The sequence below is a fragment of the Candidatus Eisenbacteria bacterium genome (genome assembly GCA_013140805.1).
Lineage (GTDB): Bacteria > Eisenbacteria > RBG-16-71-46 > RBG-16-71-46 > RBG-16-71-46 > JABFRW01.
In genome coordinates, this window is sequence record JABFRW010000196.1 from 1 (window position 1) to 40,911 (window position 40,911).

At 67.2% G+C, this 40,911-nt stretch carries 37 protein-coding genes; 13 read left to right on the forward strand and 24 right to left on the reverse strand.

The window, feature by feature from the left end:
• Positions 1–288: 288 nt before the first annotated feature.
• Positions 289–3,069, reverse strand: a complete 2,781-nt coding sequence (locus HOP12_14930) for a hypothetical protein (protein ID NOT35437.1) — start codon at positions 3,067–3,069, stop codon at positions 289–291.
• Between the two features lie 193 nt (positions 3,070–3,262).
• Here HOP12_14930 and HOP12_14935 point away from each other — a divergent pair, with 193 nt between their 5' ends.
• Positions 3,263–5,347, forward strand: coding sequence for a hypothetical protein (locus tag HOP12_14935; protein NOT35438.1), 2,085 nt, complete (start codon positions 3,263–3,265; stop codon positions 5,345–5,347).
• Positions 5,348–5,356: 9 nt separating this feature from the next.
• Here HOP12_14935 and HOP12_14940 read toward each other — a convergent pair whose 3' ends face one another.
• The 5 genes from HOP12_14940 to HOP12_14960 form a co-directional block, all read right to left on the reverse strand.
• Positions 5,357–5,920, reverse strand: a complete 564-nt coding sequence (locus HOP12_14940; GenBank protein NOT35439.1) for a LemA family protein — start codon at positions 5,918–5,920, stop codon at positions 5,357–5,359.
• Positions 5,921–6,006: 86 nt separating this feature from the next.
• The gene (locus HOP12_14945; GenBank protein NOT35440.1) at positions 6,007–6,807 is read right to left on the reverse strand and encodes a hypothetical protein; all 801 of its coding nucleotides are present in this window, start codon (positions 6,805–6,807) and stop codon (positions 6,007–6,009) included.
• A gap of 7 nt (positions 6,808–6,814) precedes the next feature.
• Entirely contained in the window at positions 6,815–7,636 is an 822-nt protein-coding gene (locus tag HOP12_14950; GenBank protein ID NOT35441.1) for a hypothetical protein, read from the reverse strand.
• Between the two features lie 30 nt (positions 7,637–7,666).
• Positions 7,667–8,002: a hypothetical protein gene (locus HOP12_14955; GenBank protein NOT35442.1), complete on the reverse strand. Its 336-nt coding sequence runs from the start codon at positions 8,000–8,002 to the stop codon at positions 7,667–7,669.
• Between the two features lie 2 nt (positions 8,003–8,004).
• Positions 8,005–8,781 carry a glucose 1-dehydrogenase gene (locus HOP12_14960; protein ID NOT35443.1) on the reverse strand — a complete coding sequence of 259 codons (777 nt, stop codon included), beginning with the start codon at positions 8,779–8,781 and terminating at the stop codon, positions 8,005–8,007.
• A 232-nt stretch (positions 8,782–9,013) separates the two neighbouring features.
• Between HOP12_14960 and HOP12_14965 the strand changes: the two genes are divergently transcribed.
• Positions 9,014–9,991 carry a MerR family transcriptional regulator gene (locus tag HOP12_14965; GenBank protein ID NOT35444.1) on the forward strand — a complete coding sequence of 326 codons (978 nt, stop codon included), beginning with the start codon at positions 9,014–9,016 and terminating at the stop codon, positions 9,989–9,991.
• Here the strand turns inward: HOP12_14965 and HOP12_14970 are convergent.
• The 3 genes from HOP12_14970 to HOP12_14980 are packed head-to-tail and all read right to left on the reverse strand — an operon-like array spanning position 9,964 to position 11,056.
• Entirely contained in the window at positions 9,964–10,137 is a 174-nt protein-coding gene (locus HOP12_14970; GenBank protein ID NOT35445.1) for a hypothetical protein, read from the reverse strand. The two genes, HOP12_14965 and HOP12_14970, sit on opposite strands and share 28 nt — an antisense overlap.
• Positions 10,134–10,550 carry an NUDIX domain-containing protein gene (locus HOP12_14975; protein ID NOT35446.1) on the reverse strand — a complete coding sequence of 139 codons (417 nt, stop codon included), beginning with the start codon at positions 10,548–10,550 and terminating at the stop codon, positions 10,134–10,136. The genes HOP12_14970 and HOP12_14975 overlap by 4 nt, the downstream gene beginning before the upstream one ends.
• Positions 10,547–11,056 (reverse strand): hypothetical protein, encoded by a 510-nt coding sequence (locus HOP12_14980; protein ID NOT35447.1) that lies wholly within the window; start codon positions 11,054–11,056, stop codon positions 10,547–10,549. The genes HOP12_14975 and HOP12_14980 overlap by 4 nt, the downstream gene beginning before the upstream one ends.
• A 326-nt stretch (positions 11,057–11,382) precedes the next feature.
• Between HOP12_14980 and HOP12_14985 the strand changes: the two genes are divergently transcribed.
• The 6 genes from HOP12_14985 (at position 11,383) to HOP12_15010 (ending at position 15,469) form a co-directional block, all read left to right on the forward strand.
• Positions 11,383–11,613 (forward strand): CDGSH iron-sulfur domain-containing protein, encoded by a 231-nt coding sequence (locus HOP12_14985; GenBank protein ID NOT35448.1) that lies wholly within the window; start codon positions 11,383–11,385, stop codon positions 11,611–11,613.
• A complete protein-coding gene (locus tag HOP12_14990) occupies positions 11,601–12,392 on the forward strand; it encodes a glycosyltransferase family 2 protein (protein NOT35449.1) in 792 nt (263 codons plus the stop codon). Before HOP12_14985 ends, HOP12_14990 begins: the two co-directional genes overlap by 13 nt.
• Entirely contained in the window at positions 12,389–12,667 is a 279-nt protein-coding gene (locus tag HOP12_14995) for a hypothetical protein (GenBank protein ID NOT35450.1), read from the forward strand. Before HOP12_14990 ends, HOP12_14995 begins: the two co-directional genes overlap by 4 nt.
• A complete protein-coding gene (locus tag HOP12_15000; protein NOT35451.1) occupies positions 12,664–14,265 on the forward strand; it encodes a hypothetical protein in 1,602 nt (533 codons plus the stop codon). Before HOP12_14995 ends, HOP12_15000 begins: the two co-directional genes overlap by 4 nt.
• A gap of 126 nt (positions 14,266–14,391) precedes the next feature.
• On the forward strand, positions 14,392–14,940 hold the full coding sequence (locus HOP12_15005) for a hypothetical protein (GenBank protein ID NOT35452.1): 549 nt from the start codon (positions 14,392–14,394) through the stop codon (positions 14,938–14,940).
• Between the two features lie 22 nt (positions 14,941–14,962).
• Positions 14,963–15,469, forward strand: a complete 507-nt coding sequence (locus tag HOP12_15010) for a hypothetical protein (GenBank protein NOT35453.1) — start codon at positions 14,963–14,965, stop codon at positions 15,467–15,469.
• A 15-nt stretch (positions 15,470–15,484) separates the two neighbouring features.
• On the opposite strand, the gene HOP12_15015 is transcribed toward HOP12_15010, so the two are convergent.
• The 14 genes from HOP12_15015 to HOP12_15080 form a co-directional block, all read right to left on the reverse strand.
• Positions 15,485–17,275, reverse strand: a complete 1,791-nt coding sequence (locus HOP12_15015; protein NOT35454.1) for a CRTAC1 family protein — start codon at positions 17,273–17,275, stop codon at positions 15,485–15,487.
• 216 nt (positions 17,276–17,491) lie between these two features.
• A complete protein-coding gene (locus tag HOP12_15020) occupies positions 17,492–17,878 on the reverse strand; it encodes a DUF59 domain-containing protein (GenBank protein ID NOT35455.1) in 387 nt (128 codons plus the stop codon).
• Complete coding sequence (locus HOP12_15025) at positions 17,875–18,201, reverse strand: non-heme iron oxygenase ferredoxin subunit (GenBank protein NOT35456.1); 327 nt, start codon at positions 18,199–18,201, stop codon at positions 17,875–17,877. The genes HOP12_15020 and HOP12_15025 overlap by 4 nt, the downstream gene beginning before the upstream one ends.
• A complete protein-coding gene (locus HOP12_15030; protein ID NOT35457.1) occupies positions 18,198–18,605 on the reverse strand; it encodes an SUF system NifU family Fe-S cluster assembly protein in 408 nt (135 codons plus the stop codon). Before HOP12_15030 ends, HOP12_15025 begins: the two co-directional genes overlap by 4 nt.
• Complete coding sequence (gene sufS / locus HOP12_15035; GenBank protein NOT35458.1) at positions 18,602–19,837, reverse strand: SufS family cysteine desulfurase; 1,236 nt, start codon at positions 19,835–19,837, stop codon at positions 18,602–18,604. Before sufS ends, HOP12_15030 begins: the two co-directional genes overlap by 4 nt.
• Before the next feature lie 31 nt (positions 19,838–19,868).
• Positions 19,869–21,221 (reverse strand): Fe-S cluster assembly protein SufD, encoded by a 1,353-nt coding sequence (gene sufD, locus HOP12_15040; protein NOT35459.1) that lies wholly within the window; start codon positions 21,219–21,221, stop codon positions 19,869–19,871.
• Positions 21,218–22,627, reverse strand: coding sequence for a Fe-S cluster assembly protein SufB (sufB, locus tag HOP12_15045; GenBank protein NOT35460.1), 1,410 nt, complete (start codon positions 22,625–22,627; stop codon positions 21,218–21,220). Before sufB ends, sufD begins: the two co-directional genes overlap by 4 nt.
• Complete coding sequence (gene sufC / locus HOP12_15050; GenBank protein ID NOT35461.1) at positions 22,624–23,427, reverse strand: Fe-S cluster assembly ATPase SufC; 804 nt, start codon at positions 23,425–23,427, stop codon at positions 22,624–22,626. Before sufC ends, sufB begins: the two co-directional genes overlap by 4 nt.
• Before the next feature lie 24 nt (positions 23,428–23,451).
• A complete protein-coding gene (locus tag HOP12_15055; protein NOT35462.1) occupies positions 23,452–23,775 on the reverse strand; it encodes an iron-sulfur cluster assembly accessory protein in 324 nt (107 codons plus the stop codon).
• Positions 23,776–23,809: 34 nt separating this feature from the next.
• Complete coding sequence (locus tag HOP12_15060) at positions 23,810–24,406, reverse strand: MerR family transcriptional regulator (protein NOT35463.1); 597 nt, start codon at positions 24,404–24,406, stop codon at positions 23,810–23,812.
• Positions 24,407–24,906: 500 nt separating this feature from the next.
• Positions 24,907–25,098 (reverse strand): hypothetical protein, encoded by a 192-nt coding sequence (locus HOP12_15065; protein ID NOT35464.1) that lies wholly within the window; start codon positions 25,096–25,098, stop codon positions 24,907–24,909.
• A gap of 107 nt (positions 25,099–25,205) precedes the next feature.
• Entirely contained in the window at positions 25,206–26,069 is an 864-nt protein-coding gene (locus HOP12_15070; protein NOT35465.1) for a hypothetical protein, read from the reverse strand.
• A 244-nt stretch (positions 26,070–26,313) separates the two neighbouring features.
• Positions 26,314–28,779, reverse strand: a complete 2,466-nt coding sequence (locus HOP12_15075; GenBank protein NOT35466.1) for a T9SS type A sorting domain-containing protein — start codon at positions 28,777–28,779, stop codon at positions 26,314–26,316.
• A 7-nt stretch (positions 28,780–28,786) separates the two neighbouring features.
• Complete coding sequence (locus tag HOP12_15080; GenBank protein ID NOT35467.1) at positions 28,787–33,088, reverse strand: PKD domain-containing protein; 4,302 nt, start codon at positions 33,086–33,088, stop codon at positions 28,787–28,789.
• Between the two features lie 107 nt (positions 33,089–33,195).
• Between HOP12_15080 and HOP12_15085 the strand changes: the two genes are divergently transcribed.
• Positions 33,196–33,975, forward strand: a complete 780-nt coding sequence (locus tag HOP12_15085) for a hypothetical protein (protein NOT35468.1) — start codon at positions 33,196–33,198, stop codon at positions 33,973–33,975.
• Positions 33,976–34,079: 104 nt separating this feature from the next.
• Here the strand turns inward: HOP12_15085 and HOP12_15090 are convergent, their stop codons facing one another.
• On the reverse strand, positions 34,080–34,406 hold the full coding sequence (locus HOP12_15090) for a methyltransferase domain-containing protein (GenBank protein NOT35469.1): 327 nt from the start codon (positions 34,404–34,406) through the stop codon (positions 34,080–34,082).
• A gap of 28 nt (positions 34,407–34,434) precedes the next feature.
• Here HOP12_15090 and HOP12_15095 point away from each other — a divergent pair, with 28 nt between their 5' ends.
• The 4 genes from HOP12_15095 to HOP12_15110 form a co-directional block, all read left to right on the forward strand.
• Positions 34,435–35,052: a hypothetical protein gene (locus tag HOP12_15095; protein NOT35470.1), complete on the forward strand. Its 618-nt coding sequence runs from the start codon at positions 34,435–34,437 to the stop codon at positions 35,050–35,052.
• Between the two features lie 389 nt (positions 35,053–35,441).
• Entirely contained in the window at positions 35,442–35,957 is a 516-nt protein-coding gene (locus tag HOP12_15100) for a hypothetical protein (GenBank protein NOT35471.1), read from the forward strand.
• Positions 35,958–36,066: 109 nt separating this feature from the next.
• Positions 36,067–38,673 (forward strand): DUF11 domain-containing protein, encoded by a 2,607-nt coding sequence (locus HOP12_15105; protein NOT35472.1) that lies wholly within the window; start codon positions 36,067–36,069, stop codon positions 38,671–38,673.
• Between the two features lie 132 nt (positions 38,674–38,805).
• Positions 38,806–40,911, forward strand: a 2,106-nt coding sequence (locus tag HOP12_15110) for a DUF11 domain-containing protein (GenBank protein ID NOT35473.1), incomplete at its 3' end; no start/stop codon positions are given.

Here is a 40,911-nt window from a genome sequence, read left to right on the forward strand (position 1 = left end):
ACATCGAGCCGGTCGCACGAGGAGGAACGGCGACCGCGGCGAACTTGCGACTGCGATGCCGGGCGCACAATCAGTACGAGGCCGAGCAGCTGTACGGAGTGGCACTCATGCGCAGCAAGCGGGAGAAATCGCAGCGTGGCGCCGCGAAAGCAACGACCACGGCGAGTGCGACTGCGGAGCCGAATGCAACCGCACCGAGCTGCCGGCACCAGGGCCCGCAGGTGGCGACAAGCCCTGCGTGACTCCGCGAATTGGTGAAGCCGGCGCGTTCGCACGCGTTCGTCTCGCCTACCTCAACTTGACCAGCGGCCGCGTCCAATGGCCGCCGTCGGTGACGAGTTTCACGTAGTAAACCCCACTCGCGACCGGACGACCGTCGGTGTCACGGCCGGACCACTGCAGCAGTCGGGCGCCGGCCTCGAGGGTCTCCCCCGACGCGAGTGTCGCGACGCGACGTCCGAACAGGTCGAAGACTCCGCACTCGACGCGCGAGGCGCGCCCGAGCGAGAACCGGATCTCGGTCGCAGCGCGGAACGGATTGGGACCGATCGAGTGCAACGCAAAGCCGCGGTCGCCGCGCGGCACCGAGACACTGCCGGGAATCGAGGTCGGATTGGCTGGATCGCTGTGCGCGAGTCGCTCGTCACCATCAAGAAAACCATCGCGATCGCGGTCGATCCCCATGCGAGTACCGCTGCCGCGCGGCACCGCTGTGATCGTCACTTCACTTCCGGTTCCGCCGAGTGCCCGCAGCGCAGCCGAGCCGATCTGCGCCTGCCCCGTGACGTCGGGCATCCACTGGTCGCCGCCGAGATACAGCCAGCCGCGCGGCGCACCGGCGACGCGGCCCTTCGCGATCAAGTCCACGTGCAGACTGTCGTCGCTCACGCGGCGCAGCGTGTCGAGGCGCGCGATCGCGACCGGATCGAGGTTGTTCGGACCGCGAAACGTCACCTGCACGCCGACCGCGGGGGCCATGCCGGTGTCGAACGCCATGAGGAACGCTTCGACGTCGCGGCGCTGCGGATCGCCGCCCGGAAACGTGAAGACCGGGAGTCGCAGGAAGTCGACCAGGTCGTCGAACGCGCCATCGTGGGTGAAGCCGAAGCCGCGCTTGTTCTGCGCACCCGGCGCGTCGTTGAAGCCGGACTTGGTGTAGAGGTTTCGCAGTTGTGGAACCTTCATGTCCTGGTCTTCGAGCAGCACGTCGTCCGGGAAGATCGCGCCGTTGGTGCCGGGCGCGAAGTTCGTGGCGGCGTGACACACGTTGCACGGCTGGCCGCCGTCGAGCGCCGCAAAGAAGTAGCTCTGCCGCCCGCGCTGAGCGCTCGGCTGCCCCGACGGCGCATCGGCGAAGCTCCGATCGATGAACTGATGTGGATTCGGCGGGTAGACCAGGTTGTTTACGAAGTCGCTGAACGCGGTCATCTGGCTGTCGGGCAGCGGAGCCGCACGCCCCATCAGATCGACGAACGCCACATTGAATGCGGCGAGGTTGGTGCGATCCGCGCGCCAGTGCAGGCGGCCGGTGTTGGGTACACCGCGCAGCGACTGCGTCATCATGGGCCCTTTCATCGGATGGAAGCCCTCGAGTCCGATGAAGCCGGGCGGCGGCGGCAGGTGCGCACCTTGCGGATTGCCGAGATCCCACGCGAGCTGGTCGAGATCGCCGAATAGATGACAGCTCGCGCACGACTGATCGCCGTGGCCCGAAGTGAAGCCGCCATAGAAGAAGCGGCGACCGTTCACGATCTCGTTCGGCGTCGGGTCGAAGCCGAGCGTGGTGATCGCGAGCGATGTCAGAGAACTCGCCGCCAGCGTCTGAAGCTGCGCGCGATTGCGCCCCAACACGTAAATGCGCCCGCGCACCGCGTCGACCGCAACGCCGGTCGGCCCTGCCACCACCGGGACGCGCGCGAGCACGACCGGCGTCGGCCCGCCGGCCAGCACGCCGAGACGATTGCTCGCAAGCGAGGTGACGTAGGCTCGCGCGCCGTCGGCCGACCAGGTCACACCGCTCGGAGTACCGATCGCGGAATCGGCCTCGCTCGCCGGCCCCGGAGTCACCGAGTAGTTGATGTGCGGATTCAAGTTCGCGACAACCGCCGCGCCGGCCGGCGCCACGTACGCGACCCGCGTGTCCACGGTGTGCCCGCGCAGGTTGTTCTCGAAGCGCGTCAGGTTGCGCGCATCCAGCGAGGTGGCGGCGACGGCATCGGTGAGCGGATTGACCGCGAGCCCGAGCACCGAGCTTCCGAGCTCTCCGAGCACCCGCGTCACCGAGTTCGAGGCGGTGCTGATCTCGGCGAGATCGGTGTCGAGTGCGGTGTACTTGATCTTCGAGTTCCACAGCTTGCCGGACTCGTCGCGCCAGTCGTTTCCCTGCTGCTGAACGATGAGCGCGACATGTGGTGCCGGCGGCAGCGTGATCGACATCGGCGGATTCGGCGACGGCAGCGAATCGAAAGCCTCCCCGAACGACAACACCGAGGTTCGATTGCCGCCGTTCAAGACCGCGACGTAGACCGTGGTGCGGCCCGAGTTGGTCGCCAGCGCCCGCGGTGCGCGGCCGGGAATCGCGATGGTGTTCGTGAGTGCGAGCGACACCGGGTCGTAGACCTTCACGACATCTTCCTGAGCAACACTCACGTACGCCCGAAGCGGCGTGCCGGCGAACACGACGTCCGCGGGTTCATCACCGACAGGGAGCGTCGCGCGCACGTGCGAGGTCTTGAGGTCGACCACGCTGACATTGTCCGACAGCTGGTTCACGACCCATACCGTGCTGTCATTGAGCGCAGCCACCGAGACCGGTTCGAGGCCGACCGGAATGTCGACCGACCGCGACGGCAGTCCACCGACGAACGTGAAAACACTCAGCCGGTTGTCGGAGGTGTTGACCGCCAGCAACTTCGAACCACCCGGCATCAGGACCAGCGGATGCACGTGCGCGGACTCGAAGTGCGTGAAGTCGGGGTTGAGCGCGATGTGCGAAGTGAGGTGGCCTGGCAGCAGCAGCACGCCGAGCAGCAGGGCCAGGCAGGCGAGCAGGGCGGGCAGGCGGCGCAAGCGAGACCTCCGGTCCGGCCGCCAGGGAGACGGCCGCACGTCACGGCGCGGGAGCGTGGGCCGCACGACGTGGCGCGCGGCGCAGCTGCATCGAACGACGGTTCATGGTGCCGTTCGTACCCCGACGCGTCAATCGGCATACACTACAGCTCCCCACGCTCTCCTTACCCCCCGACTCGGAGGAGGCGGTCCCATGAAGTCGATCGCACTGGTACTCGCGCTGACCCTCGCGCTCCCTTCCCTCGCCGCCGCCCAATGGGTGCGATCGCTCGGCCCCTATGGCGGGCACGTGCAGACGCTCTCGGTGCACGGCACCGCACTGTTCGCCGGCACGCACGGCGGCGGCGTCTATCGCTCGACCGATGACGGCGTCACGTGGCGCTCCTCGAGCCTCGGGATCCCGACTCCGTTCGCCTACGCGCTCGGCTCGATGGGCGGGTACGACTTTGCGGGCTGCCCGGGCGGCGGGCTCTATCGATCGTCGAATTCCGGCGCCGCCTGGCAGTGGTCGAGTTCGGGACTCCCCGGCACTTCGTTCAGCGCCATCGTCACGCGCGGCGCGAACGTGTACGCCTCGCTGCACGACCAGGGCGTGTTCGTCTCGGCGGACAGCGGCGCGAGCTGGAGCCCGATCAACTCCGGCATCACGAGCCCCGCCGTTGCATCACTCGCGCTCAAGGGGACGGATCTGTTCGCGGGGACGTTGGACGGCGGCGTCTATCGGCTCGCCGACGGCGCCACCACCTGGAGCGGCCCCGGCACGGGCTTGCCCGGCAGCAACGTGAACGCGCTGGTCGCGGCGGGGTCGACGCTGTTCGCTGGCACCTTCGGTGGCGGCGTCTACCGCTCCCTCGACAACGGCACGAGCTGGACGATTGCGTCGTCGGGCATCGCACAGACCGCGATCGCGGCGCTGGCATTCGATGGCGTGCGCGTACTCGCGGCCACCTTCGACCTCGGCATCTTCGCGTCCACCGACAATGGAGTGACCTGGAACCCGGCGAGCTCCGGCGTCTCGGATCGGCGCATTCGCTCGATCGTGCAGAAAGGATCCGCGCTGTTCGCAGCCTCGACCGGAGGTGGCGTGTACCGCTCGACGAACGGCGCGGCGAGCTGGACCGCGGTCAGCAACGGGCTCGCGGTCAGCAGTCTGTTCAGTCTCGCGGCGGACGGCTCCACGCTGTATGCCGGAACCAGCGGCGCCGGCGTCTTCAAGTCGACGACCGGCGGAGCGACCTGGCAGGTGACCGGCGCGATCGCCAACCCGAATGTGCTCGCGCTGAGCGCCCAATCCGGCGTGATCCTCGCCGGCACCTATGACGGCTTGTTTCGCTCGACCGACGGCGGCGCGCAGTGGGCCGATGCGAGCAGCGGACTCAATGTGCGCTACACGCTCGGCTTCGCCTCGCGCGGCGGTTATCGCTTCGCGGCGACCTCGGGCGGCGCGCATCGCTCGTCCGACGGCGGTGTGACCTGGACGCCGGTCAACAATGGGCTCACGAATTCCAACGTCTTCGGACTGCTCGCGAACGGCTCCCTGTTGTTCGCCGCGACCTCGGGCGGCGGGGTATTCCGTTCGTCGAACGACGGCGACACGTGGGCGCCCGTCAACAGCGGACTCACGAACTCGTTCTGCTTCACGCTCGCAGCGATGGGTCGCTGGCGCTTCGTCGGCACTTCCGGTGACGGCGTGTTCCGCTCGTCGAACGAAGGCGATGCGTGGGCGCCGGTCAACGGCGGTTTTGGCCTCAACTTCGTGCGCGAACTGACCGTGAACGGCGGTGATCTGTTCGCCGCTACCGCCGTCGGCGTGTTCTGGAGCGCGGACAGCGGAGCGAGCTGGACCAGTCTCACCGACGATCTCGCGAACACGAACGTGGACGCGGTGCTGGTGTCGCAATCACGACTGATCGCCGGCTGCAACTGGACCGGCGTGTCGTATCGCGCCTATCCGGGCGCCACGCTCGATGCGCCGCCGGCGGTCACGCCGAGCGCGGAGCGCTCGCTGCGCTTCGATGTGCCACGACCCAATCCCTCTGCGGGTCCGATGAGGTTCGAGTTCTCGCTGCCCCGACCCGGGCGCGCCACGCTCGAGGTGATCGACGTGCTCGGCCATCGCGTGCGTCGCTGGGAATGGAACGCGCTCGCGGCCGGATCGCACTCGATGGCGTGGGACGGGCGCGACGAAAGCGGCCGCCCGACTCCAACCGGCGTGCTGGTGTGCCGGCTCGAATCGGGCGGTGAGGTGCGGACTCGGAAACTGGTCGTGAGGCGTTAGCGGATCGCGCTACGACGCCATCTTGAAGCTGATGTCGACATCCTGGCGATCCGACTCCGCGACCTTGAACAGTTCGGCGGCCGCGAGCTTCATCCAGTCGCCGACGAACTTGTCGGGAATGCTTCCCAACCGCGTGTTGAAGATCGTCACGACGTCGTTGTAGACCTCGCGCCGGTCGGCGATCTGGTTCTCGAGTTCCGTGATGCGGTTCTGCAGCTGGATGAACGACTGATTTGCCTTGAGGTCCGGGTACGCCTCGGCCACCGCGAAGAATCCACCCAGTGCCCGGGTGAGCATGCCCTCGGCCTCGGCGCGCTGGCCGACGCTTCCAGCCTTCGCGAGCGCGGCGCGGGCCTCGCTCAGTTTGTCGAACACTGCGCGCTCGTGCTGCATGTAGCCTTCGCAGGTCTTCACGAGCTTCGGCAGCTCGTCGTGGCGCTGCTTGAGCGACACGTCGATGTTCGCCCACGTGCGGCCGATCTGATTCCGCAGCTCGACGAAACCGTTATAGAGGGTGAGCGCATAACCCACCACCGCGAGCACCCCCAAGCCGATCATCGCGGTCCAGACGATCTCACCCACCATGACTTCCTCCGGGTTGTGCCGCGGCCCGCGGCCTCAGGGCTTCGCGCCCGTTTGGTGCTTCGTCACGACGACGTCTACTGCGACAGCAACATCCACAGTCCGAACGCGGCCAGCAGCGGCCCACTCGCCAGCATCAGCTTCGACTGAATCGAGAGCCCGAACGCGAGCTGCGATTCCGAATCCATGCTCATCAGGAAGACCGGCGCGTGATCGCCCTTGCGGATCGTGGCCGCCACTTCGGCGTCCTGCGATCGCAGGCGAGTCGCGCGCATCGCCACCATCGACGGATCGTCGGTGCCGGTGGCGAGAAACGCCTCTTCATCATTGACCGCCGTCACGCGAGCGCGCGGGGTCGCGGTGCCGAGGAGGTAGACGAACGAGCTCTCCTCGAGCCGCCACTCCCGAAAACGCAACGTCCCGACGCGAGCCAGGAATCCGAGCCGGGGGCGGTACTCCCGCAGGTAATCGGCGTATCCGTCGGGCAGGTTGAGCCCGTGACAGACTTCCTGGTCGTGCACGCGCAACCGCGCATCGAGGCCCTTCGGGTAGACCATCGCGACGCCGGTGTCGTCGCGCAGGTAGAACGGGTTGCCGGAGCGGTTCCGGTGCACCGTCGACCAGCTGTCCCGCTTGCCCTTGACGCTGATATCGACCTGCCAGTAAACGCACGGTTTGGCCGAGAATGGAGCCTGAATCGCGCTGCGACACTCCACTTTGCCCTGCACCTCGACGAGCCCCATCGCCATCGATCGGATCTTCACCGTCGGCGTGTTCTCGATCAGCCGCTGCATGCGCATGGTGCGCAGACCCATCAGCAGCAGCACCGGTCCGGACACGATCGCGAACCCGCCGATCGCCAGCGCCTGAGGATCCACGTACGACCTAAAAGCGGCCGTGGGCGCGCAACTGCTCGGCCGCCCACGCCAGATAGAGCAATCCCATCCCGCTCAGCGCGGGTCCGAACACGAGACCGAGGAAGCGTGCCTTGAGGTGCGGCAGTCCCGGTCGCTCGTCGTCGCGATTGGAGACCAGCAGGTAGTCGGAGCCACCCGAGTCGTCGATCCACAGGTCGGGTTCGCGATCGGCCGCCACGAACGCGGTGGTGGTCTCGCCATCGGTGCCGGTGCGAAGGGCAAGTTCGGCCGCGACCGCGTGACCGCCTCGCATGCCGCGCACCTCGCCGACCACGTGACATTCGCTGCCGGGCTTGAGCGACAGTTCGACCAGCACCAGGGTGGCTCCCGCGCGTCGCACCCACGAGGCTTCGGGCGAGCGCGCCAGCAGCGATGCCAGATTCTGGCTCGGCTCCTCGGAGGCGTGCAGCTCGCGGCGTGCGGTCTCGCGCAGTCGCCACGGCATGCCGCTGGTTCCCACATGCGCGCTCACACCGTTCGAGACCAGGCGAAACGGCCGGCGCTCTTCGATGGTCGTGATCTGACCGCCGGTCGCCTGGAAGATGCGGAGTACGAATCCCGCGCACGGTTCGGCAGAGAGCGGAGCGAACAGCGGACTCTCGAGCGCGACCCGGCCCTTGACGCTCGCGAAGCCGCGCGGACGCGCGTCGACGGGCTGATCGTCGAGCGTCGCGAAGAGCCGCGAGAGTCGCAGCGCTCGAAGACCCTCTCCGAACAGCGGAGCGCCAGCCGCGATGGCTCCGATAGCGAGCAGCGCGCCGGGAAACGAAGGTTGGAAGGTGCCGTCCATGACGGCCGAGTTATCGGCCGGCCGAGGTGACTACTTGCGTCCCGGCAGGTGGTCGGCGACCAGCCAGATCGCACTGGCCGCGAGTGCCAATCGCCACATCTCGACGCTCATGGCGAACGGGCGCCACGGGTTCAATACCAGCGCCATCACGCCGTAGACGAAGAACGGCATGCGGCGGCCGGAGCCCATGGCTCGGCCGGCCAGCAGGATCGCGGCGAACGTCAGCGCCCAGCGTAGCCCGCCGCGCAGGGGGGCCCCGAGATTCGTGAACGCCGAGGCGAATGCGAACAGCGCCAGCGCCCACGCACCCCACCTCAGCACGCCGTCGAAGGATCCCGAAGCGACACTTGCAGCGGCACGCGCCATGGTCAGCGCGCGCTCACGAGTGCACGGCCCCCGTCGATCGAGTAGGTCGCACCGGTGATCCACCCTGCCTCTTCACTCAGCAGGTAGACGACCAGCGCTGCGATTTCCTCGGGCGCTCCGACGCGCCCGAGCGGGTGCGTGGACTTCGAATGCTCGAGAAATCCGGGGTAGTCCGGCACCGCATTCGCAACCGTGTGGAGTTCGGTCACTACCACTCCGGGATTCACGGCATTGACGCGCACTCCGGCCGGGGCGTACTCGAGCGCTGCGCACTTCGTGAACATATCGAGGGCCGCCTTGCTCACACAGTAGGGAGTGAGATTCGCATACGGGCGAATGCTCGCGACCGATGAGATCGAGACGATCGCGCCGCGCCGCTTCGCGAGCTCCGGAGCCGCTCGCCTGGTGAGCAGGAAGATCGATTTGAGATTGGAATCCATCACGCGATCCCACTCGTCGGACGTGGTGTCGGCGAGGCTGCCACTGCCGATCACTCCGGCGGCGTGCACCAGCGAGTCGAGACCGCCGAAGTGTTCGATCGCCGTGGTCACGGCGCGATCACACACCGCCGCCTCACGCACGTCCCCCGCCACCGCGACCGCGCGAGCCCCCGAGCTCTTCAGCTCCCGCACCACTTCTTCGAGGCGCTCGAGTCGTCGGCCGACGGCCACGACGTCGGCGCCTTCTTCGGCCAACCGTCGAGCCGTTGCGCGTCCGATCCCGCTGGAGGCGCCGGTGACGAGCGCGCACTTCGAGGCAAATCGTTTGTGATTCGACATATAAGAGGAGGCGTTGCTCCCGGTTGAGGGCCGCGGGCCGGCGCAGAATCTCTGCGGGTATCAGCTCGCTCGGAGTTCGATCACGCAAAACAAACGGAATCTATTGCCGATTCATAGCTGCTGCGCGAGACTCCGCGTTCCACAGTCACCCTTCTCGACCCCAATCACTCGCTGTCACGACGTGCTGCGGGCCGCGACGGTCGTTGCATGCAGTCCTCCCACCGAGGCCGCATTGCCGAGACCGGCACGTTACACGATACGCGCCGTCAGCGCGCTGACGGGCGTGAATGCGAATACCCTGCGCGCTTGGGAGCGGCGCTATCGCCTGCTCTATCCCGAGCGCACTCCGGGTGGCTATCGCCTGTACGACGAACGAGCACTCGTCACGTTGCGTCAGATTCAGACGCTGCTCGAAGCAGGCGTCTCCCTCGCGGACATCGTGGCCCGGTTTCGGGCGCGAGGCGGTCCGCTGCGTGAGAACGAAATGCGTCTCGAGCACTGGCCGTCGCTGCGGGCGCCGCGCCCCGGTGCTCGCTGGCTCGAAGGCGTGGTGCGCGCCACGCTGCTCGTCGACCGGCGCCGACTCGATCGCGACTATGGCCGAGCGGTCGGAGTGCTCGGACCGCGCGGCGCGTTCGGCAACGTCCTGGTGCCCGCGCGGCGCCTGTTGATCGCCGGGGGCTCGGAGCCCGGCGGACCGACGCTGACCGCGGCGGTCGAGCTCATCGACCGTTTCATGCGCGACCAGCTGGACGCGCTGCTCCGCGCCCTGCGGCCTTTGCATCAGCCGCCTCGCGTGCTGTTCCTGACCGGCTGTGACGAGGGGCTCGAAGAGGTGCTGATGCAGATCGCGGTCGCCGTCGGCGTCGACTATGTCAGCTCGCGATTCATGGGTGTGGGCGCGGGCCACGATCGGCAGTGCGAAGCGATCCGCCAGGCGAGCCTTCGAGTCGTGGTGCTGACGTGCGCTCGTCCCGACGAATGCAGCTGTCTCATGCACTATCGGCGTGAGCGCAGAGTCGGAACGAATGCGCCGCTCCTTCTGCTGCTCACCCGCGACGCCGCAACCCAGGCGGGCCGCACGCCGGAAGCGGTCGAACAGGTGCTCGCACCCGATCCCGAGCTGGCCAGCGTCGGAGTCCTCGCGGCGTTCCGGCAATCCTCTCGATCGCGCGGACGGGTTCAGCGCCCGCGTTCGATGTCCTTGTGACGCTGGTGGCGGCGCTCGTCGCTGCGCCCCTTGCGATACGCCCACGCGAACACGAATCCCACCGCGAGCGCGTGCAGCACCCACCAGCCGGCGCCGAGGAACGTAAGCCCTTCGGGAAGTACGACCCGAGCGGTATCCAGAATCATCGAAGTTCCTCCGCGAGCTGCCGCACGAAGCGATGGTCGCCCTCGAGCACCAGACTCAGATCCACCTGATCGGGTCGCCACCACGCGATCTCCGCGACTGCGGCACTGGGGCTCAGTTCACCCGCGACGATCTCGGCCTCGAGGAAGTGCAGTTCGACCGAGACGCCATGCGCATAGGTATGGCGGTCGCGTGACAACAGCCGCAAGGCGCGCGCTTCGACCCCCAGCTCCTCGCGAAGTTCGCGAGTCAGCGCTTCGGACGCGGATTCCCCGACCTCGAGTTTCCCGCCCGGAAACTCCCACAGCCCGCCGAGCGGCCCGCCCGGGGGGCGGCGCGTGAACAGCACCCGATCCGCCCGGCGCACCACCGCCGCAACCACTTCGATGGCCGCTCGAGGCGCGGTCGGCGTCACGACGGACGCCTCGCTCCGCTCACGCGCGTGACCAGCCGGCGCGCCTGAGCCATCGCCAGATCCAGCAGCGATGGTCCGGCCGCGAGCGCCGTGGCGAGCGCGCGGGAGCGCGGCGACCGGCGCACCCGCGGCGCCCCGTTGCCGAACTCGTTGGCCACCGCTTGCTCGAAGCGAAGCAGGTAGCGACGATCCCCCGCGGCGCGGGCCGCCACCGCTTCGCGGGCCAGCGTCGTCAGCCGGATGGCGCTTGCCGCCTCGAGCGGTCGCTGATGCCGCAGTGCGAACGGAAGTCGCAGATAGCCGGGCGCATGGTCGACCAGCAGCGGCGAGCGCGTGAGCGCGAACAGATCGCACGAGCGTTCGCCGCGTGGCACCAGTCCGCGCGCCTGCAGCAGATGAGTGAACTCGTGCGCAATCGTGAAGGTCTCGAGCCGCCGCGGGCGCACCCAGATGCCCGGCTGCTCGGGGTCGAGCGATCCCCAGCCCAGTACGCCGCGGGCTTTCACGAGTCCTACTCGGATCGTGAGGCCGTCAAGCTCGGGGAAGAACGCGCGCACGAATTCGAGCCGCTCGCGGATGCGAGGCGCGTGAGGCGAGCCCACGACCAATCGTGAAAAGCGCCAGCGCGCGCGCTCGGGCCCGAGATCCAGCGCGAGCTGCTCGAGCGGATCGAGGGTCCGGCGGCGGCGCGGACGGCGGAGCGGGCGGAGCAGTGCGTTCAGTCGTACCTCACGGAGTGGATCGCGGCGCGTCCGCGCGCTTTTAGCACAGCGACGCACGTCGACCAAACCCCTGATTGCGCCACGGCCGGGGTCGGAGGCAGACTGCGACCATGACCGACTCGCCCCCCCGCGGGCCCATCGATGCGAACGAGACCCCGGGAGTGTTCGCGTGGTGCCGCTGCGGACGGACGCGCCAGCCTCCGTGGTGCGACGGTTCGCACGGAGGAACCGGCATCGAACCGCTGATCGTGGAACTGCAACACGCGGCGAGCGTTCAGTGGTGTGGATGTTCGCGAAGCACCACACCGCCTTACTGCGATCGATCCCAATGTCTCTCCTGACTCACTCCGCCGAGCCCGTGCTTCGGGTTGGAAGCGAGCGTCCGCCGCACGCGGAGTCACGGCCCGCACCGGATCTGTCGGTGGTGATTCCGCTCCGCGACGAGGCCGCGAACGTCACTCCCTTGCTCTCCGAACTTCGCGCCGCGCTCACGACGCTCGGGCGAACCTTCGAGATCGTGCTGGTCGACGATGCGAGCAGCGACGGGACCGCCGAGCACATCGCGGTCGAGGCTGGACGCGACCGCGCGATCGTGAGCGTACGGCTCGAGGTCAACCTCGGACAGAGCCTGGCGCTCGCGGCCGGATTTGCCCGCGCTCAGGGAGCGATCGTGGTCACGCTCGACGGCGACCTTCAGAATGATCCGGCCGATCTTTCGCAACTGCTCGCGGCGCTCGAGTCGGTGGACGTGGTTTCCGGAGTGCGGACCGAGCGCCACGACCGCTGGACGCGACGGGTCGCCTCTCGCATCGCGAACTCGGTGCGGCGCGCGGTGCTGGGAGATCCGTGTACGGACATCGGCTGCGCGTTCAAGGCTTACCGACGCGAGGCGCTCGAGGGCCTGCCCATGTTCGTGGGCGTGCATCGGTTCCTGCCCGCGCTGTGTGTGTTCAGGGGCGCGCGCTACGCGGAGATCCCGGTGAGGCATCGCTCACGGCGCAGCGGACTCTCCAAGTACGGCGTCGGAAACCGCCTCGGCCGGGGGCTGCGCGATCTCATCGGAGTGCGGTGGCTCAAGACGCGGCTCGGTCGCATGCCCGAACCCGAGGATCGATCATGAACGAGTGGTTCCACTCACCCGCCGGCTGGTACGTGCTGGGCTTCGCCGGGCAGGTGTTGTTCGGATCGCGCTTCCTCGTGCAGTGGCTGGCTTCGGAGCGTGCGCGACGCGTGGTGATCCCGCGGGCCTTCTGGCTTCTCAGCCTGTTCGGCGGCGTGGCGCTGTTGTTCTATGCCGTGCACAAGCGCGATCCGGTCTTCGCGGTCGGTCAGGTGATGGGGCTCGCGATCTACGCGCGCAACCTGGTGCTGCAGCGACGCGAGTCCGCGGCGTGAACGAAACGCACGGCGGCGGGCCGTTTCGGGAAGTCGGCTCGCGGGCTCACGGCACCACCTGGCTGCTCCCCACCATCGCGTTGGCCTGGATCGCGTGCGCCGGACTCGGTGGCCTGCTGGAGCCGACCGAGACGCGCTACGCCGAGATCGCGCGCGAAATGAACGTGACGCACGACTGGCTGTTGCCGCGCCTCAACGGCGTCCTGCATCTGCACAAGCCGCCGCTCGCTTACTGGGCCACGGCTCTCGGCATGAATCTGTTCGGCCCCGAGGCGTTCGGCGCGCGGCTGTTTGCGGTGCTGGCCTCGCTGCTCATGGTCACCGGCCTGGTCGCGGCGGCCCAGCGCGGTCTCGCCCACTTCGCGCCGAACGCGACCGGTGCGGCGGCGATCCTCGCAACCACGGCGCTGGTCGCCGGGTTCGGTCGCTCGCTCGCCTCGGATCCATTCCTGGCCGGCGCGGTGGCGTGGTACTGGGCGCTGGCCCCTTCGCCGCTTGCGATCGCCGCGATCGGGGTCGGCTTCCTCGCCAAGGGTCCGGTCGTGCTGGTTCACACCCTGCTGCCGGTGCTGGTCGTCGCCGGCCTGTCGCGCGATCGCTCGGCGATGCGCTGGCTCGGCCCCGGGTCGGGCTGGCTGCTGGCCGGAGCCATCGCGTTGCCCTGGTACCTGCTCGCGATGACGCGGGTCAAGGGCCTCCTCGGATACTGGCTCACCGATCATCTGTGGGGCCGCTACGCCGCCACCATTCACGAACGAGGGGGCCCGCCGTGGTACTTCCTCGGCGTCCTCGCCGTCGGCGTGCTGCCGTGGCTGGCCTTGCTGATCGCCGGCATCGCACGCGCATGGCGCGAGCGCGACCACGTCGCGCCGCGACTGGTGCTCGCGTGGCTGTTCGTGCCGCTCGCGTTCTTCTCGTTCTCGGGCTCCAAGCTGCCGGCCTATCTGCTGCCGGCGTTTCCGGCCGCCGCGCTGCTCGCCGCATTCGGCGCGCAGTCGCGCGTCGCGCGCATCGCGACCGCGCTCACGTGCGCCGGGCTCGGCGTTGCCGGGGCATGGCTCGGTCCGCGCGCGCTCGGCCACATCCAGCAGCTTCCGTCTCATGTGCCGGTCGGCGGGCCGCCGCTCGCGTATGTGGCGTGCGCGCTGCTGGTGATCGCAGCGCTGCCGGTGTGGCGCGGTCGACTGGCACTCGGTGGTGCCTGCGTGCTGGCCGCGTGGACCGCGCTGATCGCGGCACTCGCGCCATTCGAGGCGCCGTTGGGTTCACCGCGTCCGATCGCGCGCCTGCTCGCCGAGCAGCGGGTCCCCGGCGAACGCGTGGTCCTCGTGAACCAGTTCAATGCCGGGCTGCCGTTCTATCTCCGAGAGACGCTCCCGATGGTCGACGTGCCGCGCGAGACGCGTTTCGATTCCGAAGCGCTCAAGCACAGTCTCGAAGTGCCCGGCGATTCGGTGGCGGCATGGGCCGCGCGCTCCCGGCGCGTGTGGCTGTTCGGTCCCGAGCGGGGCTGCGAAGAACTGGCGGAACGCCACGCGCTCACCTTCACACCGCTCGCACGCTGGCGGCGCTCGGTGCTGGGTTTCGCAGCGCGCTGATCCGACTCGCCGCGGCTCGAGCCCGTCGGGCCTTCCGCGCGCCTCAGGCCTGACGTATAGTCGCGGCCACTCCCCGGACCACGAAGCTTCCGGCCATCACGGATGACATCCCGCAGGAGACATCGCATGCGTCGAGCAAGGATGCTCGCGTCGATCGTGTTGCTCGCGACCCTCGCGCAGCCCGTCGTCTCGCACTCCGCCCCCATCACCGGCGTCGAGGGCGTGTTCCACACCATCTTTCAGCAGGATCAGAGCTCGTTCTCGGGGCTCGGCCTCCGAGTTCATCTCAAGTCGGCGAGCCTGATCGAAAACGTCACGATCACGCCCAGCATTCAGTTCTGGCGCAATCGGAATCGTGTCGAGTCGTTCGACATCACCTCGACGCGCTCGGATGCGCGCCTCGGCGCCGACGCTCGCTACACCTTTCTTCAGTACAGCGTGCGCCCGTGGGTCGGCGCCGGCTGGGGACTCCACTTCCTCAGCAACGAGGTCAATGCGCCGACACTCGGACTCGTGAACGCCGAAGACTCGGTGATTCGCGGCGGCATGAGCATCGGCGCCGGACTCTCCACTCCGATCGCCGGCAAGCTCGCGAACGACTTCGGGCTCGAGTACGACTTCCTCGGACGCGGCAGCCAGACCAAGCTGAACATGGGCCTCCACTACTCGTTCTGAGCTGCGGCTGCTGGAGCGACGCATGACCGATCCCAGGCGGGCGAGAGCGGCGTTGAGCCGCATCGGGTGGCTGTGGATCGTCGCGGTGGTCGTGCCGTGGCACGCGACTCCGGTCGCCGCGTGCGATTGCGTTCGACTGCCCGCGCTCTCGCCTCGCGTCGTGATCGAGTCCGACGTGATCTTTTCGGGCAAGGCGCTCGAGGTGATCGAACGCAGCGAGCACGTTACGCGCACGCGCTGGGGCGGCTCCGAAGGCTCGACGCGCTTCCTCGAGAATTGGGTGGTGTTCGCCGCGGTGCGCTCGTGGCGCGGCGTCACCTCCGACACCGTGGAAGTCGAGATCGACAACAGCGACTGCGCGTTCCAGTTCGAGCCCGGCTCGGAGTACCTCGTGTTCGCCGCGCGAAGAGTCCGTGCGCGGCCCTACACGATTGCGTGCATGCGCACCGCTTCGCTCGATCGTGCGGATGCGGTGCTGCGCATGTTGGGGCGCGGCCGTACTCACGCGCCCGCCCGTGGTGCCCGGTGACGGAATCCGCTCCGCTTACCGCAGCAACGTGAGCCCGACGACTTCGCGAGCGCCCGCGACGTCGAGTCGCGCCCAGTAGAGTCCGGGGCGCAGATTTGCAGGCGCTTCAAAGCGTGAGCGATGCAGACCCGGCGATCGCCTGCCCGCATCGAGCGTCGCGATCTTGCGGCCGCCCAGGTCGATGACTTCGAGCGTCACGAGCGCCTCCTCGGTCAGTTCGTACGCCAGTTCGATCGCACCTCGAAACGGGTTCCGGGTCGTGATCCGCAGGCGCGCGCGCGCCGGATTCGGGGTCTCCACCCCGACCAGAGCCTGGTGCTCCGTGATCGTGATCAGGCGTCCCGCCGGCACGGCGGTGAAGGTGTCGCGTGCTCCGGAGGGCCAGTTCACCAGCACCGAGTCGAGTTGCGTTGCGCCGCCGATTCCGAAGTGCAGCTCGAGGTTCTGACTGTTGTAGCCGGAAAGCGGCATGACCTCCTGCATCTGCCATCGCGGGGATCCGCCGATCGTCGCGAGCACGCGCAAGCGCGCGCCGACCCCGCTCCGGTTGGGCGTCGATCCGACGCAACGGAAGGCGGCCCAGCCTCCCACCGGTCCGTCGTTGTGGTAGAGGAAATTCGGCTGATTGAGACGGTTGGCGACCCACAGGTCGAGAGCGCCGTCTCGATCGACGTCGGCAAAGCTGCAACCGAAGGAGTTGCCGATGTTCGCGATCTCGGCGCCGCTCGTCGCGCGCGTCAGCGCGAAGCCCGGGGGCCCTGCGTTCCGGTAGAGCGCGCTCGGCTCGCCGTCGTTGGCGACGAACAGGTCCAGGTCTCCGTCATTGTCGATGTCACCCCACGCGCTGCCGACCGAATTCGCGGCGTCGGGTACGTAGACGCTGGTCGGGACCGGAGTGAGGGTGAATGCCGGAGCGCCGCTGTTGCGGTAGAGGATGCTGAACTCGTGGAGAAAGTTCGCGACGAACAGGTCGAGGTCGCCGTCGGCGTCGAAGTCCGCCCAGCTGGCGCCGAGCGTCGAGCTCTGGTCGGGGAACCCTCGCTTCGTGAACGTCAGATCGCCGCCATTCACGAACAGGTAGTCGTTCTGACTGCCGGCGTTCCCGACGAACAGGTCTTCGTCGCAGTCGCCGTCGAAATCCGCCCAGGCGCCGTGGATGGAGAACTCGTTCCCGGGCGTCAGCGTCGGAACGAGGGTGCGGGTCAGCGGCCAGTCGGGCGCTCCGCCGTTCAGGTAGAGGAAGTCGTCACCCTGGAAGTTGACGACGTAGAGATCGAGGTCCCCGTCCCGATCGATGTCCACCCACGAACCCGAATTCGAGTTCGCGAGATCGGTCACTACCGCCCCGGCCGTCACCTTCACGAATGCGGTGTCGCCGAGCCCGCGGTAGAGCAGATTGCCGGCGTTGTTGCGGCGAGCGACGAACAGATCCGTGTGACCATCCTGATCGTAATCGCCCCACACGCCACCATTCGAAGGCCCGGCGTCGTTCGGAATGTCGCCGGTCACGACGCGCAGAAACGACATGCCGGAGGCGTGCAGGTAGAGTGAGTTGCTCTGACTGAGCGTGATGCCGTTCAGCACGATCAGATCGAGGAAGCCGTCACCGTCGAGGTCCGTCCACGACCCGCCGGCACTCTGGAGCGCATCGGTGACGATCGGGTTGTTCGGACCCGTGACGCGCGTGAAGACCGGCGGCTGCGCCAGGGCCCGCACCGGGCACGCGAGGGTCACGGCGAGGACGAAGAAGATTCGACCGGCAAAATGAAACAGGCGGTGGCTCGAGAAGGGGTTCGAAACAGGCATGGTGAGTGCTTCCTCGGAGGGAGACCCGGTCTGCGTCCGAGTTCAAACGCTAGCAGTCGAGCACGCCGCCCGACCGCGTCGTGGGGCGAGCGGGGGCATGAGGGGACACAGCAACGGAGCGCGGGGGCCGGCCGCCCCCCGGCAGACGTTCAGCCGTCGCTATTCCGCACGGGCGAGCGCCACCGAACCTCCGACTGGAATCGTCACTTCGCGCCGCTAGAACGAGTAGCCGAGCAGCCCCGGGTCCGGCATCAGGTCGGGACTCCATGCGTCCGGCATGATCTCGACCTCGGTCTCCTGAGGCACCACGCTGGTCGCAGCCTGCTTCACGTCGGCGATCATCTGCGGCGCGTAGGGACAGAACGGCGTGGTGAGCATCATGCGGACCAGCGTCTTCCCCTCGGTGACGTTCACTTCGCGGATCAGACCCAGGTCGATGACCGACAGGTTGATCTCCGGATCCATCACGGTCTCGAGCGCACCGCGAATCGCCAGTTCCTGCTGACTCGGCGCGTTCGACGCTGCGGCCTCGCCCGCCGGAGTCGCGCCGGCAGCCGCGTTGGAAGTCGCGTTGGAAGTCGCGTCGTTCGGATTCTCGTTCATGCCCACCCCACCTGGATTTCGTCGCCCTTGAGTCGCACCGAATAGGTCGGGACCGGCGCGGTCGCCGGCATGCACAGCACCGCACCGGTGCGGATGTCGAAACGCGCACCGTGTCGCGGACACTCGATGACGTGTCCGTCGACCGTGCCGCTCGCCAGCTCACCGCCGTCGTGCGTGCACAGGTCGTCGAGCGCGTAGTAGCTGCCGTCCACGTGAAAGACCGCGACGGGTTGGTCCTCGAAGCGCACCACCTTCACGCCGCCCGAGGGGATCTCGCCCACTCGCGCGACGGTCACGAAGCCATCGGTCGTCGCACTCGTCACGTCGTCGCCTCTTCTTCGCCGGGCCACGAAGTGAGCCCGTAGAGCCCCGCCTTGAGTGTCTTGAGCGCCAGCAGCGCGCACTTGAGTCGCACCGGACCCAGATCGATCCCGATCATTTCGAGCACGTCCTCGCGGCCCAGCGCCCGCAACTCCTCGACCGGCCGGCCCTCGACCGCCTCGCACAGCATCGAGGCCGAGGCCTGACTGATCGCGCAACCCTGGCCCGAGAACCGAACTTCGTCGAGCTTGCCGTCGCGCACCGACAGATCCATACGAATGCGATCGCCGCACAGCGGGTTCGCGTCTTCGAAGGTGTGCGTCGGAGCGTCGAGCGTGCCGCGACAGCGCGGGTTGCGGTAATGCTCGAGGATGTTCTCGCGGTAGATCTCGTCGAATCCCGTCATCGCGCGAAGGTGCGACGCACGCGCCACAGCCCCTCCACCAGCGCGTCCACTTCTTCCTCGAGCGAGTAGCAGTGGAACGAGGCGCGTGACGTGGCCGCGATCCCGAGTGCTTCGTGCAGCGGCATCGCGCAGTGATGGCCCGCGCGGACGCACACGCCGTCGCCGTCGAGCACCGCCGCCACGTCGTGCGGATGAACGTCCGTCATGGTGAACGCCACCACCCCCCCGCGACGTTCGAGCGGCGGCCCGATGATGCGCAGGCCCTCGATCTCGGCGAGGCGATCCATGGTGTAGCCGGCGAGTGCCCGGTCGTGCGCGAACACATGCTCGCGGCCGAGTCGCTCGAGGTAGTCGACCGCGGCGCCGAGACCGACCGCTTCGGCGATCGGCATGGTGCCGGCTTCGAACTTCCACGGCAGCTCGTTCCACTGCGAGCGCTCGAGCTTGACCTCGCGGATCATCTCGCCACCGCCCAGAAACGGCGGCATCGCCTCGAGCAATGCGCGGCGGCCGTAGAGCACGCCAATGCCGGTCGGACCGAGCATCTTGTGCCCGGTGAAGGCGACGAAGTCGGCCCCCAGCGCCTGCACGTCGAGCGGCAGATGCGGGGCACTCTGCGAAGCGTCGGCCATCATCACACCGCCGACTGCGTGAACGGCACGCGCGATGTCGGCGATCGGGTTGATGGTGCCGAGCACGTTCGAGACGTGTACGCACGAGGCGAGCTTGACCCTGCCGTCCGCCAGCAGCCCGGTCAGCGGCTCCAGGTCCAGATCGCCGCTGCCGGTCACGCGCAGGAAGCGCAGCTCGGCGCCCTTTTCCTCGGCGAGCAACTGCCAGGGCACCAGGTTCGAATGGTGCTCCATCTCGGTGAGCAGCAGCGCATCACCGGCGCGCAGATTGGAACGGCCCCACGCATAGGCGACCAGATTGATCGCTTCGGTCGCGTTCTTCGTGAACACGATCTCGCGCGGGGTGGCGTTGACGAACGCCGCGACGCGGCGACGCGCGTCCTCGTAGGCGGCGGTCGCCTCCTCGGCGATGGTGTAGACGCCGCGATGGATGTTCGCGTTCGAGGTCGCGTAGTGGCGATTCATCGCCTCGAGCACGGCATCCGGCTTCTGCGAGGTCGCTGCACTGTCCAGATAGCGCAGCGGCTTGTCCCGCGGGGTCCGGAAGATCGGAAACTCTTCACGGATCGCACGCGGATCGAAGCCGCTCGAGGCCGGCATCACCGGCTGCGCCTGAACGGGAACCGTCACGTCACACGCCGATCTTGCGCTCGATCTCCGAGCGCAGCCGTTCGCGCACCGTCTCGAGCGGGATGCGATCCAGCACCGGCGCGAAGAAGCCCTCGACGATCAACCGCTGGGCTTCGACTCTGGGAAGTCCGCGCGCCATGAGGTAGATCTGCTGCTCGGGGTCGACGTGGCCGATCGTCGCGCCGTGCGTGCAGCGCACGTCGTTCGCGAGGATCTCGAGGCCCGGAATGCTGTCGGCGCGCGCGGTGTCGCTGAGCAACAGGTTGCGGTTCGCCTGGTAGGCGTCAGTGCGCTGGGCGCCCTCGGCCACCTGGATCAATCCCTGGTAGATGCTGCGCGCGTGATCCTTGAGGCAGCACTTGATCAGCAGGTCGCTGGTCGCGTGGGGTGCAAAGTGCCGCTGCAACGTGTGCAGGTGGAAGTGCTGGCGGGCGTCGCCGAACATGAAGCCGTGCACGAACGCCTGTGCGCCTTCGCCGGCGAGGTCGAAGTACGCGTGCGACTTGGCCTGCCGGGCCCCGAGCATGGTGTGAATCCACTGCAGCTCGGCATTGCGGCCGACCCTTGCGCGTGCGTTGGTGTAGTGGAACAGGTGGCGTCCCCACTCCTGAAGCGAACCGAACACCAGCTTCGAATCGTCGCCGACGAACACCTCGGTGCCGCCGCCGTGGAACGAAATGCCGTCTGCATTGCCGGACACCAGCTCCTCGATCACGGTCGCCTTCGATCCGCGCCCCACGTGAACGACGGTGCGCGGCATCGTCACCGAGCCCGCACCCTCGTGCCAGTGCATGATGCGCACCGGGACTTCGGCTGCGACGCCGTCCGGCACCCACACGAATGCACCGCCGGTGCGCACGGCTTCGCTCGCCGCCACATACCAGTCGTAGTCCGGCGCGAGTGCCGAGCCCAATTCGGGGCGCAGCTTGTCGGCGTGGTCGCGGATCGCGCGATCCATCGAGCACACGATCACGCCCTGCTTCTGAAGCTCGGGGTGCGTCTGCGTCAGCACCACGGTGCCGCCGCGCTGAACGATGAGGGCACTCGCCGTGGTGTCGCCGGCGAGGCGCTCGAGCAGTGCTGCCGGCAGGTCGTCGAGGTTACGGGCCGGCGGAACGCTCGCGAACGGATCGAGCCTCGGGAGTGCCGTCTCGAGTGAGCGGAAGTCCGTGCGACGCCACAATTCGTCGTCGCGCCTGGGGAACCCCAGCGACTTCATGTGCGCGGCAGCGATGCGACGGCGCTCGAGCGCCCACTCGGGCTCTCCCGCCGTGCGCGCGGCCTCGGCCGCTCGCGTCGCCCACGCCGACTCGAATTCCGTCGCGGTGTTCGTCGCCATGGAAGTCGTCGTCATCCGACCGAGCCCTCCATCTGGAGCTGGATCAGTCGGTTCATCTCGACCGCGTACTCCATCGGCAGCTCCTTGACGATCGGCTCGATGAAGCCCGACACGATCATGGCGCCCGCTTCTTCCTGAGGAATGCCGCGGCTCATGAGATAGAAGATCTGGTCGTCGCCGATCTTCGACACCGTCGCCTCGTGACCGATCGTGACGCGATCCTCTTCGATCTCCATGTACGGGTAGGTGTCGGAGCGCGAGTGCTCGTCGAGGATCAGGGCGTCGCAGTTGACGGTGCTCTTCGAGTCGAAGGCACCCTTCTGCACCTTCACGAGTCCGCGGTAGCCGGCGCGCCCGCCGTCTTTGCTGATCGACTTGGAGATCACCTTGCTCGTCGTGCGTGGAGCGACGTGCACACACTTGCCACCCGCGTCCTGGTGCTGACCCTTGCCGGCGAAAGCGATCGAGAGGATTTCTCCGTGAGCCCCCGGCTCCATCATGTAGACCGCCGGGTACTTCATCGTGAGCTTGGAGCCCAGATTCCCGTCGACCCACTCCATGGTCGCGTTCTCATAGGCGACCGCGCGCTTGGTGACGAGGTTGTAGACGTTGTTCGACCAGTTCTGGATGGTGGTGTAACGGCATCGCGCGTTCTTGTGCACGATGATCTCGACCACCGCCGAGTGCAGCGAATCGCTCGACGAGATCGGCGCGGTGCAGCCCTCGACGTAGTGAACGTAGGCGCCCTCGTCCACGATGATGAGCGTGCGCTCGAACTGGCCCATGTCCTTCGTGTTGATGCGGAAGTAGGCCTGCAGCGGCACGTCCACGTGCACGCCCTTCGGCACGTAGATGAATGAACCGCCCGACCATACCGCCGAGTTGAGCGCCGCGAACTTGTTGTCGGTCGAAGGAATGATGGTGCCGAAGTACTTCTTGAACAGTTCCTCGTGGTCGCGCAGCCCGTGATCACACGACAAGAAGATCACGCCCTGCTTCTCGAGCTTCTCCTGGATCTTGTGGTACACGACCTCGGAGTCGTACTGCGCACCCACGCCGGACAGGAACTTCTGCTCGGCCTCGGGGATCCCGAGCTTGTCGAACGTGCGCTTCATGTCGGCCGGCACGTCTTCCCAGGTCTTCGCTTCCTTTTCGGTCGGCTTCACGTAGTAGTAGATATCCTGGAAGTTGATCGCGGCGACATCACCGCCCCACATGGGCAACGGCTTCTGTTGGAAGATCTCGTAGGCCTTGAGCCGGTAGTCGCGCATCCACTTGGGCTCGCCCTTCATGTCCGAGATCTGCGCCACGATTTCGGCGTCGAGTCCCTTGCGGCTCTTAAACACCGACTGCTCGGTGTCGTGGAATCCGTACTTCTCCGCGTAACCTTCGCGGACGTCGAGTTCGGGAGAGGTGCTCATCGGGTGGCCATCTCCTTCGGGGCCTGAACCCAGTCGTAGCCGCGGGTTTCCAGTTCGACCGCGAGCTCGGGGCCGCCGGTCATCAGGATGCGGCCCTCCTTCATCACGTGCACCTGGTCGGGCTTGATGTAGTTGAGGATGCGGTTGTAGTGCGTGATCACGATCACGCCGATCTCAGGCCCGGCGAGCGCATTGACGCCGTCGCTCACCACCCGCAGCGCGTCGATGTCGAGCCCCGAGTCGGTCTCGTCCATGATCGCGATCGTGGGCTTGAGCAGCGCCATTTGCAGAATTTCGGCGCGCTTCTTCTCGCCGCCGGAGAACCCGTCGTTCAGGTAGCGGCCCGCAAAGCTCTCATCCATCTTGAGCACTTCCATCTGCTGCTTGAGCAGGGCGCGGAACTCACGCGGCGGAATGCCCTTCTTGTGCGGCATGCGGCCATTCGCGTCGGCCTCCGGCGCCTGAAGCCGGGCGTTGAGCGCGGCGCGCAAGAAGTTCGCCACCGTCACGCCGGGAATCGCGACCGGGTACTGGAACGCCATGAACAGCCCGGCGCGCGAACGCTCGTCGGCTTCCATCTCGAGCACGCTCTCGCCCCGGAACAGGATGTTGCCGTCCGTCACTTCGTAGCGCGGGTGGCCCATGAGCGTGTTCGCTAGCGTGCTCTTGCCGGAACCGTTCGGGCCCATGAGCGCGTGAATCTCTCCCTTGCGCACCTCGAGCGAGAGGCCCTTGAGGATCTCCTTGCCTTCCACGGCCACGTGGAGGTCTTTCACCTGCAGTTCTGGGGTGGTGCTCATCTCGGTCCTTTCCGGTCCACGCGACTAGGCGGAGAAACTATCGCCGCAGGCGCAGCTATGTCTCACGTTTGGATTGTTGAACTTGAATCCAGCGCCCATCAGGCCCTGGACGAAATCGATCTCGGTGCCGGTCAGCAGGACCGCGCTCTTGAGGTCCACGAACAGCTTCACGCCGCCGGTGTCGAAGATTTCATCGCCCGGGCTTTCGGCTTCACAGAACTCCATGAAATAAGAGTTGCCCGAACAGCCGCCGCCGCGCACGCCGATGCGAAGGCCGCCCTCGGGAGTGCCGCGCTGCGTGAGCAGATCCTTCACCTTGCCCTTCGCCGCCTCGGTCATCGTGATCATTGCTGCCGGTGCTCCTTTCCCGCTTGCGTCGTCTTCATGCCCGGGACCGGGGTCCACGGGCGGGCGCGTCCATCGACTTCACTTCGGATCCCGCGATCTCGGCGAGCGGCACGAATGAGCTGCGATTCGAACGCGCCCCCGATCCGCGCTCGGGCGCCGACTTGAAACCGGCGACCAGCACCGGTTCGCGGGCAACGCCGTGATCCAGCTCGCAGTGCACGCATCCCACCGCCGATTCGTTGGTGCCGCACTGATTGCAGGTCTCGAGATACGCGAGCCCCGCGAGCAGTTCGTGCTCGAGTTCGCGCTGCCGTTTGATCGTCTCGCGCGTCGCGATGAGCCGCTCCTCGAACACCTCGCGCAGGCGCTTCATGGCGTCGGGACCGAGATCCGCCTGCCACCACTCGCGCAAGACATCTCGCATTTCCTGAAGCGAGAATCCCAGACCGTGCAGCATGTCCATCCACTTGACGCGATCGATCGCGGAGCGATCGTAGAGGCGGAAGCCGCCGCTGGTGCGTGTGACCGGCGTGAGCAGGCCCATCTCTTCATAGAGGTGGATCGCCCGCACGGTCTTGCCGGTCTCGCGTGCCAGATCGCCGACACGGATCCGATCGGTCTTCGCTCTCATCGGAGTGGCCAAGTTCAAACCCTCACGTATGCGTTAGAGTGCGTCTGTAATATAGCCGCTTCTAAGGAGTTCGCCAAGTCTCCACTGCTGCGGCCAGGCGCCTGCAAGTCAAGGGGTTATGCGCGCGCCTCGATCACGATGCTGTGCAATCCGAGCCGCACCGGTGCATCACCCAGCTCTGCCCGAAGGCTCTCGGCGACCGCCTCCTCGACCGTGTTCGGGTCTCCCGCAAGGCCCGGATTCAATTGGTCGTCGCAGCACCGTGATGGTCGCGTTCCCGCGCATCAGGCCGCGCCAGCGAATCGGGAATCGCCCCGCTCTCGTGAAAACCGAACCGAACGGCGAAGAACTTCGGCGGATCGGTCGGGAAGCGCTCGCTCACCGTGGCCTGTGCGATCCGGCAGAGCACGTTCCGCTACATCGACAGATCAGAGTTCCCCTTCGCGGGCCGGCGGGGGGAGGAAGGCACCGCCGGCCCGATAGATATCGCCGGTGGCGCGCTACCGAAAGCGCGACTTGATCTGGCCCCAGCTCGACGCGTGGGTTTCCGTGGGAGGGGCGCCGAATCTTTGCATGCGCTGGTTTTGGTTGTCGGCCACGAAGACGTTACCGGCGGCATCGGTCGCGAGACCGTGCGGCTGGTTGAACTGGCCGTTGCCGGAGCCCGCCGAGCCCCACTTTGACACGAACACGCCGCCGCCGAGTCGGCGAGTTGTCGCCGGCTATTGCCACAAGAGTTGGCCGCGCTCTACGGCCGAATCAGGCTCGCCTCTCACGACGCGACCCGGTGCGCGCGTGTTCAGCGTACCCCCTTCCACGCCTCCCACGCTGGTTTCGGCGCACCCAGGGTGTCGCGCAGTCCCAGCGTTCCCAGGTAGCCGGCGAAGCCCGGCGATACGAACCGGTAGTAATCGAAGAGGATCTGGAGCGTGCCGCTCGACCAGTCCGTCAGAAGAAAGTAGTTCGCGAACAGCGCCTCGGAGCGAGGCACCGCTCGAAAGTAGGTCTTGAAGCGCCGTACGAACTCCGCCTGCGCCGCATCGCTGCTGTTGCAAGCGGGTGACGACGCGTATCCGATCTCCGTGAAAGCGATTGGCTTGTTGAGCGCCCGAGCACGTGATCGCATTTGCGCCATGTCGGGCTCAAACGTAGCGGGCAGGCGATGCTGGAAGTCGGTCCCAGCGTCGAACGGATAGTAGGTGTAGAGCACAATGTCGCTGTAGGCGTTCAGCGTGTCTCCGATCCACGCGTCTGGGTTTCCAACCGGGGCGCCGGTCACGATCCCAATCGGGATGCCGGGCAACGCCGCGTGCAAGCGCGCGAGCGAGTGACGATAGAAGCGAATAAATGCCGGCAGTTCCGAGAGGTGTGACGAGAAGTACCCGTCGACCTCGTTGCCGACTGCAAGCGCGATCTGCGGAGTTTCGCGCACCAGCTCGATGAGCGAGTCCAACGCGACGTCCCAGCGCGCGAGCATCGTCGGATCGTCCCACGCGAGCCCGGCGAGATCGGGCGGCGTGCCCCGTTGATTCGTGTCGACCGGGCGCAGATTGACGAAGCTCGTGAAGCCGAAAGCGCGGAAGACCTGAAGGTACAGCCGCTGGTTGGAAACGTTCAGCGCGCCGGGTACGTTTTCGATTTCGTTCCAGAGTGGGGTGATCATCTGGAACGACGCACCAGTGGCGAGCGCCGTCTGAAGCGCTGAGCCGATTGAATCTGCGAGCGTGAAATCACTGGGATTCGCAGTGAGACCGACGTGCGTCGTCGCGACCGGGCCGTTCGGGCCAGTGACCGAACGGGAGCAGCCCGCAGCCGCGAGGGACAATGTAAGCAAGCAGCGCAATGACCAGGAGATCCAGCCTCTCCGGGCCGCGGGGCGCTTCGCCGCGTGCTCCCGCGCGGCGTTCCTACCGCGCATGCACCGTAAACAGAAGCACGCAGGCTCGATTGGCGGGAACATCCAGCCGCGCGTTCGCGACATTCTGGTTGCCGGCGTGAACCGTGCCGGCGCTGAATGCAGCCACGTCGCCGTCGATTCCGTCCGAGCTGGACGGCGCCGCGGCTGAGAGCGCGTACATCGTGGCCTCCTCCGCAGCGGTACAGTTGGCACCGAGGCAGTTCGACGGCGCCATCGTCACCCGTAGGGACCCCGGCTCGTACTCGAAGGCGGGGTCGAGGAGGTCGCGCAGCGTGACGTCGTTCACGGCCGGTCCGTTGTTGCTCACGTAAAGCATGAATTGAAAGCGCGTCCCGCGCGGCAGGGTCATGCCGGAATTGAGCGGGGTACCGCCAGGCAGGAACGCACGCTTCGTGATCGCGAGCGGCCCCCCGCCGGCGGTCACGACGCGGTCGGCACCGAACTCCGAGGTGTTGCCTGATCCGTCGGTTGCGGTGCCGGTCACCTGATCCCCGGCCACCAGTCCGCTCACGCTGAGGATTCCCGAGAACTGGCCCGTTGCATTGGTCGTCAGGCTCCCAAGCAGACTGCGGCCCTCACCGAATCCGGTCCCGTCGAGATCGCTGCGAAACAGCTCGACCCGCGCGTTCGCGAACGTCGCCTGCCCCGGAGCCGATCCCACGTAGCCGGCCAGCGTCAGGGTTGAGAACGACAGGACGGCCGAGGTGAAGACCGGTGAGTCCATGGACAGGTTCGGTTGCCCAGCGGCTACCGTCCCGTTGTTCGGGGAGACGCCATCGTTGCGGAGGTCGATTCCGAGCAGCTGGTTTGAATGGATCCGATTGCCGAGCACAGCGTTCCCAGATCCAGCCGCCACATTGACGCCGTTCAGCGCGTTGAACGCGATCAGATTCCCGTCCGCTGCGCCCGTGCCACCGATGCGGTTCCCGACCGCTCCATTAATCAGCTCGATTCCGTCGTCACTGCGCTGCCCGCGGTCGAGCGTTCCGGTCACGTCGGTTCCAACATAGTTCCCGATGATGACGTTATTCGGCGTTCCGATCTCGATGCCCTCGTAGTTCCTTGAAATCGAGTTGCGAGCCGCGGGCAATGGCCCGCCAATCGTGTCGTTCGCCCCGGCCAGGATCGCAATGCCGACGTCGCCGTTGCCTCCGCCCGACGCGCCGTTCGGATCAAGGCCGATGATGTTGCCCAGGATCACCGTCGCCACCGCGCCCCCGCCCGAAATGTTGATGCCTTCGTCCCCGTTGTTGGTGATCACGTTTCCGTCGTAGGGCCCGATGCCACCAATGTGCGCGGTACCACCTGCAATCTCGATCCCGTCGTCGGCATTCCCCACCAGTGTCGAGCCATTGCCGGTCGACCCGATCCAACAGCCCGCAACCGTGACCCCGCCTGCCCCGGCTTGAATCGACACACCGTCGCGGCTGAAGCGCGTGACGATCAGGCCACGGATCTCGGTGCCGAGCCCGCTCGCGGCCACCGAAAGCCCGTCAACCGCCCCGGTCGCCGCGGACCCATCGAGCCTCACGATCGGCGCGCTGGTCCAGCCCGGTTGAGTTTGCGCATCGAGCGCCAGCGGATCCGCAATCGCCGGGAGTGCGGTCGTCGGGGCGATGAGCGCGATACTCCCGCCAAACAGGTTGAAGGCCGCACGCAGCCCTGGGCTCGCGGTCCCGTTCGGAATCATCCAGATCGCGTGCTCGACACCCGGTGATCGGCCCACCTGCGCAAGCCCGCCGATCAGCAAAGCGTTCGAATTGACGAGCAACTGGCGCAGTGAACCCTGGCCGGCGCCGTTGGTATTGACGATCACGTCGAAACAGAATCCAAAATCCGCCTGACTTACGTCGGCGACACCGAGGGCGACGCGGGTGACCGACTGCGCGGTTCCTGACAGGCCGGACGTGAATGCGAACGTCGACGTGTTGAAAGACGCACCAACCCCCGCGTTGCCGGGGTCTGCAACGGCCGGGTTCGTGCCACCGACGAAATCCGTCACCGCGACCGGTGTTCCGCTGGTTGCGTCCGTGCGATGGGTTTGAACCGCCAGATGGACACCCGCAACGTAGCCGGAGCGGGAGGAACTCACAGAGGCATTGACGACTCTCACGAAATAGGTCCCGGCACCGAGCCCCGACAGGTTGAAGGCACCCGAGCCGTTCGTGCTGGTCGCGGTCGAGAACGCTCCCGTTGCGTCGTAAAGTTCCACGCGTGCGCTCGCGCGCGGAACGCCGGAAGCGGCGGCGAGGCTGCGACCAGCCCCTCCGCCGTAGTTCGGGTCTTCGAACACCGTCCCCGAGATGGCGGCGGCGCCGGCCGGGCCAGCAACGAACGCGAGCAGTTGCAGCGACATCGCGACGAGTCGCGCGAGGAGCGACGGCGTGTGACGCGCAGCCGCGCCACATCTGACCGCCGACTGCCCCGGAGTCCGATCGAGCGCTTGCAAGGTCATGTGCAGATCATTTGACCAGCAACAGCTTGCGCGCCACGCGCGTCGCGCCGACATCGAGTTGCACGAAATAGACGCCCGAGCTGATTCGCCGGCCTGAATCGGAGTCGCCCTTCCAGTCCATCCGATGGCGCCCCGGGCCGCGGACTTCGTCAACCACCGTCCTCACTCGGCGACCGGCTACATCGTGGACGGTCAGCCGAACGTGCGCCCGCTGCGGCAGGCTGAACTCGAGCGTCGTGCTGGCCCGGAACGGGTTGGGGAACACTCCGGTGAGTGCCGGCCGCGCATGGGACATCCCTTGAACCGGCGCGTCGACGGCGTCCGAGATCGTGAAACTCGCGGGGCTCACATCGAACGCAGTCTGCTGCAAGGCGTCGAAGGCGGTCACGCGAATGCGAGCGCGAACCGTGTTCGAGTCGGGTGTCATCCAGGCAAAGGTGGAGTCCGTGCCCGGCGCAGAACCGACGCGCGCGTACGTTGCGCCATCGTCCATCGACAACTCGACGCGTAGCGAGTCGATGCCGGTGTCGTCCGCGGCGTTCCACTGGATCAGCTGCGCGGAATTCGTCCGGTAGCGCTCGCCGCCGATCGGCGACTGCAGGCCGATCGCCGGCGGCACGCGATCTCCCACCATGATCACGCCATTCGACCGGCGCGTGAACGCGCCAGTCGGCGCGACCGTGCCTGCCACCGTTGCCTGCACCGCATAGTCGCCGTCCATCGGCAGGGACAGGGCGGTGCTTCCGTAGATTCCGTCGCCGGCCGCGCCATCGCCGTGCGCTCCGTCGTCGAACAGAGGGACGAGGGTTGCACTCGAATTGGGTGCGACGACCTGCGCAGCCACGGTGCAGTCCGGGAGCGCTTGAGTGCCCGACTTCGCGACGACGACGAGCGAAAGCGTTTCGCCCGGCAGCAGCACGCGTGCGGGTAGAACGAGGTCCGCACGAACCGGTGACTCAACCGTGCAGAAGTTGACGAACGCGGCGCTCGCGCCCGGAAGGGTCGTCGCCGTCGTGGTGATGCTCCATGCGCCCGCAGCGGGCGTCGTCACTCGATAGCTTTGCCACGTCCCTTCATCGCCGGGCAACTCGAGATAGTCGATCTGAGGATCGCCGGCGGCGTATGCAGGATCGATGATCTGCCCCGAGGGGTCGCGCAGCGTGAGCGTGGCCGCCCCCTCGAAATGAAACGTCCCGAACCAGGCCGTTGCCATCTCATCGAGCGCGACCGTATCCGAGACCGCTTCGCCCTGCTGCAGGCTGTGGCCTTCGATCAGCGCGACCGGGCGCAGCGGCAGCGAGTCGGCGATCGCCGAGGAGTCGGATTCGACTCCGGGAGCGAACGTCTGGGTGAAGCCACCGGTGCCGAGCGAATCCTCGAGTAGCCGATCTCTCACCCACGGCGCGACGTTCGTGAGGTCATCGGGAAGATTGGGATGAAAGACCCCTGCGAAGAGTTGCTGCTGGCAGCCGTGCGGATACAGCGCCGAAAACAAGGGCACGAGGCCGTCGCTCACGTTTGGAAGCATGAAGGGGTCGAGGTTCGGGAAGAGCCCGGCGCCTAGGCGGTAGCTCGGAGGCGAGCACTGGGTCCAGGGAGTGCCGGTGTGCGGAGTGTCCTTGAGCCAGTTGTTCACGAGTCGCATGTACGGATACGACATCTCGAACAGCGGCAAGGCGAGCGTTCGCTGCGCAAGGAGACTCAAGAGCTGTGCGGCGAGCAGAATGTTGAGCGACGTCCCCGCGTGCGGACTGCCCAACGTGACGAGCGTGCCCACGCGGCGTCCCTCTCCCTGCACGAAGATGCGCGAAACGAGTCCGCCCATGCTGTGGGCCACGATGTCGACCGTGTCGGCCGCGACGCCGTACGTCGAGCCATACCATTGGGTCAGCGAGTCCACGAACGCCGACAAGCGACCCGCGCCATCGATCAGGTGCCCCCAGCTGTCGTACTCGACCCGCGAGACGTCCTGCGGCGCGTACGCCTCGGGCCCGAACGTCGTGAGGTACTGATTCATCGTGGCAAACGTGTTGAACCCAGCCAGGCAGCAACCGTGGACCATGACGAGCGGAAAGCGCGGAATTCCCACCGCGGCCGCGGTCGTGTCACCGCGCTCACCGCACAGGTTGTAGGGCAGGATTCGATAGGTGTAGCTCGCTCCGCGGATCAGGAAGTCAGGGTCGAGCCACGACGGGCCCGCCACGTCGGCTACCGAGTCGTAGACGGCCTCGCGAGCCAGCGCCCGATAAATGATGTAGCGACTGGCCGAGGCCGTCGAGTCCGGGCCGGGCTGCCACTCGAGCTGCAGCTGGTGCCCGGTTCCAACGTTCGTCACCCTGAGCGACTCGGGAAGCTGCGGCGGCGTGCAGATGCCAAGGTCGTGGTACAGCTCGCCGCTGCACGGCGAGTCGGGCGCACGATGATCGAGCCACACCGCATGCGCGCGATGCTCGTGGTCCACTGCAAGCCCGGTCGTGAGGATGAATCCCGACGCCACATCCCGCACTGGATCGCCATTCATCCACAGCGAGTCTTTGGCGCTCCACTGGGCGTGATAGGTGAGATCCGATCCTCGGCCGGTGATTGCATGAAGGTCACCGAATCGGTCGGTCGCGAGGGTCGAAACGATCCCGCCCTTGAGCCCGGAGGGAATGCTTTCGGGCGCGAGCGAAAACGTCGGCCAGCCGTTCGGAGGGCCTGGAGTCGTCACGCCGACATAGTGCTGTGGACCGCCGCCCGCACGGATCGCGGACGGCGGGCGGCCGTCGAAGCAGGTGTCGAAGAGCAGATGCAGCCCGGCATTCGAACTGCCGATCGCCAGCCCGCACGGCGAGAATGCCGGGATGAAGTCGGTGCTGGCTTGTGTCTGCGACTGCCCCGAGGGTTTGATCATCACCATGCGATGCGCGACTCCTTCGCCTTCGCTCCCGAACTGGGTCCAGCCGAAGTGCGCAATACCGACCGCGGGCGACCGGACTTCCTCGATCGTCACCGAGACATCCGTCGTGCGACCGCTGGTGAGATTCGTGAGCTGCTGCGGGCTCGCGTTCCAGCTCTGCGTGGTGGCGCTCCACGTCGTCTGGAACACATTGCTGTGGCTGAGGTCGCCTTCGGCCCATGCCACATGCACGTTTCCGCGCAAGTCTGCTGCAATGACCGGAGCGCTCGACAACTGATCGGGAATCGCCCGAATCAGGAACGGAGCACTCCAGTTTCCTGAAGTGTCGCGACGGACGTAGAAGATCTGCCGGTCATCGTTCACGTCGAGCTGCGACCACACGACGTGCAGGTTGAAGAGCGAGTCGGCGGCGACCGCCACGGCGATCTGCCGGGTGGTCGGCGGAATGAACACTGCGAGCGTCTCCGGCAACCACGCCTGCGTGGTCGCGCTCCACACTCGGTGGTAGATCGAGGCTTCGGAGGTCCCAAAATACGGAGGAAAGCGCTCCACTCCGTAGGCGAGGTGAACGTTGCCCAGTGTGTCGACCGCCATGGACTGAGCGCCGATCACTTCGGGGCCAGGCGAGAGTGTCGCACGAATGTCGAGACCGAATTGGCGCGGGGGCGGCGGACCCGCGGCCGTCCGCCGCTCGTCGCCTCGCCTCACGAGCGGCGGCATCGGCGGATTGGCGTCGCAGTCGCGAACGTTTACTTCAAAAGGTCCAATCGCTGTATTGCCGCATGGGTCCGTGACCTCGAGCTGACCGAAGTAGGTGCCTTCCTGCGAGTAGACGTGCGAGGTCGTGGGACCTGAGCCCTGGCCGCCGTCACCGAAGGTCCAGTCGTAGGAGCTGATGTCGCCGAAGTAGCTGAAGGAAGCAGTGCCGTCGAACTGCGTGGAGAATCCCTGGTACGCGGCTCCACCCACGACATAGCTGAACACCGTCGGGGAACACTCGCACCGATAGGCCAGCGTGTAGCTGCCGCCGATTTCACCCTGAGTGCCCACCTTGACCACGAACGCTCCCGGGTAGGGCGCAGCCCAGCTCAGCTCGGAGAGCGTGTCGCACGTCGCGCCGGCCGAGGCAAGCTCCTCGGTGCAGGTCGAGTCCCACACCGAGATCGTGGTGGCGAATGCCGCCGTCGCGTTTGGCTGACAGAAGGAGAACGTCAGCTGGCAGCCGCCGCCGGCGCGAAAGCGCAGCCCGTGAGTGAAGCCGGGTGCAACGGCACCACTCACGAGTTGCCAGGCACTGCACTCCGCTCCGCACGTGGCGAGCTCGCCCTGGAAACACTGCGCAGCGAGCGGGCGCGCGCCCGACAGTGCGAGCAATGCTACGAGGAGCACGACGTGGGTACCGCGGCGCATGAGGCAGCTCCTCATCCCGGATCGGGGTGGAACGGCGTCCAAAGGGTAGCACGGGGCGACGCCGAACTCGGGTCAACTCCTCGCGTCGTCCGGACGATACCTCGGCCATGGCTTTGCCCGAGCGAACCGCCGAGGCGGCGCACGACCCGCATCCCTTCCCGAAGGCGCCGCTCGTCCAGGGCTCCCTGCTCGCGGCGGGGCTCGCACACTCGTGGCGCGAACACTGGCAGCTGCTGCTCAATTCATGGCTAGCCACCATTCTGTTGTGCGCGGCGGCCGCGTGGTGGGGGCGTGGCATCTACTACTTCCTCGACTTTCGCGACGGCTCGGGTCGGTGGTCCGGTTTGTTCAGCGTGCTCACCGCCGGATGCCTCGCGATGGGCGGCTTTGGCCTGTTGCTCGTAGGACGGCTGTCGCGCACCGACGCGGCCCGACGGGCCGAGGCCACCGCCTGGATTTTCGGCGGACTCGGCGGAATGTTCCTGGCACTCGACGAGCTGACTCAGCTTCACGAGTCGCTGGCCCGCTGGCTCGGACGCCACGGTGTTCCTCCACCATTCGGTCTCGGCGATCAAGATGGCTACGTGTTCGCCGCATACGCCGCGTGCGCCTGCTACGCAGGGCTCACGGTTCGCGCGACGCTCGCCAACTGGCCGCGCACCTGGCTTCCGGGACTCGTGGCGGTCGCCTGCTTCGCGGCCTCGACCGCGGTGGACTTCGTGCCCTGGAACGCGCTCACACGACCGCAGCAAGAGTTCTGGGGATCGATCGAAGAGATCTTCAAGACGCTCGGCTGCGTGAACTTCGCGGTGTTCGCCGCACTGTTGGTGGATTGCGCGGCGAAGGATCGCGACTTCGCGAATGCGCGCCGCCTCGTTCGCTCGTAGCGCACGGACCCCAGCGGAGCATTCTTTCGGCCGATCGTGCCGTGGAAGGTAGCCGGATCGGAGCGCCTCCCAGCTCGGCGCCCAACCCTTCTGAGGCGGGCTCCTCAATTCCGTTCGCGTCGCCGGATCCGCGCTCCCCGATCGCCCTGACGGTGCGATTTGTTCGCGCGATCCCGAGCGCGAAGCGGCGCGCAGAAGGGTGCTCGACCGTGCGGGGTGAGCACGCGGCGCATCTCCCGATAGATCGCGCCTTCGTCGGTCGGGAACATCACGCCGTTCTGCCACACGATCGCGTCGAAGCTCGCGTCGCCGATCGCGCCCACTCGCGCGGGCGACCCTCGCCAGAACTCGAGGCTCGACGACGAGCATGCAAGTTCCAGTCGTTTCCATTGCAGGACGCGCTCCACCCGGAGTCGAGCGAGCCCAAGCAGGCCCGAAAGTCACAGGAAACTCGGGCATGTGTGCGAGTGGCCCGTTCATTGCGCTACTCGTGAGTATGGAGAGGGCGGAGGGGCCGCTGATGACCATATCGGGAAGTTCGACATTGCAGGCTGGCGGGGGTTAGTCATGAAGTTCATGGTAGAGAACGCAAAACGGTTCGCGCTGTTGGCTTTCGCAGTGATCGTCGCGACGTCAGTACTCGTTGCGCACGCGCACGCCGGCAAGAACAGCTCGGCGAAGAATCCGGTGCCCTCCGCGAAGAGCTCGGCCCTGATCGACGGTTCGGTCGGTGGCACACTCGTTTCGGGCAAGTGGAAGCTCGAGATTCCTGCCGGCGCGTTCAACGGCTCGGCTACGATCTCGATGCTCGAGGCGGTCACGACGGACGGCTCACCGACTGTTGATCTCTCCATCAGCGACCCCGCGCTCAACAGCTTCAGGCGCCCAGTCTGGCTCTCTCACACGGACTCGAGGAACAAAGACAAGTCCATCTACTGGTGGGATCCGGTCAACCTGGTGTGGTGCGAGGTGCCGGGAGAGTTGGTATCTCTGCTCGACGCGCTCAACATCGAGCTGAAAGTCCCGCTCTTCCACTTCTCGATCTACTCGGTGCGAGGAGGCAAAGGCGGCTGGTAGTTCAGACTCAATTCGTCCTCCTTCGCCCGCGCGGCGCCCCTCGCCGCGCGGGCGAAGCTGCTTCTGGGAGGCGGTCGGTGCACGTTTTTCACCGCGCAGAACCGATCCCGCGTGACCCGCAGTCCTTTTGACCGCGCCGACGACATGGAATCGCGTGCTAAACCAACCGTTTCGATGGCACGAGGCCCTGAAAGCGGAACTTCCTTCCGCTCAAGCGGAACAATCTTCCGGCCGATAGTTCCGCGGAAGGCACCCGCCTCGATGGGTCTCCCCCGAGACCCAGGGCGCCACCGCAAGGAATGCGTCGAAGCATCGGTGCCCCTCTACCCCGCTCGCAGCCGGTGACGGCGGCACGGCGGGGGCACATCCCGATCAGGGAGGATCCAGCGATGCCTCACCCCTCGAAGGTCGCGCTGCTCCTTGCTGTGTGCGCAACGATGGCGACGCCGCTTGCGGCGTCGGCTTCTTCGGACGTGAAGGTGAACCTCACGGCTCACCGAGTCACGACCGACGCGCGCGGCAAGGAGAGTCTCGTTTCCGGCGATCAGGCCAAGCCGGGCGAGGTCATCGAGTACCAGGCCCGCTACCGCAACGATGGAACGACCGGCGTGCGCAAGCTCGTCGCGACGCTCCCGGTGCCCGCGGGTCTCGAGTACGTCGCGCGGACGGCAGCTCCGTCCGTCGTGCAGGCCAGTCTCGACGGCAAGACGTTCGCCCCGGTTCCGCTGACGCGCAAGGTGCGCCTGGCGGACGGACGCGAAGTCGTGCGAGAGGTGCCGGTGTCCGAATACCGCGTGCTGCGGTGGACGCTCGACACGCTCGACGGCCACGAGACCGAGATCGTGCGCGCACGCATGCGCGTGACCCCCGTGAATGCGGCGGCCACGAACACCTCGTCGCGCTGACCGATCACCCCTGACCACGACGTTCGACGGCCTCCGCGCGCGAGCGCGGCGGCATCAACGCGGGCCGGCGTGTGATCCACGCGTGTCCGCGCTACGGGAGTGCCCCTCGATGACTGCAACACTCGTTTCGATTCGTTCCGGCGTGAGCCGGGCGTTCGGCGCCCTGCTCCTGTCCGGCGCCGTCGCGCTGGCTGCGGTGTTCCCGGTCGGCGATGCATTCGCCGCCCCGGTTGCCGGCACGCCGATCGGCAACCAGGCTTCCGCCTCGTATCTCGACGCATCCGGAACGTCGCGCACCGCGACGTCCAACTCGGTCACCACGATCGTGACTCAGGTCGCGAGCCTCACGCTCACCGCCAGCGGCAGTGTGGTGGTGGCGCCGGGCGGCCAGGCGTCGTTCCCGCACGTGCTGACCAACACCGGTAACGGTGTCGACAACTTCTCGCTCGCGATCGCCGCCCTGGTGGGTGACGACTTCAACCTGACCGGCGCGACCGTGTACGCGGACGCCGACGGGAACGGGCTGCCGGACAATTTCACGCCGCTGGCTTCGACGGGAGCCCTGAATCCGAATCAGGTGTTCCGCTTCGTGCTGGTCGGCAACGTGCCGGGCGCTCAGGTGGCCGGCGAAGTCGCGCAGACGCGCATCACCGCGACCAGCGGCTTCGACGCACTGCAGACCGCGTTCAATACCGACGTCGTGACGGTGACCGGCAATGCGGTCGTCAACGTGACCAAGGCGATCAGCCAGAACGCGGGCCCCTCGCCGAGCGGACCGTGGACCTACACCCTCACGTACACCAACGCCGGCAATGCGACCGCCACTCAGCTGGTGCTGCGTGACGCGCTCCCGGCCGGAATGACCTACGTCGCGGGCAGCGCGCGCTGGTCGGTGACCGGCGCGACGGTGTTGACCGACGCGGACTCGTCGGACACACACGGCGTGGGTGTGAACAACATCAAGTACGACTTCGGCGTCTCGACCGCGGGCTCGGTGCGCGCGGTGGTCAACCAGATTCCGGCCGGGGCATCGGGCACGGTGACGTTTCAGGTCAACGTCAACCCGGGTCTCGCGCCCCAGACGCTCAACAACGCGGCGACCTACACCTACGCCGATCCGTTCACCACGCTGGGGCCGTTCAGCACCAACGTGGCGCCGTTCACGGTCAACCAGAGCACCTCGCTCACGTTCACCGGCCAGACCATCGCCGCAGCGAATCAGGGCTCGACTCTGATCTACACCAACACCCTGACCAACACCGGAAACGGCAGCGACGTGTTCGAGATCACGCTCACGAACAACACCTTCCCTGCCGGTAGCAGCGTGGTGCTGTTCCGTTCCGACGGCGTGACGCCGCTCACCAACAGCAACGGCATCCCGACCGCGGACACCGGACCGCTCGCGGCCGGCGCTTCGACCACGATCGTGCTGCAGGTCACGCTCCCGCCGTCGGCGACGGGTGGACCGTTCTCGATCGACAAGCTCGCCGCCTCGGCGACCACGCCGGGCGTCACGGCGACCGCCACCGACGTGCTCACGAGCATCAACGCGGCCGCGGTCGATCTCACGAACAACGCACCCGGGGGCCCCGGCGCGGGTGCCGGCCCCGAAGGCGCCCCGGTGGTACTCAACGCAACCAACCCCGGCACCACGACGCGCTTCACGCTGTTCGTCGCGAATACCGGCGCCACCGCGGATGCCTACGACATGACGATCAGCACCGATGCCTCGTTCGCGGCGATCACGCTGCCGGCCGGCTGGTCGGTGACGTTCCGCAACGCCGGCAATGCGGTGATCACGAACACCGGTTCGATCGCTCCGGGCGGCAACGTGCAGGTGTTCGCCGACGTTTCGGTTCCGGCCGGATACGCGGCGGGAACGGTGAGCCTCTACTTCCGCTCGCGCTCGCCGGTTTCGCTCGCCACCGATCGCATTCACGACGCCGTCTCGGTCAATCCGCTGCGAAGCCTCGCGCTGGTTCCGAACAACGCACTGCAGGTCGCACCGGGTGGCACTGTGACGTACAGCCATCTGTTGTCGAACACCGGCAACGTGATCGAAGGCGACGGCGTCGGCAGCTTCGTGGCGCTCACGGTCGGCGACGATCAGGCGGCATGGACTTCGGTGCTGTACGTGGACTCCAACAACAACGGAGCCTTCGACAGCGGCATCGACCAGCCGATCGGTGATCTCACCACGCTGGGCGGCCTAGCTCCGGGCGCGAATGTGCGGCTGTTCGTGCGCGTGTTCGCTCCGGCCGGTGCTCCGGTCGGCCAGGTCAATCTGACGACGGTGACCGCGGCCACGACCAACCTGGGCTACCCGTCCGCAGCTCCGCCTCCGACGGTGGCGACGGATCAGACCACGGTGCTGAACGGCCAGATCCAGATCAGCAAGCGCCAGGCGACCGACGGCAACTGCGACGGCACGCCGGAAGTGGCCTTCACGCTCGCGAATCTGTCTGCGGCCCCGGGCGGATGCCTGCGCTACGAGATCGTGGTGACGAACGTCGGCACCGCCTCGATCACGAATCTCGTGGTCGCGGATGCGACGCCTCCGAACACCACCTACTCGGCGGCGATTCCGGGCTCGACCACGCAGGGGACACTCAGCACTCCGGCGAACGGCGCCGCGGGCACCATCAACGCCAACATCGGAACGCTCGCTCCGGGCGGATCGGTGACGATCGTGTTCGGAATCCGCATCGACCCCTAGCCGATGGCGGAGACGCGTTCGCGCGTCTCCACTTCGGTTCCTCGCACCTCCGCGCCGGCCCCCTCCCCGGCGTCGGAGGACGCGGGGACTCCCCTCATGACGGCTCGACTCGGCACCGCGCGAAGTTCCATCGTGAACCCGACCCCTCCAAGGGTCGGGTTCATCGGGCTCTTCGTGAGTGCGCTTTCGACTTTCCTGTTCGCCGGCTCGACGCTGATCCTCGAGCCACTCGTATACGCGCGCGCGCTCGATTCCAAACTCGGGACCGCGCACGCCGGCCCGCTGCCGGGCACGCGCATCACCGGCATCGCGATCGGGCACGGACTGGTGGAACCGGCACTCACGCCGATCGCGTTCGAGTCCGACTCGGTGGTCGCGATCGTCTCCGCGCTCGAAGCGCTCGAGCTGTATCCGACGCACCGCGCCGTGCTCGCCGGCGGAGCGACCGGCGCGTTTGCGCATCGGCTGCGCAATTCCGGGAACGTCGCCGTCACCGCGCGCCTCGAACTGGCGAACCTCGCAGGCGATGGCTACGACCTCGCGGACCTCGCCATGCTGCGCGATCTCGATCGCGACGGCGCGGTCAGCGCAGGCGATGCACCGCTCGTGTCCGGTGCGACCGTCGCGCTCGCGGTCGGCGATTCGGCCGACCTGGTGATCACCTTCGCGGTCCCGCTGAACGCGCCCGACCGCACCACCGCGTGGTTGCGCGTGCTCGCGAGCGCGGTCGGGTCGAACGTCGCCGCGCAAGTCACCGACTCGGTGTCGCTCGAGGCTGCCGCGGCGATCACGCTGATGGCCGAGAAGTCCGCCAGTCCCGAATTCGCGAGCTTCGGCGACGCGATCGAATATCAGGTGCGCGTCGCGAACCGCTCGGACTCAGCGCTCGCGAGCGTCCGCATCGAGGATCAGCTTCCGGCGGGATTCAGCTACGAGGTCGCAAGCGCGCGCCGCGACGGCGTGGGGCTCGCGGATCCGGCCGGAGTCACGGGCCGCACGCTGGCGTTCACGCTCGGAGCTCTCGGCGCACAGAGCAGCACGACGCTGCGCTACCGTGCGCGTCTCGGACCCGCGGTCCCGCTCGGCGACGCGGTCAACGAGGCGGTCGCGATCAGCGGCACCGCGCGCTCGAACGTGGCGCGCGCACGCGTGCGCGTGACCGGTGGCGTCTTCGCCGAGGAAGCGGTGGTGTTCGGCACCGTGTACCTGGATTCCGATCGCGACGGCCGGCGCAGCGCCGACGAACGCGGCGTACCGGGAGTGCGGCTCTACGCCGATCAGGGCAGCTGGGTGATCACCGATGCCGACGGGCGCTACAGCCTCACTCAGCTCGCGCCACGCACCCATGCACTCAAGCTCGACCCGCTGTCTCTGCCGTCGAGCGCGCGGCCGCGCGCCACGCGTCATCGCGACCGCGGAGCCGGCGGGCTGGCGTTCGTCGACCTGCAACGCGGCGACCTGCAGCGGGCCGACTTCGCACTCGAGGCCGACCTGCCGGCCGACAGCGTGCTGCGACCGCGGCGCGAACACGTCGCGGGGCGCGATCCGCTCGGAGCCGCGGTGCGGCGCATGTTCAACGGCGAGCCCCTGCTCGAAGCGCTCGGAGACCCGAGGGCGCGACCCTCCACCGGCGTACTCGACGCCGAAGGCCCGCTGCCGCTGTACCAGTCCGGAGCCATCGCTCCCGCGCATCCGAACGCGGCCGCGATCACTCGCGTCCCGGTCACGCGCACACCGCGCGGCGAAGGTGAGATCGCGACCGAGATCGAGTCCTATTCCGTCACCAGTCGCGCGGTCGACGAAGTCGTGGCGAGCGGAGGCATCCCGGCCACCACCACCGAGCCGCCCAACACCGGCTCCCGACTCACGATGCCGCTCGAAGATCTGGTGCTGCAGAGCAATCGCGAACTGGTGTTCCTCGGATTGCGGGACGGCGACACCCTGAGCACCGATCGGGCGACGGTGGTGGTCAAGGGCGTCGAGAGCATCGGCTTCGAGCTGAGCGTCAATGGGGACAGCATCCCGCGTTCGCGCGTCGGCCGGCGCGTGCACTCGATGGCGAACGGGGTCGAGGCGTGGGAGTACTACGGCGTTGCCCTCGCGCCGGGCGTCAACGAGCTGGTGGTGATGCAGCACGGCTCGGGCGGCGCGCGGCCGGCGAGCGCACGCGTGCGGGTGATCGCGCCGGACCACGTCGCTCGGCTCGAGCTGCGCACGCCGCGCTCCGCCCCGGCCGAC

What these genes read in the sequence shown, in the direction of transcription:
- HOP12_14935 (NOT35438.1), top strand. Translation starts at nt 3,263, where the DNA reads ATGAAGTCGATCGCACTGGTACTCGCGCTGACCCTCGCGCTCCCTTCC.
- HOP12_14950 (NOT35441.1), bottom strand. Translation starts at nt 7,636, where the DNA reads ATGGACGGCACCTTCCAACCTTCGTTTCCCGGCGCGCTGCTCGCTATC.
- HOP12_14955 (NOT35442.1), bottom strand. Translation starts at nt 8,002, where the DNA reads ATGGCGCGTGCCGCTGCAAGTGTCGCTTCGGGATCCTTCGACGGCGTG.
- HOP12_14960 (NOT35443.1), bottom strand. Translation starts at nt 8,781, where the DNA reads ATGTCGAATCACAAACGATTTGCCTCGAAGTGCGCGCTCGTCACCGGC.
- HOP12_14970 (NOT35445.1), bottom strand. Translation starts at nt 10,137, where the DNA reads ATGATTCTGGATACCGCTCGGGTCGTACTTCCCGAAGGGCTTACGTTC.
- HOP12_14985 (NOT35448.1), top strand. Translation starts at nt 11,383, where the DNA reads ATGACCGACTCGCCCCCCCGCGGGCCCATCGATGCGAACGAGACCCCG.
- HOP12_14990 (NOT35449.1), top strand. Translation starts at nt 11,601, where the DNA reads ATGTCTCTCCTGACTCACTCCGCCGAGCCCGTGCTTCGGGTTGGAAGC.
- HOP12_14995 (NOT35450.1), top strand. Translation starts at nt 12,389, where the DNA reads ATGAACGAGTGGTTCCACTCACCCGCCGGCTGGTACGTGCTGGGCTTC.
- HOP12_15005 (NOT35452.1), top strand. Translation starts at nt 14,392, where the DNA reads ATGCGTCGAGCAAGGATGCTCGCGTCGATCGTGTTGCTCGCGACCCTC.
- HOP12_15010 (NOT35453.1), top strand. Translation starts at nt 14,963, where the DNA reads ATGACCGATCCCAGGCGGGCGAGAGCGGCGTTGAGCCGCATCGGGTGG.
- HOP12_15015 (NOT35454.1), bottom strand. Translation starts at nt 17,275, where the DNA reads ATGCCTGTTTCGAACCCCTTCTCGAGCCACCGCCTGTTTCATTTTGCC.
- HOP12_15020 (NOT35455.1), bottom strand. Translation starts at nt 17,878, where the DNA reads ATGAACGAGAATCCGAACGACGCGACTTCCAACGCGACTTCCAACGCG.
- HOP12_15030 (NOT35457.1), bottom strand. Translation starts at nt 18,605, where the DNA reads ATGACGGGATTCGACGAGATCTACCGCGAGAACATCCTCGAGCATTAC.
- sufS (NOT35458.1), bottom strand. Translation starts at nt 19,837, where the DNA reads ATGCCGGCCTCGAGCGGCTTCGATCCGCGTGCGATCCGTGAAGAGTTT.
- sufD (NOT35459.1), bottom strand. Translation starts at nt 21,221, where the DNA reads ATGACGACGACTTCCATGGCGACGAACACCGCGACGGAATTCGAGTCG.
- sufB (NOT35460.1), bottom strand. Translation starts at nt 22,627, where the DNA reads ATGAGCACCTCTCCCGAACTCGACGTCCGCGAAGGTTACGCGGAGAAG.
- sufC (NOT35461.1), bottom strand. Translation starts at nt 23,427, where the DNA reads ATGAGCACCACCCCAGAACTGCAGGTGAAAGACCTCCACGTGGCCGTG.
- HOP12_15055 (NOT35462.1), bottom strand. Translation starts at nt 23,775, where the DNA reads ATGATCACGATGACCGAGGCGGCGAAGGGCAAGGTGAAGGATCTGCTC.
- HOP12_15060 (NOT35463.1), bottom strand. Translation starts at nt 24,406, where the DNA reads ATGAGAGCGAAGACCGATCGGATCCGTGTCGGCGATCTGGCACGCGAG.
- HOP12_15070 (NOT35465.1), bottom strand. Translation starts at nt 26,069, where the DNA reads ATGATCACCCCACTCTGGAACGAAATCGAAAACGTACCCGGCGCGCTG.
- HOP12_15075 (NOT35466.1), bottom strand. Translation starts at nt 28,779, where the DNA reads ATGACCTTGCAAGCGCTCGATCGGACTCCGGGGCAGTCGGCGGTCAGA.
- HOP12_15080 (NOT35467.1), bottom strand. Translation starts at nt 33,088, where the DNA reads ATGCGCCGCGGTACCCACGTCGTGCTCCTCGTAGCATTGCTCGCACTG.
- HOP12_15085 (NOT35468.1), top strand. Translation starts at nt 33,196, where the DNA reads ATGGCTTTGCCCGAGCGAACCGCCGAGGCGGCGCACGACCCGCATCCC.
- HOP12_15100 (NOT35471.1), top strand. Translation starts at nt 35,442, where the DNA reads ATGCCTCACCCCTCGAAGGTCGCGCTGCTCCTTGCTGTGTGCGCAACG.
- HOP12_15105 (NOT35472.1), top strand. Translation starts at nt 36,067, where the DNA reads ATGACTGCAACACTCGTTTCGATTCGTTCCGGCGTGAGCCGGGCGTTC.